This is a genomic window from Maribrevibacterium harenarium, from assembly GCF_006385675.1.
GTDB classification, from domain to species: domain Bacteria; phylum Pseudomonadota; class Gammaproteobacteria; order Pseudomonadales; family Marinomonadaceae; genus Marinomonas; species Marinomonas harenarium.
In genome coordinates this window covers 1-57,671 of the sequence record NZ_VFRR01000016.1, presented here as the reverse complement: position 1 = coordinate 57,671, position 57,671 = coordinate 1, and the positions used below count along the sequence as shown (strand labels likewise).

At 46.6% G+C, this 57,671-nt stretch carries 53 protein-coding genes; 27 read left to right on the top strand and 26 right to left on the bottom strand.

The features are described from left to right. Positions 1 to 291: 291 nt before the first annotated feature. Positions 292 to 1,122 carry a YihY family inner membrane protein gene (locus tag FJM67_RS09660; protein ID WP_181161467.1) on the top strand — a complete coding sequence of 277 codons (831 nt, stop codon included), beginning with the start codon at positions 292 to 294 and terminating at the stop codon, positions 1,120 to 1,122. Positions 1,123 to 1,148: 26 nt separating this feature from the next. Next, complete coding sequence (locus FJM67_RS09655; RefSeq protein ID WP_140588811.1) at positions 1,149 to 1,700, top strand: hypoxanthine-guanine phosphoribosyltransferase; 552 nt, start codon at positions 1,149 to 1,151, stop codon at positions 1,698 to 1,700. Between the two features lie 45 nt (positions 1,701 to 1,745). Here the strand turns inward: FJM67_RS09655 and sthA are convergent, their stop codons facing one another. The 9 genes from sthA to FJM67_RS09610 all read right to left on the bottom strand — a co-directional run bounded on the left by sthA (position 1,746) and on the right by FJM67_RS09610 (position 10,352). Then, on the bottom strand, positions 1,746 to 3,140 hold the full coding sequence (gene sthA, locus FJM67_RS09650) for a Si-specific NAD(P)(+) transhydrogenase (RefSeq protein ID WP_140588809.1): 1,395 nt from the start codon (positions 3,138 to 3,140) through the stop codon (positions 1,746 to 1,748). Between the two features lie 18 nt (positions 3,141 to 3,158). Continuing rightward, on the bottom strand, positions 3,159 to 3,392 hold the full coding sequence (gene nqrM / locus FJM67_RS09645; protein ID WP_140588807.1) for a (Na+)-NQR maturation NqrM: 234 nt from the start codon (positions 3,390 to 3,392) through the stop codon (positions 3,159 to 3,161). Between the two features lie 11 nt (positions 3,393 to 3,403). Continuing rightward, a complete protein-coding gene (locus tag FJM67_RS09640) occupies positions 3,404 to 4,420 on the bottom strand; it encodes an FAD:protein FMN transferase (RefSeq protein ID WP_140588805.1) in 1,017 nt (338 codons plus the stop codon). 66 nt (positions 4,421 to 4,486) lie between these two features. Further along, the gene (nqrF, locus tag FJM67_RS09635; protein WP_140588804.1) at positions 4,487 to 5,710 is read right to left on the bottom strand and encodes an NADH:ubiquinone reductase (Na(+)-transporting) subunit F; all 1,224 of its coding nucleotides are present in this window, start codon (positions 5,708 to 5,710) and stop codon (positions 4,487 to 4,489) included. Between the two features lie 41 nt (positions 5,711 to 5,751). Beyond that, positions 5,752 to 6,360, bottom strand: coding sequence for an NADH:ubiquinone reductase (Na(+)-transporting) subunit E (gene nqrE / locus FJM67_RS09630; protein WP_140588802.1), 609 nt, complete (start codon positions 6,358 to 6,360; stop codon positions 5,752 to 5,754). Next, complete coding sequence (locus FJM67_RS09625) at positions 6,360 to 7,022, bottom strand: NADH:ubiquinone reductase (Na(+)-transporting) subunit D (protein WP_140588800.1); 663 nt, start codon at positions 7,020 to 7,022, stop codon at positions 6,360 to 6,362. Before FJM67_RS09625 ends, nqrE begins: the two co-directional genes overlap by 1 nt. 2 nt (positions 7,023 to 7,024) lie before the next feature. Then, positions 7,025 to 7,822 carry a Na(+)-translocating NADH-quinone reductase subunit C gene (locus FJM67_RS09620; protein ID WP_140588798.1) on the bottom strand — a complete coding sequence of 266 codons (798 nt, stop codon included), beginning with the start codon at positions 7,820 to 7,822 and terminating at the stop codon, positions 7,025 to 7,027. Further along, on the bottom strand, positions 7,815 to 9,011 hold the full coding sequence (locus tag FJM67_RS09615) for an NADH:ubiquinone reductase (Na(+)-transporting) subunit B (RefSeq protein WP_140588797.1): 1,197 nt from the start codon (positions 9,009 to 9,011) through the stop codon (positions 7,815 to 7,817). The genes FJM67_RS09620 and FJM67_RS09615 overlap by 8 nt, the downstream gene beginning before the upstream one ends. 3 nt (positions 9,012 to 9,014) lie before the next feature. After that, positions 9,015 to 10,352 (bottom strand): Na(+)-translocating NADH-quinone reductase subunit A, encoded by a 1,338-nt coding sequence (locus FJM67_RS09610; protein ID WP_140588795.1) that lies wholly within the window; start codon positions 10,350 to 10,352, stop codon positions 9,015 to 9,017. 399 nt (positions 10,353 to 10,751) lie between these two features. Between FJM67_RS09610 and folX the strand changes: the two genes are divergently transcribed. From folX to FJM67_RS09595, 3 genes are read left to right on the top strand one after another with little or no spacing between them, the layout of a single operon-like run. Then, positions 10,752 to 11,114, top strand: a complete 363-nt coding sequence (gene folX / locus FJM67_RS09605) for a dihydroneopterin triphosphate 2'-epimerase (RefSeq protein WP_140588793.1) — start codon at positions 10,752 to 10,754, stop codon at positions 11,112 to 11,114. Between the two features lie 25 nt (positions 11,115 to 11,139). After that, the gene (gene mfd, locus FJM67_RS09600) at positions 11,140 to 14,550 is read left to right on the top strand and encodes a transcription-repair coupling factor (protein WP_140588791.1); all 3,411 of its coding nucleotides are present in this window, start codon (positions 11,140 to 11,142) and stop codon (positions 14,548 to 14,550) included. Further along, positions 14,547 to 15,437: a hypothetical protein gene (locus tag FJM67_RS09595; RefSeq protein WP_140588789.1), complete on the top strand. Its 891-nt coding sequence runs from the start codon at positions 14,547 to 14,549 to the stop codon at positions 15,435 to 15,437. The genes mfd and FJM67_RS09595 overlap by 4 nt, the downstream gene beginning before the upstream one ends. A gap of 15 nt (positions 15,438 to 15,452) precedes the next feature. Here the strand turns inward: FJM67_RS09595 and sohB are convergent, their stop codons facing one another. Beyond that, complete coding sequence (sohB, locus tag FJM67_RS09590; RefSeq protein WP_140588787.1) at positions 15,453 to 16,463, bottom strand: protease SohB; 1,011 nt, start codon at positions 16,461 to 16,463, stop codon at positions 15,453 to 15,455. 173 nt (positions 16,464 to 16,636) lie between these two features. Here sohB and nhaB point away from each other — a divergent pair, with 173 nt between their 5' ends. After that, positions 16,637 to 18,142, top strand: a complete 1,506-nt coding sequence (nhaB, locus tag FJM67_RS09585; RefSeq protein ID WP_140588785.1) for a sodium/proton antiporter NhaB — start codon at positions 16,637 to 16,639, stop codon at positions 18,140 to 18,142. A 42-nt stretch (positions 18,143 to 18,184) separates the two neighbouring features. Here nhaB and dnaQ read toward each other — a convergent pair whose 3' ends face one another. Genes dnaQ through FJM67_RS09570 form a run of 3 tightly spaced genes read right to left on the bottom strand, consistent with a single transcriptional unit; the run spans position 18,185 to position 20,120 of the window. Next, a complete protein-coding gene (gene dnaQ, locus FJM67_RS09580; protein WP_140588783.1) occupies positions 18,185 to 18,913 on the bottom strand; it encodes a DNA polymerase III subunit epsilon in 729 nt (242 codons plus the stop codon). Then, on the bottom strand, positions 18,910 to 19,356 hold the full coding sequence (gene rnhA, locus FJM67_RS09575; protein WP_140588781.1) for a ribonuclease HI: 447 nt from the start codon (positions 19,354 to 19,356) through the stop codon (positions 18,910 to 18,912). The genes dnaQ and rnhA overlap by 4 nt, the downstream gene beginning before the upstream one ends. Further along, positions 19,353 to 20,120: a class I SAM-dependent methyltransferase gene (locus FJM67_RS09570; protein WP_140588779.1), complete on the bottom strand. Its 768-nt coding sequence runs from the start codon at positions 20,118 to 20,120 to the stop codon at positions 19,353 to 19,355. Before FJM67_RS09570 ends, rnhA begins: the two co-directional genes overlap by 4 nt. Positions 20,121 to 20,234: 114 nt before the next feature. Here FJM67_RS09570 and gloB point away from each other — a divergent pair, with 114 nt between their 5' ends. Both gloB and FJM67_RS09560 read left to right on the top strand, forming a co-directional pair. Next, a complete protein-coding gene (gene gloB, locus FJM67_RS09565; RefSeq protein WP_140588777.1) occupies positions 20,235 to 21,011 on the top strand; it encodes a hydroxyacylglutathione hydrolase in 777 nt (258 codons plus the stop codon). A 59-nt stretch (positions 21,012 to 21,070) separates the two neighbouring features. Beyond that, complete coding sequence (locus FJM67_RS09560) at positions 21,071 to 22,708, top strand: lytic transglycosylase (RefSeq protein WP_140588776.1); 1,638 nt, start codon at positions 21,071 to 21,073, stop codon at positions 22,706 to 22,708. A 2-nt stretch (positions 22,709 to 22,710) separates the two neighbouring features. On the opposite strand, the gene gcvA is transcribed toward FJM67_RS09560, so the two are convergent. After that, positions 22,711 to 23,610, bottom strand: coding sequence for a transcriptional regulator GcvA (gene gcvA, locus FJM67_RS09555; protein WP_328591928.1), 900 nt, complete (start codon positions 23,608 to 23,610; stop codon positions 22,711 to 22,713). Positions 23,611 to 23,686: 76 nt separating this feature from the next. Continuing rightward, the gene (locus FJM67_RS09550) at positions 23,687 to 25,015 is read right to left on the bottom strand and encodes a DEAD/DEAH box helicase (RefSeq protein ID WP_407943599.1); all 1,329 of its coding nucleotides are present in this window, start codon (positions 25,013 to 25,015) and stop codon (positions 23,687 to 23,689) included. Between the two features lie 204 nt (positions 25,016 to 25,219). Here FJM67_RS09550 and FJM67_RS09545 point away from each other — a divergent pair, with 204 nt between their 5' ends. Continuing rightward, positions 25,220 to 26,176: a methylenetetrahydrofolate reductase gene (locus FJM67_RS09545; RefSeq protein WP_140588772.1), complete on the top strand. Its 957-nt coding sequence runs from the start codon at positions 25,220 to 25,222 to the stop codon at positions 26,174 to 26,176. Here the strand turns inward: FJM67_RS09545 and FJM67_RS09540 are convergent. Beyond that, complete coding sequence (locus tag FJM67_RS09540; RefSeq protein ID WP_140588770.1) at positions 26,168 to 27,172, bottom strand: glycosyltransferase family 9 protein; 1,005 nt, start codon at positions 27,170 to 27,172, stop codon at positions 26,168 to 26,170. The genes FJM67_RS09545 and FJM67_RS09540 overlap by 9 nt on opposite strands. A 95-nt stretch (positions 27,173 to 27,267) precedes the next feature. On the opposite strand from FJM67_RS09540, the gene FJM67_RS09535 reads away from it, so the two are divergent. After that, positions 27,268 to 27,978 (top strand): 3-deoxy-D-manno-octulosonic acid kinase, encoded by a 711-nt coding sequence (locus FJM67_RS09535; RefSeq protein ID WP_140588768.1) that lies wholly within the window; start codon positions 27,268 to 27,270, stop codon positions 27,976 to 27,978. Then, positions 27,914 to 28,891: an LpxL/LpxP family acyltransferase gene (locus FJM67_RS09530; RefSeq protein WP_235890031.1), complete on the top strand. Its 978-nt coding sequence runs from the start codon at positions 27,914 to 27,916 to the stop codon at positions 28,889 to 28,891. Before FJM67_RS09535 ends, FJM67_RS09530 begins: the two co-directional genes overlap by 65 nt. A gap of 70 nt (positions 28,892 to 28,961) precedes the next feature. On the opposite strand, the gene FJM67_RS09525 is transcribed toward FJM67_RS09530, so the two are convergent. The 3 genes from FJM67_RS09525 to ylqF all read right to left on the bottom strand — a co-directional run bounded on the left by FJM67_RS09525 (position 28,962) and on the right by ylqF (position 31,041). Continuing rightward, a complete protein-coding gene (locus FJM67_RS09525) occupies positions 28,962 to 29,549 on the bottom strand; it encodes a hypothetical protein (protein WP_140588765.1) in 588 nt (195 codons plus the stop codon). 69 nt (positions 29,550 to 29,618) lie between these two features. Further along, a complete protein-coding gene (locus FJM67_RS09520) occupies positions 29,619 to 29,999 on the bottom strand; it encodes a YacL family protein (protein WP_140588763.1) in 381 nt (126 codons plus the stop codon). 13 nt (positions 30,000 to 30,012) lie between these two features. Continuing rightward, the gene (gene ylqF, locus FJM67_RS09515; RefSeq protein WP_235890030.1) at positions 30,013 to 31,041 is read right to left on the bottom strand and encodes a ribosome biogenesis GTPase YlqF; all 1,029 of its coding nucleotides are present in this window, start codon (positions 31,039 to 31,041) and stop codon (positions 30,013 to 30,015) included. 369 nt (positions 31,042 to 31,410) lie between these two features. On the opposite strand from ylqF, the gene FJM67_RS09510 reads away from it, so the two are divergent. From FJM67_RS09510 to guaD, 5 genes are all read left to right on the top strand, one after another. Next, a complete protein-coding gene (locus tag FJM67_RS09510) occupies positions 31,411 to 35,838 on the top strand; it encodes a hybrid sensor histidine kinase/response regulator (RefSeq protein ID WP_140588760.1) in 4,428 nt (1,475 codons plus the stop codon). Then, positions 35,835 to 36,860, top strand: a complete 1,026-nt coding sequence (locus tag FJM67_RS09505; RefSeq protein ID WP_140588758.1) for an HD-GYP domain-containing protein — start codon at positions 35,835 to 35,837, stop codon at positions 36,858 to 36,860. The genes FJM67_RS09510 and FJM67_RS09505 overlap by 4 nt, the downstream gene beginning before the upstream one ends. A 65-nt stretch (positions 36,861 to 36,925) precedes the next feature. Beyond that, positions 36,926 to 38,305: an ATP-dependent RNA helicase DbpA gene (dbpA, locus tag FJM67_RS09500; RefSeq protein ID WP_140588756.1), complete on the top strand. Its 1,380-nt coding sequence runs from the start codon at positions 36,926 to 36,928 to the stop codon at positions 38,303 to 38,305. A gap of 9 nt (positions 38,306 to 38,314) precedes the next feature. Further along, the gene (locus FJM67_RS09495) at positions 38,315 to 38,653 is read left to right on the top strand and encodes a VanZ family protein (protein ID WP_140588755.1); all 339 of its coding nucleotides are present in this window, start codon (positions 38,315 to 38,317) and stop codon (positions 38,651 to 38,653) included. Positions 38,654 to 38,780: 127 nt separating this feature from the next. Beyond that, positions 38,781 to 40,091 carry a guanine deaminase gene (gene guaD / locus FJM67_RS09490; protein ID WP_140588753.1) on the top strand — a complete coding sequence of 437 codons (1,311 nt, stop codon included), beginning with the start codon at positions 38,781 to 38,783 and terminating at the stop codon, positions 40,089 to 40,091. 108 nt (positions 40,092 to 40,199) lie between these two features. Here the strand turns inward: guaD and FJM67_RS09485 are convergent, their stop codons facing one another. Then, positions 40,200 to 40,703: a hypothetical protein gene (locus tag FJM67_RS09485; RefSeq protein ID WP_140588856.1), complete on the bottom strand. Its 504-nt coding sequence runs from the start codon at positions 40,701 to 40,703 to the stop codon at positions 40,200 to 40,202. Between the two features lie 132 nt (positions 40,704 to 40,835). Between FJM67_RS09485 and FJM67_RS09480 the strand changes: the two genes are divergently transcribed. The 8 genes from FJM67_RS09480 to efpL all read left to right on the top strand — a co-directional run bounded on the left by FJM67_RS09480 (position 40,836) and on the right by efpL (position 49,196). After that, the gene (locus FJM67_RS09480) at positions 40,836 to 41,405 is read left to right on the top strand and encodes a hypothetical protein (protein ID WP_140588751.1); all 570 of its coding nucleotides are present in this window, start codon (positions 40,836 to 40,838) and stop codon (positions 41,403 to 41,405) included. A gap of 53 nt (positions 41,406 to 41,458) precedes the next feature. After that, a complete protein-coding gene (locus tag FJM67_RS09475; protein ID WP_140588749.1) occupies positions 41,459 to 43,312 on the top strand; it encodes a DUF3413 domain-containing protein in 1,854 nt (617 codons plus the stop codon). Between the two features lie 188 nt (positions 43,313 to 43,500). Further along, positions 43,501 to 44,247 carry a MipA/OmpV family protein gene (locus FJM67_RS09470; protein WP_140588747.1) on the top strand — a complete coding sequence of 249 codons (747 nt, stop codon included), beginning with the start codon at positions 43,501 to 43,503 and terminating at the stop codon, positions 44,245 to 44,247. A gap of 14 nt (positions 44,248 to 44,261) precedes the next feature. Beyond that, the gene (locus FJM67_RS09465) at positions 44,262 to 46,025 is read left to right on the top strand and encodes a serine hydrolase domain-containing protein (protein ID WP_140588745.1); all 1,764 of its coding nucleotides are present in this window, start codon (positions 44,262 to 44,264) and stop codon (positions 46,023 to 46,025) included. A 23-nt stretch (positions 46,026 to 46,048) separates the two neighbouring features. After that, positions 46,049 to 46,702, top strand: coding sequence for a hypothetical protein (locus FJM67_RS09460; protein ID WP_140588743.1), 654 nt, complete (start codon positions 46,049 to 46,051; stop codon positions 46,700 to 46,702). Positions 46,703 to 46,705: 3 nt separating this feature from the next. Continuing rightward, entirely contained in the window at positions 46,706 to 47,785 is a 1,080-nt protein-coding gene (locus FJM67_RS09455) for a sensor histidine kinase (protein WP_140588741.1), read from the top strand. After that, entirely contained in the window at positions 47,782 to 48,540 is a 759-nt protein-coding gene (locus FJM67_RS09450) for a LytR/AlgR family response regulator transcription factor (protein WP_140588740.1), read from the top strand. Before FJM67_RS09455 ends, FJM67_RS09450 begins: the two co-directional genes overlap by 4 nt. 89 nt (positions 48,541 to 48,629) lie before the next feature. After that, the gene (gene efpL, locus FJM67_RS09445) at positions 48,630 to 49,196 is read left to right on the top strand and encodes an elongation factor P-like protein EfpL (RefSeq protein ID WP_140588738.1); all 567 of its coding nucleotides are present in this window, start codon (positions 48,630 to 48,632) and stop codon (positions 49,194 to 49,196) included. A gap of 65 nt (positions 49,197 to 49,261) precedes the next feature. Here the strand turns inward: efpL and FJM67_RS09440 are convergent, their stop codons facing one another. Together FJM67_RS09440 and FJM67_RS09435 are read right to left on the bottom strand one after the other, a co-directional pair. Beyond that, positions 49,262 to 50,125 carry an isocitrate lyase/PEP mutase family protein gene (locus FJM67_RS09440; RefSeq protein ID WP_140588736.1) on the bottom strand — a complete coding sequence of 288 codons (864 nt, stop codon included), beginning with the start codon at positions 50,123 to 50,125 and terminating at the stop codon, positions 49,262 to 49,264. Between the two features lie 182 nt (positions 50,126 to 50,307). Next, positions 50,308 to 50,871, bottom strand: coding sequence for a TetR/AcrR family transcriptional regulator (locus FJM67_RS09435; protein WP_140588735.1), 564 nt, complete (start codon positions 50,869 to 50,871; stop codon positions 50,308 to 50,310). Between the two features lie 137 nt (positions 50,872 to 51,008). On the opposite strand from FJM67_RS09435, the gene rarD reads away from it, so the two are divergent. Next, entirely contained in the window at positions 51,009 to 51,917 is a 909-nt protein-coding gene (rarD, locus tag FJM67_RS09430) for an EamA family transporter RarD (RefSeq protein WP_140588733.1), read from the top strand. Positions 51,918 to 51,979: 62 nt separating this feature from the next. After that, the gene (locus FJM67_RS09425; protein WP_140588731.1) at positions 51,980 to 52,381 is read left to right on the top strand and encodes a DUF2721 domain-containing protein; all 402 of its coding nucleotides are present in this window, start codon (positions 51,980 to 51,982) and stop codon (positions 52,379 to 52,381) included. Between the two features lie 48 nt (positions 52,382 to 52,429). On the opposite strand, the gene FJM67_RS09420 is transcribed toward FJM67_RS09425, so the two are convergent. The 4 genes from FJM67_RS09420 to FJM67_RS09405 form a co-directional block, all read right to left on the bottom strand. Further along, positions 52,430 to 53,725 (bottom strand): TRAP transporter large permease, encoded by a 1,296-nt coding sequence (locus tag FJM67_RS09420; protein ID WP_140588729.1) that lies wholly within the window; start codon positions 53,723 to 53,725, stop codon positions 52,430 to 52,432. Beyond that, entirely contained in the window at positions 53,726 to 54,232 is a 507-nt protein-coding gene (locus FJM67_RS09415) for a TRAP transporter small permease (RefSeq protein ID WP_140588728.1), read from the bottom strand. 70 nt (positions 54,233 to 54,302) lie between these two features. Continuing rightward, complete coding sequence (gene dctP / locus FJM67_RS09410) at positions 54,303 to 55,307, bottom strand: TRAP transporter substrate-binding protein DctP (RefSeq protein ID WP_235890029.1); 1,005 nt, start codon at positions 55,305 to 55,307, stop codon at positions 54,303 to 54,305. 290 nt (positions 55,308 to 55,597) lie between these two features. Next, positions 55,598 to 56,056: a DUF411 domain-containing protein gene (locus FJM67_RS09405; protein WP_140588726.1), complete on the bottom strand. Its 459-nt coding sequence runs from the start codon at positions 56,054 to 56,056 to the stop codon at positions 55,598 to 55,600. A 650-nt stretch (positions 56,057 to 56,706) separates the two neighbouring features. Here FJM67_RS09405 and FJM67_RS09400 point away from each other — a divergent pair. Continuing rightward, positions 56,707 to 57,420, top strand: a complete 714-nt coding sequence (locus tag FJM67_RS09400; RefSeq protein WP_140588724.1) for a hypothetical protein — start codon at positions 56,707 to 56,709, stop codon at positions 57,418 to 57,420. Positions 57,421 to 57,671 lie beyond the last annotated feature (251 nt).

The following is a 57,671-nucleotide window of genomic DNA, read 5'->3' as shown; positions in this document are numbered from 1 at the left end:
GATTGCAATAAAAAAGCCCAGCAAAGCTGGGCTAAAAATGACTTTTCGTCACCAAGGAACCGAGAATGAGGCTAAGCGTGACTTAGTCATTCAACAGTACAAATATCACAAAAGGAACGAGATATATAATACGCAAAAACGCACCAAACCACAACAAATTACGACCAAAAATAAGCCAAACGCACCGCGTTCGTGCAAACTCCACAATAGCTACACAATCAAACATATTCGATTTCCCTGTCATAAAATTGTATGATCGTTAATCTCTTGAAGACTCTATCTAGGCACTATATGGAAGCCAAATTTTCAGTAGCAATTATCACCTTAACAAAGGAAGTTCAGGGATATATCCGTGATCATGCTGTTTCATTACGAGCTGCCCAGCTCACCCTCGCAACATTGTTGGCCGCTGTGCCCATTTTAACGATCGTTCTCGGCATCTTAAGACTGACTCCCGCGATGGCGAGTATGGAAACCAATCTGGTGCAATTTGTAGAACAGCATTTGGCTCCGGGTAGTAGCGAAACACTTGTGCCCTACTTACTCAGCTTTTCCGAGCAAGCGAAAAATTTACCGGCCGTTGGTGTGATTACTCTATTGGTTACCGCACTACTGTTACTGAATAGTTTTGAGGCCGGTGTACAGCAGATTTGGCAAGTAAAGCAAGTTCGTAAGTTGAGAGAACGCCTACTGATCTACTGGTCAATTCTGACCATGGGTCCGATTCTGCTTGCCGCGGCCGGTAGCTTGTATGGCACCCTGCTGAGCTACCAGATACAAGGGCTTTCAATTTCTACTCTATTTAATCAAGTGGTGGAGTTCGGTGGCTTCGTTATCTATTTTATCGCTTTGTTTGTCCTTAATTATTTGACGCCGAATACCGACACACAACTCAAACCAACGGCTCTTAGCGCTCTTATTGGCGTCGTCGCGCTATCTCTTGTCAATTGGGCGTTCAGTAACTTTGCCCAATTCTTTGCCAATTACCAAGTGGTGTATGGTGCCTTTGCTGCCTTACCAATTTTTCTCGTGTGGCTTCAGATCACTTGGCTCGTCATTTTGATCTCTGTATGTATAAACGCAGCACTCCATCGCAATCGCCTTTTTATTAAGTTAGAATGATCGGTCAATTTCTGGGGAAATAGATTATGTCTACGAAACGTCTTGACGAACTAAATGCCATTTTAGCCAATGCTGAATGCTTGGTTACCCAACAACAACTTAATGTTGCACTAGATAGTATGGCTGAAGCCATTACTAAAGACTTACAAGATAAACTCCCCATCGTTGTCTGCGTTATGAACGGTGGTTTATTGCCTACTGGTGCGCTGATGCAACGCCTGTCTTTTCCGCTTGAAATCGACTATGTGCATGCGACTCGCTATGGTATGGAGTTTGAAGGCGATAAGTTGGAGTGGATTAAGTTTCCACAGGTCGATTTTGAAGGGCGCACTGTGTTGGTGGTAGATGATATTTTCGATCAAGGCCACACCTTAGAAGCCATCATCCATTGGTTTGAGAACAACGGTGCGAAAGAAGTCTACACAGCGGCTGTCGTTAATAAGTTGCATGATCGCAAGGTCGAGATGCGTCCTGACTACCTAGGGCTAGATGTAGAAGATAAATTCCTATTCGGTTATGGCATGGATTACCAAGGCTTTTTCCGTAATTTACAGGGCATTTACGCCATCAATCAGTAACCATACGACTAAAAAGGGCTTCCATGGAAGCCCTTTTTCGTTCAATCAGAACACTCGGTTAAAACCATTTAACGCCGCAACCCGATAGGCTTCCGCCATGGTTGGGTAGTTGAATGTGGTGTTAAGGAAATATTTCAGGGTATTTTGCTCACCCGGCTGCTTCATAATAGCTTGGCCGATATGGACGATCTCTGAAGCCTGGTCACCAAAGCAGTGAATCCCAAGGATCTCCAAGGTTTCCCGGTGAAATAGTAGCTTGAGCATACCAACTGCTTCACCAGTAATCTGCGCCCGGGCAGTATTTTTAAAGAAAGCACGCCCTACTTCATAAGGGACTTTTTCTGCCGTGAGTTCTGCCTCATTTTTGCCGATTGAACTAATTTCAGGGATTGTATAAATACCTGTTGGCACTTCAGAGATAAAATGACCACCCTCCAATCCCAGCATATTAGCCGCTACAGAGCGCCCTTGGTCATACGCTGCACTCGCCAAACTTGGCCAGCCTATTACATCACCTGCCGCATAAATGTTTTCTACTGATGTTTGGTAGGAATCATTCACCTGCAACTGACCACGAGAGTTCGCTTCAAGGCCAATATTCTCCAAGCCCAATCCATCGGTGTTACCCGAGCGACCATTACAGAACAATAACGCATCGGCGCGAAGCTTCTTACCAGATTTAAGATTCATCACTACGCCACGCTCGGTAGTCTCTACCGACTCATAGGTTTCGTTGTGACGAATAAGAACACCGCTATCTCGTAGGTGGTAACTCAACGCATCGGTGATCTCATCATCCAAGAAACTAAGTAGCTTCTTGCCTGGGTTAATCAGTTCAACACGCACTCCTAAACCACAGAAAATCGAGGCATATTCGCAGCCGATAACCCCAGCACCATAAATAATCAGGGATCGCGGCGTATGACTTAAGCTCAAGATAGTGTCGGAGCAATAAATTCGCGGATGAGAAAAGTCTATGTCTACTGGGCGATAAGGCCGAGATCCGGTAGCAATAACGACTTTTTCTGCCACTAGGGTCTCGGGGCCCTTTTCGTAGGTATTTACTTCAATAGTGTTGGCGTCTTTGAATTTGCCACGGCCAAAGTACACATGAATTCGATTACGAGCATAGTATTCAGTACGCCCCATTACCTGCTTATCGATAACTTTATTGGCGCGATCCAGCACTTTAGGAAAAGAAAACCAACGTGGCTCACCGATATCACGGAACATAGGGTTGGTATTAAAGGCGATAATTTCTTTCACCGCATGACGTAACGCTTTTGACGGAATGGTTCCTAAATGGGTACAGCTACCACCCACACGAGGACTAGCTTCCACTACCGCTACGCGCTTACCAGCTTTCGCTGCGTTCATAGCCGCACCTTCGCCGGCAGGGCCAGTACCTAGTACCACGACATCATAATGTCTTGTTGTCATAGTGGTTATCTTCCTCTTCTATTTAGATGCGTCGTAAAACTGGTCATTCTCTACAGCAGCAGCCTGTGCTTTTTTGGTTTCTTTTTCGCACTTGCCTTTATCCCCGCCGCAAATATCACAAGCGACTTCCATGCCAAGGGCACTCATACCGCCACAAGAACCCGAGATTGGCTTGCGTCCCATAAGAACGCCTACCGCCATTGCCACTACAAGTAGAACCATCAACACAAACGCTAGAATAATAGTCGTCATTTCTTACTCCACTACTCAGTTAGGTATGGGCGAAACGCCTCTGAGTATATTTCTTTAAAACCAAGATCTTCTTTAACTAACATATATGCCGCAATGCCATTCTCATTGGCCAACTCCAATCCTTTTTCCGGGCCAAGCACGGTAAGCGCTGTCGCCAATCCGTCAGCAAGCATGGCGTTGTTGGCAATAATAGTTACCGATACTAGGCGGTGGGTTATTGGCCGCCCGGTGGTTGGATTGATGGTATGACTGTAACGCACACCATTCTTTTCAAAATAATTTCGGTAATCGCCTGAAGTCGCGATACCCGCATCCCCTGGCGAAATCACTCGCTGGGCGATGTTGTGCCCACCAGCAGGGCTTTCAATACCTACCAACCAAGCTTCGCCATTCGGCTTATGTCCTTTTGAACGCAATTCACCACCGACTTCAACTAAGTAGCTATCAATACCTGCACGTTCAAGTGATTCCGCTACCTTATCGACACCGTAGCCTTTGGCAATGGAAGACAGATCTACGTAAATACTTGCTTTTTTGGTTAGTTTGCCTTGTTCAAGAACTAGGCGATGGTACCCGACCTGCGCTTTTGCGGCGGCGATTTCTTCATCAGTAGGAACTTGATCTGATTTTTTACCAGGCCCAAAACCCCACAAGTTGACTAACGGTCCAACGGTCACATCATATTCGCCGCCACTCATTTCACTAATCAGAAGAGCTTGATCAATTACTTCGCCAAGCTCGGGGGACAGCTCCATGGAACCACCGCTAGGCAACTGATTAAAGCGTGAAAGCTCAGAGTTCGGATCATAGGTAGACATGAGCCGATTAATATGTACCAACACCTCATCAACATCCTGCTTCAGGAGAGAGGTGGAGTTGTGTTGTTTAGTCGAAACAAACTTTACTGTGTAAGTCGTCCCCATAGTAGGACCAGAGAAACTCAACACAGTCGGTGAAAATGCCATCGAGCGGTATCCAACCACCGCTAACACCACAACACCTAAAACGATAAATAATTTTTTTAGCATATACCGCTTATTCTAAATTTCACCAAAAACAAAGACCCACATCAGTGGGTCTTTGCGAGACAGATACTAACCGCCAAAGTCGTCAAGCAGAATATTATCACGCTCAACACCTAGATCCTCTAGCATCTTAATTACTGCAGCGTTCATCATTGGAGGCCCACACATGTAGTACTCACAATCTTCTGGCGCTGGGTGATCTTTCAAATAGTTTTCATACAACACGTTGTGGATAAAGCCCGTCATACCCGTCCAGTTATCTTCTGGCTGAGGATCAGACAACGCCAAGTGCCAAACGAAGTTTTCGTTTTCTTCTTGAAGTTTATCATACTCTTCCACATAGAAAGCTTCACGCAAACTACGCGCACCATACCAGAAAGACATCTTACGGGTGGAGTTCAAACGCTTAAGCTGATCAAAGATATGGGAGCGCATTGGCGCCATACCCGCACCACCACCGATAAAGACCATCTCGTTGTCGGTGTCTTTGGCGAAAAATTCACCAAATGGGCCGTAAACTTTAATCTTGTCACCTGGCTTCAAGCTAAACACATAAGAAGACATTTGACCCGGTGGCACATCATCTTTACCCGGTGGGGGTGAAGCGATTCGAATATTAAATTTCACCAAGCCTTTTTCTTCAGGGTAGTTAGCCATTGAGTAGGCACGGATAATGGTTTCATCAACCTTGGAAACGAACTTCCAAAGGTTAAATTTATCCCAATCACCACGGTACTCTTCTTGAATCTCAAAGTCTTTGTAGTTAACCGTATGTGGGGGTGCCTCTAGTTGAACATAACCACCCGCACGGAAGTTAACGTTCTCACCTTCTGGCAAACGCAACGTTAGCTCTTTAATGAAGGTAGCCACGTTCGGGTTAGACTCAACAGTACATTCCCAAGACTTAACGCCGAATACCTCTTCAGGCACTTCAACGTCCATATCCTGCTTGACTGCCACCTGACAAGATAGACGGTAGCCTTCTTTTTCTTCACGGCGAGTAAAGTGAGACTGCTCAGTGGAAAGCATAGAGCCACCACCAGACATAACCTTACACTTACACTGGGCACAAGTACCGCCGCCACCACAAGCAGAGGACAGAAAAATACCAGCGTTTGCCAAAGTCTGAAGCAATTTACCGCCCGCAGGCGCAGTTACTTCTTTTTCACCATTAATACGGATCGTAACGTCACCACTGCTCACCAAGCGAGCACGAGCTGCCAAAATAACAGCAACCAGCGCCAACACGATGGCGGTAAACATCACAACACCTAGAATGATTTCTAAGTTCATGTTAGTTAAACCTTATTCTTGGTTGTCCCAACTGTGCAGCCTTACAGCTGCACACCAGAAAATGACATGAAGCCCAAGCTCATCAGACCAACAGTGATAAAGGTAATACCTAAACCACGTAGACCTGCTGGAACGTCAGAATACTTCAACTTCTCACGGATACCGGCTAGAGCAGCAATCGCTAGCGCCCAACCAATACCAGCACCTACGCCGTAAACCACAGACTCACTAAAATTGTAGTCACGCTCTACCATGAACAAAGAAGCACCCATGATGGCACAGTTCACAGTAATCAACGGCAAAAATACGCCCAATGCGTTATATAACGCTGGCATGTATTTATCTAATGTCATTTCCAGAATCTGAACGATCGCTGCGATAACACCGATGTAGCTCAACAAACCAAGGAAACTTAAGTCAACGCCAGGCAAACCAGCCCAATCCAACGCACCTTCCGCCAATAGGTTTTGGTAAAGGAGGTTGTTCACCGGCACGGTAACTGCCAACACGATGATAACAGCGATACCCAGACCAATGGCAGTTTCAACTTTTTTGGACAAAGCCAAGAAAGTACACATACCAAGGAAGAAGGCTAGCGCCATGTTTTCTACGAAAACCGCTTTTACAAACAAGCTAATTAGGTGTTCCATTACATTGCCTCCTGGGTACGAGAGTTAGCGGCAATTTTGAACTCCGGCTCTTCGACTTGCTCTTTCTTATAAGTGCGTAACGCCCAAATAACCAAGCCAATTACGAAAAACGCGCTAGGAGGTAGCAACATCAAACCGTTTGGCTGGTACCAGCCACCGTTTTGAATGGTAGTGAAAATCTCAACACCAAATAGTTTACCAGCACCTAAAAGCTCGCGGAAAAAGCCAACCACGATCAACATCGCACTGTAACCTAGACCATTACCGATACCGTCAAGGAAGCTCATTACCGGGCCATTCTTCATGGCATAGGCTTCGGCACGCCCCATAACGATACAGTTGGTAATGATTAGACCAACGAATACCGAAAGCTGTTTACTAATTTCAAAAGCAAACGCTTTGAGGATTTGATCAACCACAATTACCAAGGAAGCGATAATGATCATCTGCACAATGATCCGAATACTGCTCGGAATATGGTTACGGATAATAGCAATAAAGAAGTTAGAGAATGCAGTAACCATGGTTAAAGCGATCGCCATAACCAAGCTCACACTCAAACTACTGGTAACCGCCAATGCCGAACAGATACCAAGTATCTGCAGAGCAATTGGGTTGTTAGCCAAAATCGGCCCAAATAATACTTTTTTCACTTCAGACATTATTAGACTCCTTCGCTACGCAATTTAGCCAAGAATGGACCGAAAGCTTCACTACCTAACCAGTATTGCACGAGGTTAGTTACACCGCGGCTGGTCAGCGTTGCACCAGAGAGACCATCGACCTTGTACGCTGCTTGCGGATCGTTATTGTCCACGGAGCCCTTGACCAAATGTATCTCGGCCTCACCAGCATCATTGTAGACTTGTTTACCTTTCCACAATGCTTTCCAGTTAGGGTTATCGACCTCACCACCTAGCCCAGGGGTTTCAGCTTGGTCATAAAAACCGAAACCGATGATGGTAGAGAAGTCATTCTCCAAGGCCATAAAGCCGTACATAGTCGACCATAAACCGTATCCGTGTACTGGCAAAACAATACGATCAATATCGTTGCCGTCACGCACTAGGTAAACAGTCGCAAATTTGGCGCGACGCTTGATACTAGCAGGATCATTCTCGCCATTCAGAGCAATCGACAAAGCAGGATCTTGTGCAGCTGCTTTTTGGTCGTAAGTTGCCACGTCGATGCCTGCTGCTTGAATCTCTGCATCAGTCGCAAAACGACCTGCTTCTAGATTCACCAAGCGCTGCTCTACCTTTGCAAAGGCTTCGTCAACCGACGTGTTGGCATCCAACATGTTGGCAGCAGCAAGAATATTGGTTTTACGATCCAAATCCTTGTTGGCTTTTTGGATAGGCTTTAAGCCCACCGCGGCGGCTGCAACAAAGACGGAACACACCAAACACAGAGACAGAGCAACTGTGATGGTTTTTTTAATGCTATCGTTATTGCTAGACATTACGTGCAAGCCTCCGTTTGATGTTCGCTTGTACAACAAAATGGTCGATGAATGGGGCGAACAGGTTAGCGAATAGAATCGCCAACATCATACCCTCTGGGTACGCAGGGTTTACCACACGAATCAGTACTACCATCAAGCCAATCAAAGCACCGTAGAACCATTTACCACGGTTAGTCATAGAAGCTGACACAGGGTCGGTTGCCATGTACATCATACCAAAAGCAAAACCACCCATAACCAAATGCCAGTACCATGGGGTAGCAAACATTGGGTTAGAATCAGAGCCAATCAGGTTGAATAGCAGCGACGTTGCTACCATGCCCACCATAACACCAGCAACGATGCGCCATGCAGCAATCTTCATCACCAGCAATGCACCGCCACCAATCAAGATAGCCAAGGTAGAAGTTTCACCCATAGAGCCTTGCACAAAGCCAAAGAAGGCATCAGTCCAAGATACGGTTAACGCTTCCACACCACCAGCAGCAACCATACTTAATGCAGTTGCGCCGGAGAAACCATCTACCGCCGTCCACACAGCATCACCAGACATAGATGCAGGGTAAGCGAAGAATAGGAAGGCACGACCCGCAAGAGCTGGGTTAAGGAAGTTTTTACCTGTACCACCAAAAACTTCTTTCGCCAACACCACACCGAAAGTAATACCTAGGGCGACTTGCCAAAGGGGAACAGTAGCTGGAAGAGAAAGTGAGAACAGAATGGAGGTAACGAAGAACCCCTCGTTGACTTCATGCTTGCGCACGGAAGCGAACAAAACTTCCCAGAAACCACCCACCACAAATGTAGTCAAGTATACTGGCAAGAAGTACATCGCACCGTAGATCATATTGTCCCAAATACTATCTACATTGTAGCTAGTTAGGGCGCCGATGATCCCATGACGCCAGCCTTCTGCAGCAGTAACACCCATTGCATCCATAGCACTGTTTGCTTGGAAACCGATGTTATACATACCAAAGAACATGGCCGGGAACGTACACATCCACACTAGGATCATGATACGTTTCATATCAACTGCATCACGTACGTGAGAGCTTGCTTTGGTCACTTGGCTAGGACGATAGAAGATAGTGTCTACCGCCTCGTACAAAGCATACCAGTTTTCATACTTTCCACCTGAATGAAACTCAGGCTCGATTTTGTCTAATACTTTTCTTAGACCCATGACTTAACCCTCTTTCTCAATTGTGGTGAGACAATCACGTAGAATCGGGCCGTATTCAAACTTACCAGAACAAGCATAGGTACATAGAGCTAGATCTTCTTCGTCCAACTCTAGGGCGCCCAATTTTTGCGCTTGTTCGGTATCACCCACTACTAGCGAGCGCAGTAGCTGAGTCGGCAGAATATCCAACGGCATCAAACGCTCAAAATGACCAAGCGGCAACATGGTGCGATCACTACCGTTAGTGGTAGTTGTCATGGCAAAACTGGTTTTACCAGTTAACTTGGAAAGAAATACGTTCAATACCGAGTGTTTCTCTGCACCAGCACGAAGATAGTGCATCATTTGACGCTCACGTCCTTCTGCCAACACAGTAACTTGCTGGTGATAGCGACCAAGATAAGCGTACGGACCTGCTGCTTTACGACCAGATAACACAGAACCCGAAATGATACGATTCTCGCCGTCAGCCAGTTCACCTTTGGTTAGTTCTACTAAATCAGCTCCTAGACAAGTTCGCACCAAACGAGGTGATTTAACCTGTGGACCTGCTAAAGAGATCACTCGGGTAGAATCTAGCTGACCTGTCACAAAGAGCTTGCCGATAGCGATGACGTCTTGGTAACCAATTGACCAAACGGTCTTTTTGTCGCTAACAGGGTCAAGGAAATGGATATGTGTGCCAGCCAAGCCTGCAGGGTGCTTACCCGCAAACTCTGCGACTTCAACCGCAGAAGTGGTAGGTACTTTTGCCCCGGCCGCTTTACAAAGAAACACTTTGCCCTGGGTTAAGCGTGTTAACACTGTTAAACCATCAGCAAAAGCTTCAGCTTGGTCTGCAAGAATTAACTCAGGATTGGCCGCTAATGGGTTAGTATCGATCGCCGTAACAAAAATTGAGCTTGGGGTGGAATCAACTGCAGGAACTTTAGAGAATGGACGGGTACGCAACGCAGTCCACAAGCCTGACTCTACTAAATTCTCTACAACTAACTCACGTTCAAGGGAGCCTAATTGAGAGCCTGAATATTTCGCAAATTCGATGCTCTCACTGCCCGACACTTCAATCACTACCGATTGTAGTACGCGGCGTTCACCACGATTAATAGCCACTACAGTTCCGGCAGCTGGGGCGGTGTACTTTACTCCTTCGGTTTTCTTATCCGTAAAGATTACCTGCCCTTTTTTGACCTGATCACCTTCTTTGACCAGCATGGTAGGTTTCATACCATGGTAGTCAGGTCCGATGACAGCTACCCGCTTAGCCGGAGCCGCGTTAGCAATCTCTTGCTTAGGCGCACCGCTAATAGGTAGGTCGAGGCCTTTCGTTATTTTAAACATATGTTCTGCCCAACAATATAATTGAACACAAAAGCGTTCTACGTTTGCCACCAGACCCCCTCCGGGAAAACGTCCAGTTAAGCGAATCGCCTAAAAACGACATAAACGTAATAGCACTTCACCAAAAAAACCGGTGTATTATAGAGATCAATCCGAACCTTGACTACTGTTGTTATCCCTCTCTGACCATTCAAATAGTGAAATAAAGCTTCAATAATGAGCATAAATCCCCTTTATTTGGGGGGATAATAGGATCCCCGATGTCATTTTCTTACAAAATTCATCAACAAAATCGATCTTAATTCACCGCTATCACGTAGACGCAACCAGTTAAGTTGCACTTGAATGCCCAAGCCTTCAAAATACGCCATCAATGGCGCCCACAACAGGAATCACACCATGAACGATAAAGCGCAAATTCGTATCAAAAACCTACGCCTTCGGACTTACATCGGATTTAATGAAGAAGAACGTAAAAATAAACAAGATGTGGTGATTAACGTGTTGCTTGAGTACCCCGCCACGAAAGCTTGCCAGACGGATGATGTGGCTGATGCGGTCAATTACCGCACCATTTGTAAGCAGGTGATCCATCACGTTGAAAACAACCGCTTTTTGCTACTAGAAAAGCTCACCCAAGACATTATCGATATTTGTTTCAGCAACCCGCACATTTCCTTTGCTCAAGTGGAAGTAGATAAACCCCACGCCTTGCGCTTTGCTGATTCGGTATCTTTTAGTCTAAGCCGTAACAACGATTAACATTATCAAGACCATCAAGGACACCATGAAGCTCGAACCGGGATTTCGTAATTACGCTCAGTATTTAAATGGCGCACAACTGGCCCATCAATTGGTACAATGCACACTGCAAACACACCGGCCAGTATTGTTTCTTGCTGAGAATGTGGGCGATTTAAATGAACTAGAAGACAACCTCAGCTTTTTTTTACCTGAACAGGCGATACTACTGCGCTTCTCCGAGTGGGAAACGCTTCCCTATGACAGCTTCTCCCCCCACCAAGATATTATTTCCGACCGACTACAAACACTGGCACGTATTAAGGACATCAGCACTGGAGCTCAGCCACCCACTATTATCATCGCCACCGTTGGGTCTGCACTCACCCGTCTATGTCCCGCTTCGCATATCGATGCACAACGTTTTCAAATCCAAACCGGACAGAAAATTGCTCAAGAGACCCTATGCTCTCAGTTGACCAATGGCGGCTATTTGCATGTCGATACGGTGCGCGAACACGGAGAATTTGCGACCCGAGGTGGATTGCTGGACGTCTTCCCAATGGGAAGCAAGGCTCCCATCCGCCTAGACTGGTTCGATGATGAAATCGATAGCATTCGCTGGTTTGACCCGGAAACTCAACGCACTGTTGAAAAAGTTGACGCCGTTAGCATTTTACCCGCCCGCGAATTGCCAACAACCGAACAAGGGATCAGTCGTTTCAGACAGCGCTTTCGTGAACGTTTTGAGCGTACATCGTTAACGAACCCGATCTATCAAGATGTCAGTGAAGGCAGCATGCCGGCAGGAATTGAATACTACTTACCATTGTTCTTCGAGCGAACCGAATCATTGCTGGAATATTTACCTGACAATGCCATTATCGCTAGGCAGGCACACCTTAAAGAGCAATATGCTGCTATCAAGGCAGACTTTGAGCAGCGCTATGAATCCCTCGCCTACGACGTGCAAAAACCGTTACTTAAACCAGAAGAAATCTGCTTAAGGGAAGAAGAGTTATTCCGCCACATCAACCGCTATCCTAGTTTGGTATTTGCCACTGATCCCGATACCGACAGCAGTTATCGCCCGGTAGCAGATGTGTCCGCTGATGCCAAGAGCCAAGATCCGCTAACGAAACTCCGTACTTTTATCAACAATATCCACCAGCCTGTGTTGTTAGTCGCCGAGTCAGCCGGCCGTCGTGAAGCACTATTAGAACTACTACGTAGCGCCGACATTCGCCCTCACTACACACCAGATTGGCAAACGTTTGTCTCTTCCCCAACCGCTCTCGCCATTACCGAAGGTCAAACTACCCAAGGTTTTCAATATCGTAGCGACTGGACACTTATTACCGAAGCACAAATACTGGGCGCTCGCGTTTCTCAGCAAAGACGTCGTAAGAGTTCAGACATATCGGAAGAGTCAATCATCCGTAATCTGACAGAGTTACGTATTGGTGCCCCGGTCGTACACATAGACCATGGTGTCGGGCGTTATTTGGGCTTAACGACTTTATCGGTGGATGGTCAGGAAACCGAATTACTAACGCTAGAGTATGCCAACCAAGCCAAACTCTACGTACCGGTTTCATCTTTGCAGCTTATCTCTCGCTACACGGGAGCCGACGAAGATCACGCCCCACTACACAAACTAGGCAGTGAGAAGTGGAGTCAAGCCAAACAAAAGGCGGCAGAGAAGGCTCGGGATACCGCTGCTGAGCTATTAGAAATCTATGCCAAGCGAGAAGCTAAGCGCGGCCACGCCTTCGCCAAGCCTGACAGTCAGTACACTCAGTTTGCCAGCGGCTTTCCGTTTGAAGAAACACCAGACCAACAACTCGCCATTGACGCTGTCATTAGCGACATGACCAGCGCCAAAGCCATGGACCGTTTAGTGTGTGGTGACGTCGGTTTTGGTAAAACCGAAGTAGCCATGCGTGCCGCTTTCCTTGCGGTACAAGACGGTAAACAGGTGGCGGTGTTAGTCCCTACCACCTTGCTGGCACAACAACACTACGAAAACTTTTGCGACCGTTTTGCCGACTGGCCTGTACAAATTGAACTGCTATCTCGCTTCCGCTCCGGTAAGCAAACGACTGAGGCCCTAAAACGCATTACGGAAGGCAAAGCAGATATTGTCGTTGGCACCCATAAGTTGGTGCAAAGTGATGTGGCATTTCATGATCTTGGGCTCGTTATTATCGACGAGGAGCACCGCTTCGGCGTCAAGCAAAAAGATCAGTTTAAAGCTCTGCGTGCTGAGGTGGATGTACTAACCTTGACCGCTACGCCCATCCCGCGAACGCTCAACATGTCTCTTTCAGGCATCCGGGATTTATCAATTATTGCCACACCACCTGCCAAGCGACTATCAGTCAAAACTTTTGTGAAGCAAAAAGACCCGGCCCAAATTCGCGAAGCTATATTGCGTGAGTTATACCGTGGCGGCCAAGTCTACTATCTACATAACGAAGTACAAACCATAGGTAAAGCTGCAGAAGACTTAAATACATTGGTTCCGGAAGCAAAAATCACCATCGGTCACGGACAGATGCGTGAGCGTGAGCTGGAGCAAGTGATGTCTGACTTCTACCACAAGCGGGCCAATATTTTAGTGTGTTCAACGATCATCGAGACTGGTATCGACATCCCCAATGCCAATACGATCATTATCGAGCGCGCAGACAAGTTCGGTTTAGCGCAACTTCATCAGTTACGAGGACGCGTTGGGCGCTCGCACCACCAAGCCTATGCCTACTTGCTAACTCCAGAAGATAGACGCATCACTACAGATGCTGAGAAACGGCTAGAGGCCATTTCGATGGCAGATACGTTAGGAGCAGGCTTTACGCTAGCAACCCATGATTTAGAAATTCGCGGAACCGGTGAACTCCTTGGTGAAGGACAAAGCGGCCATATCGAACATGTTGGCTTCTCATTGTTTATGGACATGCTGGATCGTGCCGTAAAATCGCTAAAAAGTGGCAAGACTCCTAACGTGGATATTACTACTCCAGCACAGACCGACGTAAACCTGCGCGTTCCTGCCCTGATTCCAGATGATTATCTGGGTGATGTACACTCGCGTTTAATTCTCTATAAACGCATTGCCAGCGCAACCACAGAGGCTGAGCTTAAAGAACTACAAGTTGAAATGATCGACCGCTTTGGGTTATTGCCAGATGCGTGTAAAAATCTCTTCCGCCAGACGGTGCTAAAACTCAAAGCGGAACAACTTGGCATTACCAAAATCGAAGCCAACAACGCAGAAGTAAAAATCCACTTTGGCCCAAATACACCGGTCGATCCAATGAAGTTGATAAATCTGATTCAACGCAAGCCCGATCAATACAAATTGTCAGGATCGGATACATTACGCTGCCTCAAAGCCATGACCACAGCAGAAGATCGCTTCACCTACACCGAACAGACGTTGGAACTATTACATTGAAAAGTTTAGCTATTTGTTCCCTAAGCCTAACACTGGCTATGCCAGTGTTCTCTCTTTCGTTAGAGGAATTTAATCCCGATACCGCTCGGGCCTATCAAGCGCACATTGTGGCTTTCAAGTGGCCCGATCGCTATTCCAGCGAGCATATTGAATACCAGAACATCGAAAATCTGTTTGACGTTAAAAGATTCGATGATTCACCGACACTAGATGATGCCTCTACAGCAACACAGCCTCCGACCTCTCAAAGTCAGCTTCAATCTGGGGAATTACTAGAAGAATCCATATTGCCGCCCGAGTCCATACAAGAGTTCCGTGACTATATTAGTCAAATAAAGCGTCGAGCTAATCTTTTAGTGGATGAAACAGAGACAATAATTTTTAAGGCAACTGGCTCTAAGTTAGAGCTCGAATTTCACAGCGCGCCATTGTATGACGGATTCGCTGAACTGACTGGCAAGGCCACCATTGCATTAGGACGCTACCTGCAAACGGACCTGAGTTACAAACACTATTTATTTGATAGCTTCACCGTGCCACCTCGGGTTGAGAATGAAGCCACATTCGCGCAAGTGCAGATCGGGGCTACAGATAGTGTGGCAGCCCCAGAACCGGACGAAAATCAACCAGAAGCACAGCCTGTGCTGGTAAAGCAGTTTGAACCGGCACTGGTGCTCGACATCCAAATTTCCAATCGCACAGCGAGCGGCAAATTAAACTATCTCGATCACCCAGTAATAGGCACTTTAATCTATTTTGAACCCCTTGAACTGGACTACGCCGTTGCTCTGATTAAGCAGCAACAAGCCCTTGCCAGCAAAGCCGAAATCGATATACAAGCTTTAAAGGAGCAACCATCTAAGGCGTTAGCTGCTCCACAATTCTAGTCGAACCAATACCGACTAAAACCCCCGGTGCTGCATGATTTTACCAATCCAGTACCGGGCTCGCTCTTCTAGGACAGCCATGGCAGATAATCCTAATCGCTCACTCACCGGCCGCGCCTTACGGTAATTTACCTGAATTACTTTAGCCTCTACACAGCGGTCTAGCACATAGTCATCACTGGTCTGAATCACATCCACCAGTCCTAGGTCTTTCGCCTCGCTACCGTACCAGACTTCCCCAGTAGCAATTTCATCAATATCAAGTGCAGGTCGGTGCAGCGCTACATGACGCTTAAATAACTCATGGGTACGCTCCAAATCCTGCTTGAATTTCTCCCGTCCTTCCTCGGTATTTTCTCCAAGTACCGTCAAGGTACGCTTGAACTGCCCCGCCGTATGTAGTTCCACATCGATATCATTTTTATCAAGCAGACGATGAATATTTGGAATTTGTGCCACCACACCGATGGAACCCACAATAGCAAATGGCGCAGCAACCACTTTATCCGCCACGCAAGCCATCATGTAGCCACCACTGGCGGCTACTTTATCGATACAAACCGTTAAACCAATACCTTTGTCTTTAATTCTTTGCAACTGGGAGGCGGCCAAGCCATAGCCATGGACTACACCACCGCCACTCTCCAGCTTCACTACCACCTCATCCGCAGTGGAAGCCACCGATAGAATCGCAGAAATTTCTTCTCGCAGGGAATCGGTTGCCGATGCTTGAATGTCGCCATCAAACTCCACGACAAACACATTTCGAGACGGGCTAGACTTTTGCTTTTTGCTCCGCTTTTCAGACTTCTGCAACGCCTTAAAAGTTTTCTTATCCAATAATTCCTGTTGCATGTGGCGCTTGGTCTGCTGCACTTCCTCGCTTATTTCCGCCACTTGCAAACTCCCCTTACCCTTGTGGTTTTTCGATTTTATACTCGCCAAGGAAGATAAAATCAGCACTATCACTAGCGCGATACTCAGCAATCGAATAAGGAAACCAGCGTAATCCGATAAAAACTCCAATGTCTACACTCCTAATACTGTTGGCTATTTACGACGAATGTCGTACTAATTTACAAATTAACAGGCTTGTTGATTTTTCCCTATAGTCAGCGTTCTCGGGATGCACTATCATGATTTCGCAAAAATTTAGTAAGAAAATTACAAGATTTTAATAAGATTTCCGGGAGCCGTGAATGAACAACAGCCTTTCACAAGCATTTAGCAGCAATTTTCTAGGGTCATCGCCACTTTGGTACAAGCAAGCGATCATCCTTTTTTTAGTCCTTAACCCCATTCTACTCTATACCGTTGGCCCCTTCATTACTGGCTGGCTATTGATTATAGAGTTTATTTTTACCCTCGCCATGGCACTCAAATGTTACCCATTGCAACCCGGTGGTTTGTTAGCCATAGAATCGGTGCTGCTTGGGCTAACCACCAGTGAAGGGGTGTACATGGAGGTAGAGCACAACATAGAAGTTATCCTGTTACTTATGTTTATGGTGGCAGGCATTTACTTTATGAAAGATATGTTGCTCTTTATCTTTAACAAACTACTCGTACGCATTCGCTCAAAAGTAGCGATTTCGTTAATTTTCAGTTTAGCCGCCGCTTTTTTATCCGCATTTCTCGATGCTTTAACCGTTACTGCTGTGTTGATCAGTGTAAGTGTGGGGTTCTATTCGGTCTATCACAAGGTCGCGTCGGACCAGTCCAATAATAATTCTCATGACCATGGCAAAGACGATGCCATACTCCCTGTCAATCAACAGGACCTAGCTCAGTTTCGCGCATTTCTACGCAGCCTGTTAATGCATGGTGCCGTAGGTACAGCGCTTGGTGGAGTTGCGACTCTTGTTGGCGAACCACAAAACTTACTGATAGCCAAGGTTGCTGGCTGGGATTTCGTTGAATTTTTCCTTCAAGTTGCCCCAGTCTCTATGCCAGTTTTAGTTTGTGGCCTACTAACTGTGGTTATCTTAGAAAAGACTAAAATGTTTGACTATGGCGCAACACTGCCTGAAAACGTACGCAATATTCTGCAAAACTTTGCCAATGCAGAATCCGCTAAAAGTACCAACAAGCACAAGTCACAATTGATCGTGCAAGGCATCGTTGCGGTTTTACTGGTATTTTCACTGGCATTTCACGTGGCAGAAGTTGGCCTAGTTGGTTTGATGGTGATCGTGTTGTTGACCGCTTTCAATGGCATCACCGAAGAACATCGGATTGGTCATGCATTTGAAGAAGCACTACCTTTTACCGCGCTTCTGGTTGTGTTCTTTACTGTTGTATCGGTTATTCACGCACAACATCTGTTCCAGCCAATTATCGATACGGTTTTGGCAATGCCAACTCACTCACAACCATTAATGTTCTTTATTGCAAACGGTTTACTGTCAGCCATCAGCGATAACGTGTTCGTGGCAACCGTTTACATCACTGAAATCAAATCCGCATACGATGCTGGCACCATATCTCGCGAGCACTTTGATATTCTGGCAGTAGCTGTGAACACTGGTACTAATCTACCAAGTGTCGCTACTCCTAATGGTCAGGCGGCGTTCTTATTCTTACTGACTTCAGCTATCGCACCACTGTTACGCCTTTCCTACGGCAAGATGGTACTTATGGCACTTCCCTATACTATCGTTCTAAGTGTGGTTGGTGGACTTTGTGTTACCTACCTAGTGCAATAGGTAATTTGAATTCCCCCAGAGCAACGCTCTGGGGGAATTGCTCTATTGCTCAGCCACTACCATTTTCCTGCGCCAAATAGATTGTTCACTTTTCTTATCTATCATATCCAAACGAGCCTCATGGGCAGCTAACTCATCCGCACTCGCGCGGATCACCTTCAACCTCGGGCGATTTACATCAAAGCGACGCAATCCGGTGGTTTGCTGCTCCTGCTGACTACCTTCCTCTTGAGCGGCGGACAAGCCAAGGGACGTTTGCCCCCCCGTCATCATCAGATACACATCGGCCAAAATCTCGGCATCCAGCAAAGCGCCGTGCAGATCTCGATGGGAGTTATCTATGCCGTAACGTTTACATAGGGCATCCAAGTTGTTTTTCTGACCTGGATGCTTTTGCCGGGCATAGACGAGGCTATCAAACACCGTGCAGATATCGGCAACTTTGGGAAAGCCGCCTAACTTGGCAAACTCATGATCAATAAAGCCAACGTCGAACGGAGCGTTGTGAATAATAAGCTCTGCTCCGTGGATAAAATCTAAGAACTCCTGGGCCACGTCACGGAATAGCGGTTTATCTGCTAAAAACTCATTACTAATTCCATGAACCCGGAAAGCTTCTTCTTCCACTTCGCGCTCTGGATTGATGTAGACATGAAAATGACGCTTAGTAAGTTTGCGTTTTTGCATTTCTACGCAACCGATTTCGATAATCCGGTGCCCTTGTTTAGGGTCGATACCGGTGGTTTCGGTATCCAATACGATTTGTCTCATGCTTCACCTTTGAGCTTTTCAATCCCGAGATTTGCTAACTGGTCAGCTATTTCATTGCCTTCTATGCCCGCATGACCTTTCACCCAGCGCCACTCTACTTCATGCTGGCGACATAATTCGTCCAGTTGCTGCCACAAGTCCTGATTTTTTACCGGTTGCCCTGACGCCGTTTTCCATTGTTTCCGTTTCCAACCCTTCAACCATTCTGTAATACCTTTTTGCACATAGGATGAATCGGTAAAAAGGGTAACCGAGCAAGGTTCGCGCAAGGCTTTTAACCCTTCTATCGCGGCTTGTAGCTCCATCCGATTGTTGGTGGTATTTTCCTCGCCACCACAGAGTTTTTTCTCATGTTTACCGAAGGTTAGCCATGCGCCCCAACCGCCAATACCAGGATTGCCTTTGCAAGCACCGTCGGTATACAGGGTGACTTCTTTTTTCATTCGCTTATTTTCTCGTGATTAGGAGTAAAGCCCACTTCTTTAATCGTAGGCTTAGTTAAGGGTGGAACGCGCACTTTCGCCGCAGACCAGCGAGGCTTTATCGGTATATAACGACGTGTTTGTTTAGTCGCTGTTAATACGTAAACACAACCGAATGGTAGGTTTATGCTTTGCATACCGCGCCCGAGTCCGCTACAACGGTTGCGCCAACGGTCAGATTGGAGCGGCACATCAAAACCCACAAATTCTCTCTTATCTAAGGTCAACCCAGCTACTTTCAGCCAGTCCTCGATTCGTGCAGGACTGATAAATCGCGCAGCCCAAGGAGCACGATTGCGTTTCACGAACGGGCGTCGTAGCCCCCATGTGCTCCACGGATTAAAACCCACAATGATAAGTTTACCACTTGGCAACAGGGTGCGGGCGACTTCGTGCAAATCACGATGGGGATTTTCAGATAAATCCAACGTATGGTGAAGCACAATGGCATCTAATCCATCGCCATCAAAAGGTAGCTCGTCCATGGTGGCAACCACAGTATTCGCTGGAGCACCAAGCTCTAGCACCGGCGCAATATTAAGCGTTTCCCGCATCCGGTGGTTGTGTAATTGCAATTGCTTCAGCGGCGACTGAATTAGCAGGTAGTAACCAATTACATGATCCAGTGCCTGCTCGATGGCCTCGTGCTCTTCACTAAGCAAACGCTCACCAAGGGAGGTTTGATACCATTCTTGGAAAAATTGTCTTGCTTGCCCATTCAACATAGAATGCTCTCATTCTTTTCTTTGTATTTTGGCGGCTAAATTCTACATCCTAGTGCCAACTTGTGATCTACAAGACGGCAATCTTAATTGGAATTTAACCATATTGGTGACTCTATGACATTTTTTCCGCTCCCTGCGTTCAATGATAATTACATTTGGACTTACCGTGACCCTCACGCCCAAGGTGTCTGGGTAGTGGACCCAGGTGATGGGCAAGTGGTGATGAATTATTGTCAACGGGTAGGCGAACCACTCTTAGGAATCTTGATAACCCATAAACACAATGACCACATTGGTGGGGTAGCCATGTTAAGACAGCAATTTGATTGTCCCGTTTATGGGCCAAGCAACTTAGCTGCGGACATTGTAACCCATCCCCTTGGCGAGGGAGACCAAGTCGTTGTGGGACAACATAAATTTACGGTTTGGGAAATTCCAGGACACACGTTAGAACATATTTGTTACGTTAGTCAGGCGAATGAACACAAGCTGCTACTTAGCGGAGACACCCTATTCCGTGGTGGATGCGGTCGTGTGTTTGAGGGCACTTACGAGCAAATGTGCCAGGCGATGAGTCGTTTTTTAAGCTTAGCGGACGACACTGAAGTATTCGGCACCCACGAGTACACGCTAGCAAACTACCGCTTCGCCCTAGCTATCGATCCCCATAACCCGATGCTGATCGCAGCTCAGCAAGACGCGCAAAGTTCGCGGGATACAGGGCAACCTACCCTACCTACTACCATTGGCCTGGAGCGAGCCACCAATCCATTCTTGCGCTTTGATCGAGACGATATCGTCGAACGGGCAGCCTCGCTCATATCTAGCCCCGTGCCGGCGCTCCCTGACCAGCGTTTCGGAGTGATCCGCCGTGCGAAAGACGAGTTTTAGTTGCACTCGTCGGGCACATGTTTAGAATGCTAACGAATTTTATAGACTGAACGAGCACCATGAAGAAGACAATTAGCCTCATGGCGACGGTTTCCTTACTTTTAACAGGTTGCCAAACGCTATCACCTAACACGCAACCAAATGGTGCGAATCAGACCGAAGCAGAAGAAGTCGTAGACAATGAACTGACTGATAGCCCCGTCGATCATGTGCCTTTGGTGATTAAAGCACAAAAGGCACCGCAAACTGCAGAAGTAATTCCAGACATCCCCGAAGAACCACTGCCACCTGCAGATATTTGGGAGCGAATCCGCGCTGGCTACCAATTAAAACTAGACCATGACCAGCCCCGACTCTACTCGCAAATAAAGTGGTATAGCTCTCACCCAGCATACTTAGATAGAGTATCAAACCGCGGTCAGCGCTACTTACATTACATCGTTAGCGAACTTGAAAAGAACAACATGCCACTCGAAATCGCGTTTCTACCGATCGTAGAGAGTGGGTTTGACCCGTTCGGCTATAGTCATGGACGTGCATCGGGCCCTTGGCAGTTCATTCCGTCCACCGGGCAAATTTACGGTCTGGATCAGACTTGGTGGTTTGATGGACGCCGTGACATTGTACTGTCTACCCAAGCGGCAATTAGCTACTTAAAACGCTTACATGGTATGTTCGATGGCAATTGGTTACATGCGCTGGCATCCTATAACTCTGGCGAGGGTACTGTGATGCGTGCTATTCGCAGAAATAAGCAAGCTGGCAAACCCACCGATTTCTGGTCACTAGACTTGCCGGCGGAAACCCGCGCCTATGTCCCCAAGCTATTGGCGTTAGCCACCATTTTCCAAGAACCGCAAAAATACAACTATCAGCCTGTTTTCGTTGCCAATGAACCTTACTTTGAAGAAGTGAATATTGGCGGTCAGATGGATTTGGCTCAAGCAGCACAAATGGCTGATATCAGCGTTGATGAGATTTACTTACTCAACCCGGCATTCAACCAATGGGCGACCTCACCGGATGGCCCTCACCGCCTACTCATCCCAATCGACAAAGCAGAAGCGTTTCGAACTAAACTGGCGCAAATCTCACCGGAAGAACGCCTTACTTGGGTTCGCTACACGGTAGAGGCAGGGGATAATTTGCTGCTTATCGCCAAGAAGCATAATACGACTGTGGCAGTGCTGCAGGATGTGAACAAGATTTCATCTTCGTTTATTCGCGTAGGACAAGAGTTGATGATTCCCGTGGCAGGCAACAAGATGGAAAGCTATACCCTCAGCAGCCATCAGCGACTACTCGCCAAGCAATCAAACGCCCCTAGCAGTAATCGACTCAAGGTAAATTATACAGTGGAATCGGGGGACAGCCTCTGGAGCATCGCCAAGCGTTACAACACGGATACCAAAACCCTAGCACGCTGGAATAGCATGGGACTCGGCGATCCCCTGATGCCAGGGAAGAAACTAGTGGTCTGGCTGAAACCGGAAAAAGGTGCTGCAGCCCCCACCAGCCGTACCGTATTAAAACGCGTGGTTTATACTATCCGTTCCGGAGACTCCTTAGCGGGCGTAGCGCAGCGCTTCAAAGTCTCCGTCGCAGATATCAGAGATTGGAATCCCGATCTTGCTAAGAAAAAATACATACAACCGGGCGACAAAGTGACCATGATGGTCAATGTAACTGGTGGCTAAACCTAGGATGCAGCCGATTCGTCCGGTTGCATTTGCGCCATAATCCACTCACGAAATGCCGCCATAGCAGCAGTGACTGGTCGACGTTTTTCGTACACCAAATAAAAGGATCGGTTCGTAGCAAGTTGAGTATCAAACAATTTGATAAGGGAACCGGCTTCTAACTCCGCTTGAACTAACTCCGCGTCAGCCAAGGCAATCCCCAATCCCTGTACTGCAGCACCGGCAGTAAGCGAACCGCTGGAAAACATTAACCCGCGACGAAACACAGTAGGATCAAGGTCATTTTGCGCTAGCCAATCATGCCACTCGTCACGGCGTTTAGAGACGTGCAATAAGGGGTAGAAGCGCATATCCTCGGGCTTCTCGATGGGCACATCTCGGCGAATCAACTTTGGACTACAAACCGGTGCTAGGCGAATTGGACGTAAAAAGTGCTTTTCTACTCCCTGCCACTGACCCGTACCGTAGTAGACCGCCATATCAATATCAGATGCAGCAAAGTCGATCATCCCCGTTGCCGAAGCAATTTCGATTTCGATATCAGGGTACTGCTGCTGAAAGCTTTCCATACGAGGCATCAGCCAACGGGTTAGAAACGCTGGAGCTACAGCAAGTTTCAGCGTACTGATTTGTTGACTAGCTTGAATATCCGTTGTTGCTCGCTCCAATAAAGCAAACGCATCTTGCACCGGCACCACATAGGATTCCCCTGCAGGCGTCAGCACTACTTTACGCTTCGCACGTCGAAATAACTCAACGCCGAGATGCTCCTCTAACGCTTTAATCTGATGACTCACCGCAGAGGGAGTAACATGCAGCTCTTGAGCTGCGCGATTAAAGCTTCCGTGACGAGCAGCCGCTTCAAAGCAACGCAGGGTATTAAGTGGGGGTAAACGTATGATGGCCAGTCTCCAAAATGATCACTACTATCAGATATAGCGGCTAGCCAAAGCATTTACAATGCCAGATTGCTCACTAGGGCTTTTTTTTCGGTAAACGAAAGGCCTCGAAGCCGTCCTGCTGGTTGCTGTGTAGCACTTTACGGCTTGGTTTACGCTTAGAGGCTTTTTCAATTTTAACGGCGCCGTCTGAATTTTTGTCAGCGTTGTAAGTTTTGCCCCGTTTAGGTGCTTTAGGTTGCACTATTCCGGTGAAGCTTGCTGCTAAACCTAGCACTTGCTCTGTTTCGAATGAGCGACCTAAATAGGCTTCTACCGCTTTGAAATTGATCCAGTCTTTTGGCCCAACAAAGGTATAGGCATCCCCTTGGAAGCCTGCTCGGCCAGTACGCCCAGTACGATGCACAAATTCCTCTGCGGGCTTTGGCACGTCAAAATTGAAAACATGGGAAATAGCACTGATATCCAATCCGCGCGACGCCAAGTCTGTACTAACTAGAACCTTGAAATGCGCCTTGGCAAACCCAGTCATCACTTGATTACGACCACCTTGGGTCAGCTTACCATGTAAGGCTCGCGCCTCGATCCCCCAGCTGGTAATTAACTCAGCAAGTCGCTCGGTATCGTGGCGGGTTGCGGTAAACACAATTGCTTGGCGAATCGATAACTGCTCTAAGAAGTGTTTTAGCAAGGCTTGTTTATGATCAAGATGATCAGCGAGCAACACGTGTTGCTTAATATCCTGATGGGCTTCGAGATCATCACCGATTGCCACTCGCGATGGGGAGTTTAACAGCTCCATCGCCAATTCATTGACACTGGCGTCTTTTAGTGTAGCGGAAAAAAACAGGGTTTGGCGTTTGCGATGGTTAGCCGCGCGATGAATATTACGTAATGCATCGGCAAAACCGAGGTCGAGCATGCGATCAGCTTCATCCAGAATAAGCAACTCCAAGCCATGCAAAAAAACATTTCGCTGACTAAGATGATCGGCCATGCGTCCTGGCGTCGCCACTACGAAATGCGGATCTTTTTGCAGGTCTTTATGTTGATCATTAAAATTTTCACCACCACAAATGAGCACCGCGGAATACTTGCTGCCAGCCAACAGCGTTTTCAATGTGGCATAAACTTGTTTCGCCAACTCCCGAGTGGGGGTCAATATCAGAACTCGTGGATCCCGTTTGCTCAGCGCCTTTTTGCTCGATACCGCATGAATGGCTGGGGCAAGATAGGCAATGGTTTTACCCGAACCGGTTTTTGACGAAGCTAGTAAGTCTCGCCCCACCATTGCTTCTGGAATGGCACGGGCTTGAATCTGCGTCGCTTGCTCAAATCCTAAGTGGCTAATGGCACCAAGCAATTGTTTATTTAAACCGAATTCTGAAAACTGCAACCTATACACCCTTTTAACTGAAATATTTAGCCAAGATTATACTGTAGTCTAGTAGCAGTACGGCAGCTCTTTTTCTGTATCCTTTATCATCTGTCAGCGGCATTAGCTTACTTCAGCACAAACTTAGTTTTTTTCATCTTCAATGAGATCTATTGAATCTGATTCACTGTTAAACTAAGCCCTATCATCACTATTTGAGAATTAGGTCCCCCCATGACGACTGAACTCGCCCGTAAACTCAACGACCAAGAGCGCGGTGTTTACTTTATCGGTACAACCCCCCCTAAACTATCCACTGCTGAAGATCAGCTTGAGGCAATTGCAGATAAGCTGCTCGCCCGTCTAGATGATATCGACGTTGATGGCTGGATTGTCTATGACATTCAAGACGAAAGTAGCCGCATCGATAAACCGCGTCCGTTCCCTTACATGGAAACCCACGATCCAAGGGCTTGGTCACAACGCCTAGCGCGTAAGACTGGTCAACCTGTTATTACTTACAAAAGTGTATCTTCGCGCTCTGCCGACGAGTTCTCTGCTTGGTTAGAAGAAGCATGGAGCAGTTACAACGTACGTGATTTGGTCTTAGTCGGCGCTCCGTCTTCGGACGGCAACATAGTGCTCCCTTTAGCCACGGCCTATGAAACCATCAACACACACCCACGTAAGTTTCACCTTGGGGGAGTTACCATTGCCGAGCGCCACGCGAACAAAGGAGATGAACACCTGCGTTTGCAACAGAAAACCGCTTCAGGGTGCGAGTTCTTTGTCTCTCAGGCCGTGTACAACCCTCAAGCGACGGTGGACTTGATTAGCCAATATGCCCGCTCCTGTAAAGCAGCTGGACAAAAACCAAAGCGTATCGTGCTCACCTTTACCCCTTGCGGTAGCGCAAAAACGCTGGAATTTATGGACTGGTTGGGCATATCTGTGCCAGTAGCCACTCAGCACCGTATTCTTGATGCGGAAAACCCGTTAGCAGAATCCATCAAGGTCTGCCGAGCGGCGTTGGAGCAAATTATTGAAACAGCCCTGCCCCTTGATGTTCCACTTGGACTCAACATTGAAAGCTTAACCAATCGCAAAGAAGAAATTGATGCCTCGATTCAGCTGTATAAACTTCTTAAAGCAACCTTAGAGCTTAAGCTGGCTGAAAAATCACTAGGGTAATCGCAACATTTCCTGGACCTTGGCGAGCACCGCTGTCTCGTCAAGGGAGAGCATAGCGTCTTTCGCGTGCACAGTTGTTGCCCATGGAATTTGTGCTAGCGGCTTCCCCTGCTCCCGCTCGACTAGCTCACGATACGCACTAACGACATGGTGAAGGTCATTATAAGGGCCTGTTCGCTCGGGGTTGGATAAAGCAAATAGCGCCATTACCGGGGTTTTTACCATGGTGGCAATATGGGCCGGCCCCGTGTCTGGACTGATCACAAAAGCGGCACCATTTATCACCGCCACTAGATCTGCGATGGATGTCTTTCCAGCAAGATTAACAAGCTCGAAGCCCTCGGCAATTGCGTCACATAAAGCTCGGTCAGCAGGAGACCCCGTTAATACCACCGACCGACCCGCGTTACGTAGCAGGGAAACAATCTTCCGATACCCCACCACACTCCAGTTTTTACTCGGCTTTGAACCCGCTGGGTTGAGAACCACATACCCTTTCGGCAGATCAAATGGCAGTATTGGTATGTTAATCGCCCAGTCTGGCTCAGTTTGCTTGACCCCTATGGCAGTCGCTAGAGACCAAAATGCGTCTAGTACATGAAACCCCTCGGGCTCAGGCGCCAATTCGTTTACAAACCAGTGCTGCTTTTCTCTGGACAGCGATCGAGCAAAACCAATCCTCCGTTTTGCTTTCAGCATACGAGTCAATAGAGACGCCCGAGAAGACCACTGCATATGCAGCAGTACGTCAAACGACACGGAAGATAACGCCTGTCGTAATGCTAACATGCCCTTTATGCCGGACTTTTTGTCATAGACACGCACGTCGATATTATTCATGAGAGACACGAGCTGTGCCTCTAAGGGCCCGGTAATCCAAGTAATTTGGGCTTCGGGGTAGCGTTTTTGGATAGCAGTTACCACTGCAATGGCATGACACACATCCCCAAGGGCGGAAAGTCGCACCACGGCAATTCGCTGAATGTTTTGCTTCATCTGATCCTCTGGGGCTGCGTTAGCATGGCGCTTATTATAAAATACTGATCTGATTATCAAAAATCGATTTTTACTTTTTCAAATAATGGTTGCCCATGCCCAAACTCATCCCTTTAGAAAATGGCCGCACCTTGATACAGGTTGGGAAATCGCCTCTCTCAGCGGATTATTTCGACCCACATTGGTGGCAGCAATTGGGTAAGGTGAACGCCATTGGCCAAGGTCGGGGCGAAGTATGGTTTGTACACCACCAAAGCCAAGATTGGGTCTTACGTCGCTATCGCCGGGGAGGTCTGATTGGCAAATTTAATCGTTACCTTTATTTGCCTCAGCCACTCACTGCTACTCGCCCTTACCGAGAACTGGATTTACTAGAGCGTATGTGTGAGCTCGGTTTACCCGTGCCGACACCGATCGGCGGCTTAATAATAAGAACAGCATTTGGCTACCAAGCTTGGTTACTCACGCGCCGCATTGACCAAGCAAAAGATCTATTTGACCTGCTACGCCAGTCCCCACTAACAGAAACCACTTGGCACAGCATCGGGCAGACAATACGCAACTTCCATAATGAAGGTATTTTTCACAGTGATCTAAATTGTCACAATATTATGATCGATACCAGTCAGCGTATTTGGCTGATTGATTTTGATAAGTGTGATCAACGAGCAGTTGCATCTAGCTGGCAACAGGCAAATCTGGCTCGATTGCGTCGTTCATTTGAAAAAGAATCCAGTAAACATGCTATTTTCCATTGGCATCAACAAGCCTGGCAATGGCTACTCGGCGGATATCAACATGGCTAATCCCAGTACTCGCAACAAATCTATACGCCCTCTACTCCATCCGCGCTTTTGGCTGGTGTGGCTGGGTATGGGCATAGCCTATCTGCTAAGCCATATATCCTGGCCTACCCAGCAGCGCCTAGGCGCGGGACTAGGTATAGTGCTTTATTATCTTGCCCATCGTCGTCGCCATATTTGTATGACCAATTTAGACATCTGCTTCCCAGATATGGGATTAGAAGAAAAACGGGAACTGGCTAGAAACCATTTTATCAGCATGGGCAAAGGCTTTTTTGAAACGCTAACTTGCTGGTTCCAAGACCGACAAAAGCTACTGCCGCAAACCAAACTCACCGGTGACCACTTGGTCCGAGAAGCCCTGTCCCATGGACGTGGCTGTGTACTAATAGGCGGACACTTTTCTTCAATAGATATCTGCGGCAGCCTATTAGCACACTTTCTACCAGTGCACCCTCTTTACAAACTACAGAGCAACCCTGTGATTAATTGGTTTATGGAACGCAAAAGGGATGAGCTTTATAAAAAAACCATTGAGCGCAGCAATATGCGCGAAGTGATCAAATCGCTGAAAACGAATAACATTGTTTGGTATGCAGTGGATCAGGATTATGGCCGCAAGTATTCGGTATTTGCGCCCTTCTTTGGCCGTCAGTGCGCCACTTTGGCTCATGTTGGGAGAGTCATAAAGTTGTCAAAAGCCCCGGTAATCGCTATTGACTACTATCGGACGGAATCAGGTTATCAACTGGATATGCGGATGGTTCAAGAATTTCCGGCCGAAGACGAAATAGCCGCTGCGACTTTGATGAATCGACTAATGGAAGAAAATATCGTTCGTCATCCAGAACAGTATTTCTGGAGCCACAGGCGCTTCAAAACACAGCAAGATCCATCGGCGCCTTCTCCCTATTAAACCAACAAAAAGCCCTGCTCGCTGGCAGGGCTCTAATCTATTTTTAGGAGTGTAGATAAATTCTATGGGTCTACTCTACTTCATCATCCAAATCTTCGACGATTTCATAGGCGTCTTCCCCCATATCCTCATTGGCAAGTAGCAGCGCCTCTTCGTAAGACCCGCCAAACTCAATTCGAGTGATATCGTAAAGATCATATTCAAACGTCTCATCAAACCACCGTGCGTCAGAACCGATTTCTTCTAACTCAAATGTGGTGGCATCAGCCCGAAGTACACGTCCGATCTCGCAGCTATCTGGCTCAACTTCTTCCCGGTGGATAGTAATCAAACCAAACTCTTCACTGATATCCATTAACAGGACAGCGATGTCATCGAGATCGACTTCCGGGTCTTCAACTTCTTCATCACGTAGTTCAAGCACACGCTTCTGAAAATCATTGAAGGGAGCGGGATGCACAAAATCACTAATGTCTTCGAGAAAGACTATCTGATAGCCATTTAGATGCACACCTTCATCTACAACTTGCAAAAGCACCATCTCTTCGTTGGCATCGATAACAAAACCGTCGGTCCAGTTATCCGGTCCATCTAACTCTTCACGAAAAATGCGTACTACATTTTTTCTTGTCCGAGCTTTCTCCAGTTCGATGAGCATAGGGGCTCCTAAATGGCTTAAAAAGTGTAAAACAAGGCTAGTGTAAACCTACTGATCCAGCGGGACAACTTATTGCACCACTTCATGCCAATTTTCAATCAAATCAATAAGATCATCTAGACCACACTCGGCTTCAATACCGTCATCGGAAGCGTTGTAAAAACCGTTTTCAGTATCGAACATGGCTTTTATTTCTTCCGTAACAGCGCTCATATCTAACTCTCGCTTTACCGCTACACCATCTTTGCTGATCACGACATTGAAGTTGCCATGAGCAAAGTAGGTGGTCTCGCCTTCCTGCTCTGCCAAAATAGCGGCCTGCATAACACGCTGCAAGGTGTCTCTTTCACTTAGGAACTCGCTAATCCACTCAGCGATAGCCGCAAACTCTACATCAGTATGTACTCGGTAGGCGTTTTCTTCAGGCTCAAATGCAATTTCATAATCCATACAAATTCACCTCTTACTCAGAATCCTGATCAACGCCAGATTGTTGGCGCTGTTCTCGATAAGCTATATTCTGCTCTTGCTGTCGTTGTGGGATCGCTGCTTCACGACGCGCTTGACGTTCCGCTTCTTTCGCCGCTTTGACTTGTTCAACTTGTTGCCATTCCGCCGCTACTTGCTCAGGAGTCTCCATCACAAACTGGCCTAGGGCACCGCTGCGAACATCAACCAAAAACACTTCAGCAGCTTTATGTGTGTCTATTTTTCCCCCAGCTCTTAATGCACCACGTTTAGAACCAATTACTTTTAGGGTCTCCATTGGATCAAGGGGCGTTTCTTTGAGTTTATAACGGCTTTGCAAAAGTTGCGCATAATCTTTGATAAAAAAGGCTAGACCCGCCAGCGCTATCTCTTCATAGTCAACTGCGGTATCTCGAACAGCACCAGTCACAGCCAGGCGATAACTGGCATCGGGGTTTTCAATTTTGGGCCATAAAATCCCTGGTGTATCAAGCAACTGAAAGCCATCGTCTACTTTAAGCTTCTGCTGCGCTTTAGTAACCGCCGGCTCATTGCCTACTTTTGCCACCCGCTTGCCCAACAAGGCATTTATTAAACTTGATTTACCCACATTAGGGATGCCGGCAATCATGGCTCGAATCGGTTTCTCCGCTGTTCCTCGGTGTGGTACCTGCTCTCTTACCCAACGGGTTAATTTGACCAGATCGCTCTTATCCTGGGTACTGAATGGAAAGGCAGCAATGGCGTCTTGCTGCTGCCAGTAATCAATCCATTGTTGTAGACGCTGAGGCTCAGCCAGATCTTTCTTATTCAGTAGGCGCACCACTGGCACATCCCCGCGCAGCGTACTCAGCATGGGGTTCTGACTGGCATCAGGGATACGCGCATCTAAAACTTCGATGACAATATCCACTTGCCCCATGGCCTTTTCAATTTCTCGTCTGGCTTTGTTCATATGGCCAGGGAACCACTGCACACTCACAATTTGCACCTCTTCGACTGGATCTTCAATTACGGCGCGCAAGTCTATCACAACACGTTTGCAGCGTAGATGAGGAAAAGAGTCGTTTTCAAACAAGACTATTGACCGAATGAAATTCTCGCTATCACTTTGGCTGACGTGTATCAAGGCAATTATCCTGCTAGCCCTTATACTGCCAAGCATCCAGATAACTTAAGTGTCTCCCTGAATACGCTTGAGGCTCACTCTGGGTGTTCTCTCGATCGGGCAAATAGCCCATTTAGGCCGATGTCAAACATCGGCCTTTTTTATGCCTTGATCACTAAAAATTACAGCATTACCTATCTGGAATTACTATCGGCCGTGATAGCATTGTCTAACTAATGTGCACCTAGTCAGAAACAACATGGAAAATGAATAAGTTGCCGTTTGATGATAGATAACCTTTTTTCCCCGTTTTCCCCTATCGCCTCACATGATGGCAACACAGTGGTATTTTTTAGCGTGTTGGCATTTCTTCTTGGCTACTGCGTCAACTATGCCGCTTTTCGTGAACTGGATTTAGCCCGTAACAATAATGGGGCAGTAAAACAGACACGCCATATACTGCGATCAGCGATCTCACTTCCGCTGGGGATTATGGCAGTGCTGATCCTATCCTTTTTCGCGCAAGTACCTGGCCAATCTTCTACAATAGATTTGGGCGTGATTGGCATATGGTATTTGGTTGCTGTGACCGTCACATTTACCGCTTTTAAGTTGTTCAACGGCGGCTGTGAAACGATTTTTGACCGTAGCCTTACAGGAGTTGCGGTTGGCTTACTCGTTGCGTCAGGTCATGTAATCCTGCATGAAAATACCATCCCCCATAACGGCGCCCATGAAGCAAGCTTAGCCCACTTTTTCTATAGCGCCCTTACGGTACTTTTGTTGGTACTAGGCTTTAACGCTTGCAATTTGATGAGTCGTCTCGCCCGTAGTCCCGGATTGCTATTCTATTCACATTTCACCAAGCCAATGATGGTGACCTTGTGTATCCTAGTTACTCAAATACTGCCTATAGAAGTAAGTTCTACCAACCCTGTTCCAGCGGATAATGAACAGTCTAAAGGACTTATAATCGTTGCATTAATGCTAACCGCGACACTATGGAGCTTTTATTTATTAGCCAGTGGGTTCTATGCCACCTTTATTAAACGTAAATGGAATGACCCTCAATTTCATGCTGATGAAGTCGACACACGACCTCTATTTTGGCAATCGTTAGTAACGACTCAAGCTGCTGTGTTTTTGATCATATCCATTGTGGTTGCGGCACAATGGGGCTATCTCTTATCAAAGCAAATTAGTATCAATGAAGTACAAATTAACAATGCTCGCACTGTAATAGGTACAGAGCTAACTGATATTTACAACGATATAGACAAGGTTTTTTTGGGATTTGATTTTCAAGAAATACTGGAAAACAGCGAAAAAATATCAACCAAAACCCGGTTCAGGGACTATGTCGGCGGATTTGTACAAGCATCGGGCCGTTATCACTACATATCTGTATTAGATCAGAGTAGTCTGGAAGTCGCCCGCATGGAATATAACAATGGATTCCCTGCACTTGCCTATCGCAGTCAGCTTAACGACCGGGATTTCAGTCTGGAAGTCATTCAAGGCATGACCTTGGAGACTGGCCAGTATTTCATTTCTCCAGTGTCTTTGTCTCGTCGCTTCGGCCATCTCGTACAGCCCCTACAGCCAGTATTGAAAATATCCGCTCCTATCGTCGACAGTACAACTGGGGTGACGGTTGGTGTAGTCGTGTTTGCCTATCGTTTTGAGCAACTTGCCCATTTGTTAAATGTCACCAATTCTGGCATCGGCAATCTAAGTGTATTGAGTGAATTTAATCGTGTATTGATAGACCTTGAGCGAAGTAATGACTGGGGTTACCTGCGCGATGTTGGCAACTTTGAATTTATTGATACCGCCCACTTTATGGATGTCACTCAGGATGTAACCACCTTCCACTCGCAAAATGAAATAACTACTTTTGCCAGAGAGTTAAAATCTACTGAGGACAATGTTGTCTCGCAGCAGATTCCAGAATGGAAAATACTGGTTCAATCAAACTATCCGTGGGCACCATTTTATCAATGGAATATTTACTTATTCGTTACTCTCTTTTTTATCGGCTTCTCAGTCGCTCAGGTGATGAGTCGTGGTATAGGGACACTCCTGCAACATGAACGCCAAATTGATGATCTATTAATCGAAATTGGTTATCAAAAGCAGGCATTAGATGAGCACGCGATAGTTAGTGTTGCCGATGTTCGTGGCAACATCATCTATGCCAATGACAAATTTTGTGAAATCTCCGGTTACCAGCGCGACGAACTTATTGGCCAAAACCATCGTTTATTGCGTTCTGAAGAACACCCACACGAGTTTTTCAAAACCATGTGGAAAACTATCGCCAATGGTCAAGTCTGGACTGGGGAGATAAAGAATCTACGCAAAGATCACAGCGCTTACTGGGTACGCGCAACGATTTTGCCAATCCTAAATCGCCAAGGAAAACCAGAACGTTATATCGCGGTACGTACTGATATCACCGCATCTAAAGTGATTGCTAATGTGCTTGAAGATTCGCTACGGGATGCCCACCAAGCAGCGGAAGCCAAAAATCGCTTTCTAGCCAATATCAGCCATGAAATCCGCACTCCCATGAATGCCATCATCGGATTAACCGATGCTTGTCTCGCCGTAGATAACAAGGCCAACCAACGAGAACTGATCCAAAAAGTAAATATTTCGGCTAATAATTTACTGCGTATCATCAACGATATTTTGGACTTCTCCAAGATGGAGTCGGGTAAATTAGACATTGAGCAGACAAGTTTTAGCTTGCAAGATGTGATCGAGCAATACGCTTATGTACATTACAACCAAGCAGTTAAAAAGCAGGTTGAGCTGCTTATTGGTGTTGACTCCAAGGTTCAAGATAATTTGATTGGTGATCCCCTAAGGATTGGTCAGGTGATCAGTAATCTAGTGAGTAACGCCATCAAGTTTACCCAGCACGGCGAGGTTATGTTTTATGTTAAACACTTGCAAACCGTAGGCGATGCCGTAGAGCTTGAGTTTTCTGTACGAGACTCAGGAATTGGTATGAGTCCAGAGCAGGTCAAAAGATTATTCACGCCGTTTACCCAAGCAGACATTTCAACTACTCGTAAATTCGGCGGCACCGGCTTAGGTCTTTCTATTTGTAAAAGTCTCGTGTCTCTGATGGGGGGAGATATTAAAGTCGAGAGCACACTTGGTGAAGGAACGGTATTTAGTTTCACCTTGTTTGTGAAATGCGATACGAATGCGCCAACCTTGTTGTCCCCCAAAGTCCAGTCGGTACTGAATGAACGCAACACGCTCGTGATCGAATGTCATGCCGTTCGACAACAAAATTATGTACGCTACTTAACTGCCTTTGGTACGCGTTTCGACGTAGCGATCAATGTAGACGAAGCAAAGTCGAAACTTACCGCTAAGGGGGTGACCTATGACTACATCCTCGTTGACTGTCACACCGCTCAAGCTGATCCAAGCAGATTCTTTGAACTTGTCGCACAAGCACCGACCTGCACCCAGTTACGCCATATATTCTTTGTTGATCAAGACCACGTTAACCGATCTCTACCAGAAGCTTGGCAAGAACGAGTTACCTTACTTGATCGCCCGGTGACCCAGTCGGTATTACTAGAAAGTTATTTAGCCCAAGAGCAACTAGAAAATAAACAAAGCGATAACGAAGCTGAGCAAGAAGCACAGAAATCCTCTGTGGCGGGCTTGCGGCTGCTGATTGCAGAGGATAACGAAATTAACCAGCTGGTGTTATCCGAAATACTTAAGCTGTGGGAGTTGGAATATCACTTCGCCAATAATGGTGAGGAAGCCGTCGCTATGGTGCAGGAACTTCGTCCTGACGTCGTTCTCATGGATGTACAAATGCCAGTGATGGATGGCTATGAAGCCACCAAAGCGATTCGTTCCTTAGGTGGTTATTTTGCGGATTTGCCGATCATCGCCGTCACTGCCAATAACAGCAATCAAGACATTAAACGTGCTCGACAGACGGGGATGAATGGTCACGTCGCGAAGCCAATTTCCCGCGTTCAGCTCCATGAAGTGCTAAGTCGATATGGCAATAATCAGGACAACCTATCCCTTGATGCTGTTATCGAGGAAACGTCAGCCGATGATGGGCTAAACACATTAGCTCAGCAGCTCCCAGAACTGCACATGAAGGAAGCGATTCAACGACTTGGCGTTGACGAGGACTTCTATAAACAGGTGCTGATGTCGTTTGCGGACGGCATTGACGTTCATCGTAATAACTTGCAAAAAGCCATCAATAATGATGACAACAGCGCCGTGGTAGCCGTGACCCATACGATTAAAGGCTTATCCGGCACACTCGGAGCACAACACATAAGTAGTCTCGCTGCGAAAGCAGAGCGTGCTGCAAAAGAAGGCCATATCGACTTGGAATTGTTGGCTGAGATGACTTCAGCCATCACCGTATTAGGCGATAAAATAAACCTATTATTGGCGCCCAACGTATCTAATACACACGCGACCGGCGACGCACTATCCAAGCACACTCTGAAATTAGCGGATTGCAAAGCGCTGTTTGATCTGGTTGAGTCATATGATACCAAGGCAAATTCGTTGGCGTTTGAGTATATGGAACAACAGCAAAATACGGACATCAGCGAAGACTTAAAGGAAATTTATGATCTGCTCTCAAACTACGACTACGAAAGAGCCAGCGAAGAGCTAACGATCTTAATGGAGCGCATCTCCGAATGACCCAAGAACAGAATAAACCAACGGTACTCGTGGTTGACGATATTGTCGAAAACATCGACGTAGTCCGTAATATTCTTGACCGTGACTACGATGTAAAAGCAGCGACCAATGGTCAGATCGCTCTGCGAGTATTGGAAAAATTTGAGATTGATCTGATTTTACTCGATGTCATGATGCCCAATATCGATGGTTATGAGGTTTGTCAGCGTATCAAGGCACAGCCAAAGTATGCCAACATTCCAATCATTTTTCTTACTGCCATGGATACCCAAGAAGACGAGCAGCGCGGATTTGACTTAGGTGCGGTTGACTATGTCTCCAAACCATTCAGCGCAGCCATTCTAAAAGCCCGAGTTGCTACTCAGTTGCGCCTGTCACAACAAAATCGCACCTTGGCCCTAATGGTGGCAGAACGAACCAAAGAACTCGAAGAAAGCCGTATCGAGGCCATCCAGCGTTTAGCATTAGCGGCGGAGTACCGGGACAATGAAACCGGTAACCATGTCATTCGTGTTGGCGAATATTCTCGTCTTATTGGACAAAAGCTTGGACTGTCCGACGAGGACTGTGACGTGCTTGGAACGGCTGCACCACTGCATGATGTGGGCAAAATCGGTATTTCGGATAATATCCTGCTCAAACCAGGTCGCTTGGATCAACAAGAATTTGAAACCATGCGCGGTCATGCCAACATCGGTGGGCATATCCTAGCGAACAGCCGCTCTCCGATTTTAAAAGCCGCTTATGTTATAGCTATCTCTCACCATGAACGCTGGGATGGCACCGGCTATCCAAATGGGTTGAAAGGCGAAGCGATTCCTCTGTTCGGTCGTATTGTGGCCCTATGTGACGTGTTCGACGCCTTAGCTTCCAAACGCCCCTACAAAGAACCATGGAAGCGAGAAGATATTCATCAATATATCAATGAGCAAAGCGGCTCCCACTTCGACCCAGCGATTGTGGCGTGTTTCAACCAAAATATTCATCACTTTTACCGTATTCTCGATGAACATGCGGACTAGCCATAGGGCAGCCTGCTGACTTCTGATATGATGCAGGCTTTCTTAGCTACCCATTCGAGTATCCTGTGAGTCTATCCGCTGATCCCATTTACCAAAGCCTAATTAATCCATTACAACGCATTTTGGATGATTTTGGTTTTACTGCTTTCACCCCAGTCCAGCAGCAATCCCTACCGCTATTGTTAAAAAACCGAGATGTTATTGCCCAGGCACAAACTGGCAGCGGTAAAACGTTAGCCTTTGCCTTAGGCCTACTGACTCGCATTGATACCCAACAGCGCCATACTCAGGCTTTGGTGTTGTGCCCAACTAGGGAGCTGGCAGATCAAGTTGCCAAAGAAATCCGCAAGCTGGCGCGCTATATTGACAACCTCAAAGTACTGACCCTATGTGGTGGTATGCCATTTGGTCCGCAACTGGCGTCCTTAGAGCACGGCGCACACGTGGTAGTGGGGACACCGGGACGTATTATGGAGCATTTGCGTAAAGGCACATTGCAAACAGATCGCTTATCCGTTTTGGTACTGGATGAAGCGGATCGTATGCTCGACATGGGCTTTGTCGACAGCATTCGGGATGTAGTCGCACTGACTCCCAAAACTCGGCAAACACTGCTCTTTTCCGCCACCTATGAAGACAACGTGGCGGAATTGCGCGAGGAGTTTCAACGGGATGCGGAGTTCATCGAAATCGCCAAAGTCGCCGAATTACAGCCCGATATTCAGCAGTACTTTTTGTCGACTAATCCTGAAAACAAGTTCCAGCAGCTACTGGATACCTTGTCCCACTTTGAGCCTCAACAAGCGATTGTGTTTTGTCATACCAAAGCCGACACCCAAGACACCGCCGATCTGCTGCAAGCTCATAACCTGTCAGCCTTAGCGCTCCATGGCGACCTAGATCAAAAACAGCGAGATCAAGTGTTTGTGCGCTTTGCTAACAAGAGCTGTTGTATCCTTGTAGCAACCGATGTGGCCGCCCGTGGTATCGATGTTAAAGATCTCGATATGGTCATTAGTTACGATACTAGCCGTGACGTGGATGTACACACTCACCGAGTGGGACGCACCGGACGTGCTGGGGCAAAAGGGATCGCGGTTAACTTTGTGAGCGAAAAGGAAGCCTACAAAGTTGAGGCCATCAGCACCCGTTTCAATACTGAGCCTGAATGGCTAACCCTCAAGCCGAATCCATCCGCCCAGATATTTGCCCCGATGGTGACTATCGCGTTTGATGCAGGACGGAAAAACAAACTCCGAGCCGGCGATATCCTCGGCACGTTAACAGCGGGGATTGGGTTAGAGAAAGCCCAAGTCGGTAAGATCGACATTTTCGATTTTCATGCTTACGTGGCCATTGAGCGCGATGTAGCGAAAAGCACTTTAAAAGCCTTGCAACAACGCAAGATCAAAGGCCGTGTTATCAAAAGTCGCATTCTTCGCTAGGGCGGCAACATGAGGAAAGATCTCCTACAGTTTGCAGGATTTATTGTTGGTTTTCTTATCATTTCCTGGTCAACCCTTACCCCGCTTGATCAGCTACCTCCGGTTCCGGGTAGTGACAAGCTTCACCATGTAATTGGCTTTGGCGGCTGGGCGCTGATGTCAGCTTTCGGCCCCAGTCGACGTTTTCTCGTTATGGCGATGGCTATTGTCTGTTGGGGTGGCGCCATTGAATTGATCCAACCCAGTATCAATCGCTACGGGGAATGGGCTGATTTTATCGCCAACAGCACCGGCGTGTTACTCGCTATGGCAGTCCATTGGTGGATCATTAAACCGCGCTTGAAATAGCTCTTTACTGGCAGATCGACATCAGTGGATCAAGGAAGTATCCGCTGTTTTTCATACTAAACGTTGACGAAAATAAACCTTTCGGTCAAGATTCTGCCCGTTTTGCATAATGAAAAGAGACTGATCCATGACCACATACCGCGCTTGGCGCGCGCCACTACTCCACTGTATTGCCGATCCAGACCACGTTGGCATCGAACAGTCCTATCAATATATTGAAGACGGTTTACTGATCACCTGCGGCGATAGAATCCAGTTTTGTGGTAAGGCTGAGGACGGCCTAAAAAACTTACCCAATAACCTGTCTGTGACACAGGTTGAAAACGGTCTGTTAATTCCTGGGCTAATTGATACCCACGTTCATTATCCGCAAACGGATATGATTGCGTCCTATGGCGAACAACTACTCGATTGGCTCGAACGCTACACCTTTCCAGAAGAAACCCAGTTTGCCGATGCGAATCACGCCGGAGACGTGGCAGAGCGATTTTTAAATGAGCTGCTGCGTAACGGTACGACGACCGCCTTGGTATTCGGCACGGTTCACAAAACTTCCGTAGAAGTGTTCTTCGACGCGGCAGCAAAGCGTCGCCTACGTATGATCTGCGGTAAAGTGCTGATGGATCGCAACGCGCCCGACACCTTGTTGGATACCCCAGAATCGGCTTATTCCGACAGCAAAGCTCTGATCGAACGCTGGCATGGCCAAGATCGTCTGCACTACGCCGTGACTCCTCGTTTCGCTCCCACGAGTACCGATGAGCAGTTAGCCGTGGCGGGGCGCTTATTAGCCGAGTATGAAGGCTTGTATCTTCATACCCATTTAGCCGAAAACCACAAGGAATGCGAATGGGTACAGAGCTTATTCCCTGAAAGCCAAGACTATTTGGATGTCTATGACAGACATCACTTACTTAGCGAGCGTTCCGTATTCGCCCATGGTATCCACCTGTCTGATGATGCACACCAGCGTCTCCATCATTCTGGCTCTGCCATTGCATTTTGCCCCAGTTCCAATCTCTTTTTGGGCAGCGGGTTGTTTCCCTTATCCAGCGCTTGTCAGCACGGTGTGAATGTGGGGTTGGGCACCGATGTAGGGGCTGGTACCAGTTTTTCATTGCTGAGCACTATGGGGGATGCTTATAAAACCCAACAACTACAAGGCCAATCTTTACACCCGATGAAGGCGTTCTATTTGGCCACCTTAGGTGGAGCTAAGGCGCTTAGATTAGAAGATAAAATTGGTAATCTGGCCATCGGTAGTGAGGCCGACTTCGTAATTCTCGACTACCAAGCCACCCCCCTACTCAAACAACGCTTGCCCCGCTGCCAGTCTATTGAAGAAATTCTGTTTACCTTGATGATCCTAGGGGATGACCGCGTAATCAAAGCCACCATTGTTGCCGGTGAGCCCATTTATCAACGAGACAAGATATAAAAGAAAAGCTGGCACCAATATTGAATGTTTTAAATGGCAAAGTGCGACTGTGGACTTTGCCAACATTGCCTTTTTCACGCTCCCTTTGGGAGCGTTTTTTTATGTTAGCTATGGATAAAGACGCACAATGCCAGTTTTCCCTTCAAAGTCGGCCACTAACCAGATTTTCTCGAATGGATGCTGTGCCGGAACCGTGATTTTATGCTCTAGCGCTTTAATATCCGCCCGCTGCCAAGCAGGGTGAGCATTGCGAATCACTAACCAAGTTCGGTGACTATCGTAATGTTTCTGGGCTTTATTTCTCAGGATGTCGTTTAACGCTTTCAGCAAACGGTGATCAGGCTCTTTGTCTAACTCCTGCAAGGCCTGCCGGGTTTTGTCACTCAAGTCACGCCCTAAAATGGCCATCGCCTCCGCTTCCGAGCCATATAAATGGGCAATTTCCAAATCCAGCTTTTCCCCATCTAACATACAGGAAGTATCAGGACGCATAGGCTCATTATGCCAAATATGACGGATTCTTAGCCCCGTGTTGCGTTCATACCATCGCATAAACAGCTTGGCTGCATCGTGTTCCAAGCGGATTTTTTCTTCTTCACTGTGCTGTCCCATGCGCTTACTCACTCATTACTACATACGGGGGCAATTCAAATTGGCAAAGGTAGCGCAATTTGCTAGTCTCGTGCGCCAACATTCTCTTCATCACATCACGTATTTGTGATCGCCAAGGAAACCATAACCGCTATGTCTGATACAACGCAAATCGCCACTTTAGAAAAACTTCGCAATGCTTGGCTACCAGCTGTCGAGTTCCTATTTGGCACACCAGCTGCTGGGATCACTTTTGCTGGTTATGAAGTGGATGGCGATTTAGCGAAGCCAGAAACCCTATTAGACGAAACCACGAATACCGTAAAGACTCGTATTCCAGCACGAAGTTTCACCAATGATGTCATGCTCCTCGCTGACATTATTCAAGAAATGGTGCGTGCCCTTTACCCACTGAAAGAGGGTGCTATGCCAAACAACCTGAGTGAAGGTGCGGCGGTATATGGCGCAATCACGGCAATTAAGCAAGTATTTGGTGAAGAAACCTTGGACTCCTACCTCAATGCCCTAAAGGACAATGGCTTCGCCTACTATGATGCCTTTTCATACGTGGCCGTGTTACTCACCGAAGACCCACAGGGAATCAAAAAGGTACGAACACTGAAGCCCTACCTTTATGAAGTTGAACGAGAAGATTTTGCTGCAGCAGGCATCGAACTAGAGCGCAAAATCTGCGATATCTTGACTTATAAGTTTAGAAACTAATCATTTCAAATAGAGCAATCGTTTTTCACACTTTCCCATTAGGTCTACTTTAAATGGAAATTATCAACTATCAGCCCAGCTTTCTGCTCAAATGGAGCAGTCGCCTTACGCTTTTCTCATTATTACTCTTTTATGCTATAGGCTTTCGCTACTTTATACATGCCGCTTTACCGTCAGATTTACTAGGCACCATATACCTTGTTACGGCTTTTATGGGGCATTTCGCCTTTTTAGCTTTTAGCCTTTGGCTACTGATATTGGCACCGTTATCATTTATATCCCCAAATAAAAAACTCGCGCAAACTATAATATCTATAATTTTATTGCTATCAATAATTTTACTATTTATTGATACATTCGTATTTCAACAATATCGTTTTCATTTAAACCTTTTTATTTGGAACCTTATCTTAAATGATAAAAATGGTGAGATCTTTTATTTCTCAACCATCATGAAATTTATAGCTACTTTAGCAATAGCACTCTTAATAGGAGTCTATTGGCTAGCTAGCAAGAAAATCAGCAAAAGCATTAATGTTGCATTTCCAGCCAAAAAAATATGGGGGACGCTACTATCCTTATATCTAGTGGCTAATTTTATTCATATTTATGCTGACGCCCAATATAACCAAAAGATCACTCGTTTTAATCAGAACTTACCTGTCTACTACCCAGCTACGGCAATTTCTTTTATGGAAAAACAAGGTTGGGTGAATTATGAGGCGAGAGAGGCCAATCGAGCACTGACTATCGATAGCAGTCAAAACTTGGTTAACTACCCTCTGGTTGATCTTCAATTCTCCGAAGTAGATAGTAAATACAACATTATCATCATAGCCATTGATTCCTGGCGCGCTGATGAAATGAACGAGTCCTCAAGTCCAAATATTTGGCAGATGGCTCAGAATGGTCTTTATTTCACCAATCACTATAGCGGCAGCAACTCGACCAGAACCGGTATATTTTCGCTCTTCTATGGCCTCCCTGGGGTCTATTGGGATGCTATGTATGCCAATAAAATTAGTCCAGTCCTTCTAAGCACCCTATTAAATCGAGGCTACGAAACAGGTATATTCGCCAGCGCTAGTTTAGATAACCCAGAATTTAATCGAACAGTATTTGCTGATATCAAAGATTTACGCATCGGATCAAGTGGTTCATCTCCAATTGCCCGTGATAGGAACTTAACTGAAGAATGGTTAGTTTGGCTTGAGGATCATAGTAAAAACCAACCGAGCACACCTTTCTTCGGATTCCTGTTTTACGATGCTCCCCACGGTTATTCAATTGACAGAGGATTACCCGCGCCATTTCAGCCAGAAGCTGACATGAACTATCTGCTTCTTAACCCAGACTATGATGCTACAAAAATCAGAAATCGCTATAAAAACTCAGTCTACCAAGACGATTACCTTATCGGACAAGTAATCGAGGACCTAAAAGAAAAGGAGTTACTCGATAAGACGATTATAATAATTACTGGTGACCATGGTCAGGAATTTAATGATAACGATCATAACTACTGGGGACATGGAAGTAATTTCTCTAACGCCCAAGTTAAAGTACCATTTGTAGTTCACTGGCCGGGTAAACAGCCAATGCAAGTAAATCACAGTACCACTCATTTCGACGTTGTACCTACCTTGATGAAGGAAGCATTAGGGGCCACTAGCGATGTCACGACCTATTCCAGCGGCAATAACCTATTTTCTCCAACCGATAAACAGTGGCGACTTGCTGGCAGTTATCGGGACTTCGCTATTATTGATCAGAATCAGATTATTGTCTCAGGCCTCGATGGGATTATGCGAGTCTATGACCATACAATGAATGAGATAGAAAACCCTACTATGAATATGGAGCTGCTGTCAGATGCGATGAAGGAGATGACTCGCTTTTACAAGTAGCTGCACCCTATTGCTTGGGAGTGCTAACCACAGGTGGTACTCTCAAGCCTTTGCCTCATCCGACTTTTTTACTGAGTATCCCGTTATTTTACTGTTTATCATGTACTAATTTCGGCCACTCACTATCATGAGAAAGTGTCCCCATCGCAGCGCTGGCTGCTCTCTGAAACAAAACTGGGGACACTATTATGACTCGTACAACGACTTCTCTACTTCTTTCTACTGCTGTGTTAGCGGCTACCATTGGCAATGCCGGAGCCACGGAGTTTAGCGCCAACGTGGGTGTGGGTGCAGCTCATATTCAAAACCACGTTAAAGGTGAAGATGATAAAAACCAGATCTTTCCCTATGCCGAATTGCAATATGGCATGGTGACGTTAAACCCTGATGGTCTCGGCTTAACGACCTCATTGACGCCAACCAGTGCGCTGAGCTTTGTGCTAAAACTGCGCGAATCCAGCTTTGATGAAAGTGACAATAAGGTACTGTCCAAGTTGACCAAACGGGACGATACCGGCGAGCTCATGGTTAATTGGGTACAAATGACTCCATGGGCCGATGTGAGTGCTTTCGTCAGCACCGATCTGATGGATAAACATGGTGGCTACGAGTTAGGGTTTGGTGTCTCACGTCAAATCCCGATGCTGGGGGGCGTTTTCATCCCACAAGCGGGCATCCAATATCAGTCTGAAAAGTTAGTAGACTACTACTACGGTGTTAGCCAAGGGGAGTCTTCCTCCACAATCGGCGCGTACGATGGTAAAGGCAGTATGACCGCTAACGCTTCGTTAACTCACATCTACAAACTATCCGGAGGTTGGCATACGGCAACCGCAATGGCTTATAACTACCTTGGCGAAGGCATCAGTGACAGCAGTATCGTCGAGCGCGACGGCTACTGGATGGGTTCTGTTTCTGTGTTCTACCAATTCTAGGAAAGGAAACTTAGATGAAAGCGCTTCTAATACTAGGAGCGCTGGCCTTTCTGGCTGGCTGCTCCATGGCTCCGGAAAAACCGGATCGCCCCCTTAAAGATGACTATACCTATTTGAATGCCTACTTGGATTGGACATTAGAGGATGAGCGTCGTCAGCATGATATCGCAGCTATCTCTGTGATGGTGGTGGACAGTCAAAATGTGATTACAAAACACTCTAGCGGTATGGCGGATCGGGACCGAGATATCCCGGCAACTCAAGATACTTTGTATCGTATTGGCTCGGTCACCAAGCTCTTTACTGCCATCAGTATTTTGCAGTTGGTCGACCAAGGCAAAATGGATCTTGATGCCCCGCTACAGCAATACCTACCTCAGCTACAATTGCAAACTCCTTATGGAGCCAGCTCCGTTACGGTACGCCAGGTGCTAACCCATCATGCCGGATTACCTTCCGATATGTGGGATGGCTTTGCCGAGAACCGTGCCCTTGATCAGTTGATTCCGCTCGTTAATGAGCAGTATCTTTCCTATGCCCCCGGAGAAGTGTTTAGTTATTCCAATGTGGGGTACGCGTTGCTCGGTCTGGCGATTGAGCAGACATCCGGACAAGCCTACCCAGACTATTTGCAGGAACACATTTTCCGGCCACTTGGACCTAAGCACAGCACCGTTGGTGTCGCAGATCAGCTGCTTGCAAAAGCCTATCTGAAACTAGATGAGCAAGATTACCCGCAAATTCGCGATCAAGCTGCAGGCGATATCTCTATGAGCGCCGCAGATCTGGCGAAATTTACGCAAGTCATGCTGCGAAATGGGGAATACCAAAACCCGCAAGGTGAGATCAAACGTCTCATTTCTGCCGCTACCTTTAAGCAAATGGTGACGCCACAGAATGGCCAATCCCCTTTGTATCAGGATATGCCAATGGGTTTGGCTTGGTTCCTATTCTACCCTCGTCCCGAACTTGCTGGTCTGCCGGTGAGATGGCATGGAGGCGCAACCCATTACTTCCATTCCTCCTTGATTACCCTACCCAAGCAGGATATCGCTATAGTGGTATTAGCCAATTCTGCCGAAGCCTATGAAAGTGTGTCACGTATCGCCGAACAAACCACTCGATTGGCTTTCGAAGCGAAAACTGGGCAGCTGTGGCCAGCTAAAACCCAGTTAGACAAACAGCCAATGACTCTTTCTGAAGAGGAATTGGGCCGACTTCAAGGACGCTATATCTCCCCCGCTTTAGGTGAAATTCATGTCTCAGTGAATAATAAAAAGATTGTTGCCACCAATGAAGATGGCAAGGTCACTCTAATTCCTTATGCCGATGGCACGATGGGTGTGGAATATAAAGCGCTGGGGGCACTGACCTTTGACAATGATTTCTTTGATCAGCTAAGACTAATACCAATGGAGTACCAAGGGCAATTGGTGATCAAGGAGCAAAACGGTGGAGTGGTCGCTCAGCAGTTTCCTGTCACGCCATTGTCGTCACACTGGCAGCAAAAACTGGGGCGTTATCAACATCAGAACCCAGATGATTTATACGATTTTAGCGAAGTCACCTTAGAGGATAGCGACGGCCTAATTCGTATGACGCTATTTAACGAAGCGAATGACTATCGCCAAATTCTCTATTTCAACCCTATTAGCTCGGAGAGGGCGATCAATATCGGCCTAACACGTAGTAGCGGAGATAGCTTGATCGCTTCTTCTACCGATGGTGATACCCGCTTGCGTTATCTTGGTATGGAATTTCACCGGCAAGCCCAATAACTTCATAAACAAGGAAATGAATAATGAAACCTAGTATTCGTTGTGGAGGCATCAGTGCCATTATCGCTGCCCTCACTTTTCTATTCGGTATGGCCTACTATTTAGTGCTGATGACGGATATCCAGTACGGCAACCTTAGTTCAAATATTGATGAGCAACTGAGCTACCTAAGCGCCCATCACACCATGATCTATGTGTGGTACTTCATCATCTATATAGTATTTGGTTTTGCGCTATTAGGACTGCAAATCGGTTTGTCGAGCTTGTTGCCAAAATCGGCCTTATCCCAAGCCACCGCCATCGTGGCTTATATCTGGGTGGGATTGGTTATTGGCGCCGGTATGGTTGCCAACGTGGGCAGCGCCATGAGTATTCAGTTAAATCAGGTGAATCCTCAGGCGGCCAGTCATGCTTGGGTCAGTGTGCAAATCGTGTTGAATGGACTGGGCGGCGGCAACGAAATCGTCGGTGGCGTTTGGTTGGTGTTGCTATTTTTTGCCTGTGGTAACAGCAACTGTCTGCCCAATGCAGCGCGTCTAGGTGCTTTGGCCATTGGCTGTTGCGGTATTGCAACGGCCATACCTGTCCTGACCGAATTGGGTGCGGTATTCGGTTTAGGTTGTATACTGTGGTTTCTATCCACTGGCCTATACATGCTATTGAATAAGGAAAAATAGCCTATGGACAACGCCTTCTTCAGCTTCTGGCGGCGACATGAACTGCTGCGGGACAGCATCCAGACCATCTTAATCTGCTACATCATTGCCATTATTATTTGGTTTACGGATGCGGGAGATTTTTGGCTGACGCTGCAAATTTCGTTGGTGTTCGGTGTGTCTTGTTTGTCTGGCATTCGAGTCAGTATTCATTACTTGCGGGACAAGACCTCGATCTTAATCGCCACCATCATTGGCTATTCAGCGGGCGTTGTCATTGGCACAATACACTTGCTATACCAAGTGTATGATTCCTTTGAGCAGGTGCGTAACGCCCCTGCTTCTGATCTGGTGCTGAAAATCTTATTCAGTCTGCTGGTCACCTATATTTTTTATAACTCTCACCGAGTAACCCGCAAAGAGCGGGAGTTACAAATTCAACGGGAGCAGACTCTCAAACAAGAAAAAGAGCTAGCGGAATCGAATTACCAAGTACTGCAATCCCAGATTGAGCCCCACTTTCTCTTTAATACATTAGCCAATATTCGCGTCTTAATAGATGTGGAACCCAAGCAGGCCAAAAAAGTACTCGATGACCTGACTGGTCTACTAAGGGTATCCATGACGAAAGCCGAACGGCAGGTGATTGCCTTAGCCGAAGAGTTGCAATTGGTGAAGTCCTACCTCGCCATCCAGCAGGTTCGCATGGGGGACCGATTAAACTTTGAGATCGAAGCACCGGCAGATATGAGTGCCGTGAGCTGCCCTCCCTTCACTTTACAACCCTTAGTCGAAAATGCCGTCATTCATGGTATCGAACCGAAATTAGACGGCGGGAATATCACCATAACGGTATCCATTAGCACCGATCGCTGTCTGGTGACTATACGTGATACGGGGTTCGGGCTGGCGCCAGATTATCAAAACCAACCGCCAAAAGGACATGGTATTGCGGTAAACAATATCCACCAGCGACTGGCGCTGCTTTACCACGAGCAAGCTAAGTTGGAACTCAACAATCATCTTGACAGTGCAGGAAAAGTCGCGGGCTGCGTGGCGACCATTTCTTGGCCTATTTCTACCGGTGCCGGAGGTAAACAATGAACGTAATGGTAGTGGACGACGAACCTCTTTTAAGATTCCATCTGCAGCGGTTGTTACAGGAGCTGTGGGAAGATTTGGAACAGGTGGTGTCCCTTGGTTCCGGTATCGAAGCGGTGAATATGATTCACGAAGTACCGATTCACACGGTTTTCTTGGATATTAAAATGCCTGGTATCAGTGGTATCGAAACAGCGGAGCTACTCCGAGAGAATGGCTATCAAGGGCATATCGTATTTGTCACCGCCTATGATGAACATGCGGTAGCCGCCTTTGAACATGAAGCCGTCGATTATATTTTGAAACCGGTGGAAGAAGAACGACTGCACCAATGTATTGAGCGCATTATCAAACGGGATCAAAAAGAAATACGTTATGAGCTTAATGCCGATCAGTTGCAACAGCTACTGCCGAGCGATCAAGCCAGTTCGGCACCGCTACGCTGGATTAACGCCACCAAAGGAAACCGTATTCATATTGTCCAGCTCGATGATATTTACTGCTTTATTGCCGAAGATAAATACACCACCGTGGTCACTGCCCAAGGAGAATACCTAATTCGCAAAACCATCAAACAGCTAACCCAAGAACTCAACGGCGCGCAATTTTGGCGTATACACCGGGCTGTTATTGTACAGGTGGCGAAGATTGCCGTGGCTGAGCGGGACGAGCAAGGACACTACTCGGTTACCATGCAAGATATTGATCGAACGCTGCCTGTGAGTCGCAATAACACGCATTTGTTTAAGCAAATGTAGCATTCGCATCTGGCGTAAAAGCCACTTCTCGATTAGCATCGCGGTTTTGAAAATTCTGTTTTATTGTGATCATCAATAGGATGTAAATCATGCCAAAGGCAAGTGAAATCAAACGCAACGCGGCCATCAGTTTTGAGGGTGCTACTTACATTGTTCGTGATATCGAGCGCTCTGTTCCTCAAGGCCGTGCCGGTGGCAGCCTTTACCGTATGCGCATGTACGATGTGGTCAGCGACCGCAAGTTGGACCATACTTTTAAGGATTCCGATATGGTGGACTTGGCGGATCTTGTGCGCCGCCCCGTTATCTTTTCTTACGTAGATGGTGACGACTACGTCTTTATGGACGAAGAAGACTACACACCATATAACTTGAATCGTGCAGCGATTGCCGACGAGGTATTGTTCTTTAACGAAGAAACCAAGGGCATGCAGGTATTGATTGTTAACGAAGCGCCTGTCGCCCTTGAAATGCCTACCGTGGTTGAGCTCGAAGTGATTGAAACCGATCCGTCTATCAAAGGCGCATCTGCCACTTCCCGCAACAAACCTGCGGTGCTGTCTACCGGTGCAACAATCCAAGTACCAGAGCATATCTCTACTGGCGATCGTATTCGCGTTAACGTAGAAGAACGTAAATTCTCTGGCCGTGCTTAAGCCATAGAGCAGAAATAAGAAAGCGCGCTGCGATTAAAGAGCGCGCTTTTTTTATGCCTTAATCGCTATTCTTTTACATCCATAAAGCGGCGGGCAAACTCGCGACTTTCATCCAGGGTCGAGTATTTCTCCGATAATTCAGAGGCAGACAATTTCCCTTCGGCAATACCCCGTTGTTCACGCAAGCAATCGTAGGTGGCTTTAATAGCGGCGAAGTAAGCGGCGTGACCGTTTACTACAATACGAACGCCATTTCTCGCAAGACGATCCCGATCCGCTAATGCAGGGTTACCATAAGCGACCAACATCAATGGCACCGTCACATGCTGACTAATGGCTTCTAGGTGGTCAAAATCTTCGATACCCACCATACAGACCCCATCGGCCCCTGCTGCCTCGTAGGCTTTTACTCGCTCAATGGTTTCTTCAATCGTAAGTTGCCCTGCGTTCGTACGGGCAATAATACTCATGGTGGGGTCAATCCGTGCTTCCAGTGCGGCTTCAATCTTACCCACCGCCTCTTCGAGAGGGATTAAGTCGGTAGACTTATGGCCGTATTTTGCAGGTAATAATGTGTCTTCGATAGTAAGAGCCGCTACGCCCGCACGCTCTAGCTCCACAATAGTACGCATGACATTTAGCGCATTACCATAGCCATGGTCAGCATCAGCAATGATAGGCAAGCGAGCAACACGACCAATACGGGTCGCTTGCTCAACAAATTCGCTCAAGGTGATTAAAGCAAAGTCCGGTGCCGCCAACACCTGCAAGGATGCCACGGAGCCCCCTAAAATTCCCACTTCGAACCCTAAATCCGCAGCGATCCTTGCTGACATGGGGTCAAAGGTGGATGCGGTGTAATAACATTGGTTGCTTGCTAATAGGTCGCGAAAATCTTTACGAAGATCATGCTGGGAAGGGGTTGCCATGTATTGCTCCAAAAGTTGTGCCGAGCCTGTACCGATGATTGTCGGTAACAATGGCCCGCTGATTCTGAAGACAAATTTTAACGAATTTCAAACCGCTTGGTCAGACGCCGAGATTGGTAAGACCAAGGAAAAACCATTACCCACAATTATGTTAGAAATTTACCACACCAATACCGACACAGTTAGCGTTCAAAGCGGCATAACACTTGCTGAATTTGCGCCTTAAGCGTCTCCTTTGATCTATTGTTTGTACCAGAGAGACGGTCTAACAGATATGACTCCCTTACCAAGGAGACAATGATTTGATGGCTCAAGGTCTCCACTTTATAGCCTTCTGCGACACTGGAGAATACCTGCGTCAGTAGTCCATCCAACTGTTGGAAGTAGCGTTGCACTTCTCCAGACAGCTTATGGGACTCACCTATGTGGATGCGGTAGGCGCACATACGCAAGCTATTTTCGCTCCACCACTGACCGACATAAAGCATGGCCTCAGTGTAGTTATGGTGTCCGCTTAACTGCGTTTGAAGTGTCGCCAGCTCCGCTTCCGTCTTCTCTATCAGGCTGGTTAATACATCCTGCCACAACAGTAATTTTGATGGAAAATTACTATATACCGTAGGTTTAGAGACGCCGGCAGCAAGCACTACTTGATCGATACTGGTACCTTGATACCCACTCTCACAGAACAATGTCGCGGCAACATCTGCTATTTCTGCCCGCTTACTTGGTCTACCTCTTGCCACTTTCTTTACCCTATCGTTTATATATTCTTAGTATGCCATGAAAGTACTAGAGATGGGCGAACATTTCGGTATATAGTCGAACGCCTTGCGACTTAGCTGACCAGATGAACAGATTTCCCCATAACCGAGAGGCATATATGGACACCAACGACCAACGAACCGGTTATGCACTAGGGCTGAGTGCCTATATTATCTGGGCGATAGCTCCGATGTATTTCAAACTACTCAGTGAGGTTCCCGCACCAGAAATTTTAGCCCATCGCATTTTATGGTCTTGCTTAATTGTACTGCTTCTCATCGCCGCTATGGGTAAAGGAGCGCAACTATTACGCGCCGTCACCAACCCACGCACCTTACTGATTTTAATTAGCTCGGCGTTATTAATCGCAGCAAACTGGGGGACTTTTATTTGGGCGATTAATAACAATCAGCTTTTGAGTGCTAGCCTCGGGTACTACATCAACCCGTTAGTGAGCATCGTCCTAGGCATGTTTTTCTTCCAAGACAAGCTAGATCGTCCCAAACGCTGGGCCGCCCTACTATGTTTGGCAGCTGTGGCGTTTGAAGTTTACCAGTTTGGGAGCTTACCTTGGGTGGCACTGATTTTGGCATTTAGCTTCGGTTTCTACGGCTTGCTGCGAAAAAAAGTAGGGGTAGACAGTTTTACTGGGATGGCGGTGGAAACCACGGCACTAATGCCATTTGCACTAGGCTTTTTGGTCTGGTTTGGCAGCCCTATTGGCCAGTTTCAAACCAGCGACATCACGGATTGGTTACTACTAATGGCTGCCGGCCCAGTCACCATGGTACCTTTAATGTGTTTTGCAGCGGCGGCTAACCGAGTCAGCCTCGTGACCTTAGGTTTTTTCCAATATATCGGGCCAAGCGCCATGTTCCTGCTCGCGGTATACGTCTATGGTGAACCACTACAAGAAGCTAAATTAGTGACTTTCGCGCTAATTTGGTGTGCTTTAATCATTTTAATTGCAAGCTCAATAGGCCAGCTTCGAAAACACCGTCGCCAACCTAAGAGTAGAGTTCTATAGCTGGTTGAAATTATTACTAGTATCCCAGAAGATAGGGCTTTAGTGACTTCTTGGCAGACTGTATGACCATTTCCCTGACCACACCAGCGATGTTGTTCCCAGCCGTATCCCTATTGCTGTTAGCCTACACTAACCGCTTTGTGACCTTAGCTTCCTTGATCCGGCATTTTAACCCCGATCACAGCAACGAGGCAGTACAAAAACAAATCGATAATTTACGCAAACGTATTTACCTTATTCGACGCATGCAGGAAGTGGGCGTCATTAGCTTCTTTTTATGCGTGGTTTCAATGCTGGCCCTGTATTGGGAATACGAGCAGGTTGGAAGCTATATATTTGCCGCAAGTCTGGGGTGCTTATTGTATTCCCTATTTTTATCGGTTCGGGAAATCAATATTTCCTGTGATGCACTCGATGTGCATATCCAAACCTTTTATAGCAAAACACCAACCAACAAGAAGTAAGCTAGAATGAAAAGAGCAGCCCTCGCTGCTCTTTTCATGTGACATCACTTAGACAAAACCAAGTAGTCGCGGTAGGAACAAAGATAACTCTGGTACAAAGGTAGTAATCATCATGACTGGGATGCCAACAAAGCCCATTAGCGCAAGGGCAGGCACCACCGTACGGTGAATCGATACTTGTCCAATACGACAGGCCATATACAAGATAGGCGCCACCGGAGGACTGTTTGCACCAATAACCACCGAACATGCCACGATTGACGCAAAGTGTACGGGGTGTACCCCGTTTGCCACCATCAAGGGTAGGAATAAAGGCGCTACTACCACAGTGACAGACACGTCATCCATGATCATACCGGCAAGGATTAAGAACACGTTTACCGCGATCAGAATAAGCAACGGATTCTCGATCAATGTGCTGACCAGCTGAGTCAGATCCTGAGGGATACGCTCCATTGCCAAGATCCGGCCAATCATAAAGCTAAACAGCAGAATCAGAATCACCGTACCGGTTGTTTCAGCTGCTGCGATCACACTGCGGCTAAACGTACGCAACGTCAGGTCTCTATAGATAAAGAAGCCGATGATCATTGCCGCAAAAGCCGCCACCGCCGCCGCTTCTGTTGGTGTAAATACACCACCGTAGATACCACCCAAGATGATGACAGGTAAAGAAAGAGCCGGAATCGCACGTAAGGTTGCGCGACCTTTCTTTACCTGCTGTGCGCCATTATTCGCTGCGGTACTGATCTCATCAAAAAAACGCCCAACGCTAAAGCGGTTGGCGATAATAAGACCGATAATTAGCAGCAGTGCTGGTCCAACTGACGCGGCAAAACAAGCCGCCACAGACTGACGCGTCACCACGGCGAATAGAATCATAGTAATGGAAGGCGGGATCAAAATACCCAGCAAGGAAGAGATGCCGAGCAAGGCAGAGGAATAACCGCGGGGATAACCACGTTGCTCCAATGGCCCGATCATAATAGTACCGATGGAGGCTACCGCTGCCGTTGCGGTACCAGCGATAGCCCCAAAGATACCGGATGCCACCACCATGGAAGCGCCCATACCACCACGCCGTTTACCGATCATAACCTCGATAAAGTCCACCAAGCGTTTCGCGATACCACCGCTTTGCATCAAGTAGCCAGTTAACACAAAAAGCGGCAAAGCGATAAGAATAACCGAATCCAAACTGCGGTAACCTTGCAACATCAGAGTATTAAGGTTTGCGTCGTAGGCATATACGAGATAGGCCAACACACCAGCGAACGACCAAGCAACCGGTACACCGATAATCATCAGCAGCATTAGCAGGCCGATAGCAATAAAACCATCCATTTAGATTTCCTCCTGCTTAATTTTGCCGGAAAAGGCTTGAATAAAGTCACGTAAGGCGTAACAAGTACAACCAATCGCCGCTAGCATAATAGATGCCTGCGGTAACCATAGAGGAATCCCCATACCTGGAGTGGACTGAGGACGTCGTATTCCCCACGCCAACATTCGGTAGGCTAATACGACGAAGAAAATGCAAATTACAAACGTAATCAAGGCAATTAATCCTTTATGGATTCGTTGAATACGGGCATCGGTGATCTGCAACTCAATGAAGTCCACCACCAAATGTTCATTACGACGACTCGCGATCAATCCACCGAGCATATATAGCCACATGCCGAACAGCATGATGAGTTCGAGTAGTCCTACAATTGACCACCCAAAAACATAGCGCGCCAGTACCAAAAATAGCATCAAGCCCACTACCAAAATACTTGATAAGAACGCAGCGGCTTCGAGCACCCAGCCGACACGACGATCAAGAGCAGAGAAAAAATTGCTGATCATATTTCACCCAGCCTAGTAAAAAAACCAGCCCGCATAGCGGGCTGGTTGAGGTAGAACAGATTGGAAAAGCTTAAAGTTCAGAAGCGTTTTTACGAATCACATCCATGATTTCTGAGCCAATTTCTTTGTCCATGAGTGGCCATACTTTGTCACGGGCAGCGCGGGCGAACTCACGAATTTGCTCGTCGCTTGGCTCGAAGTATTTCATGCCAGCTTCTTGTGCTTTGGCAATGTAGAAATCGTCTTGCTCTTTTGCTGCTTTGAACTGATCGTTCATGATTTCCGTCGCAGCTTCTTGAACAATCTTTTGCTCTTCTTCAGTCATGCTTTCCCAAGCGTCTAAGTTCATGGATAGAACGCCAGTCATGAAGAAGTGTTTGGTTTGTACGTAGTAATCTAGTGAGTCACGGAAGTATTCGTAATCCCAGTAAATTACGTTACCGGCTTCGCCATCAACAACGCCGGTTTGCAGCGCTGTGTAAACTTCGCCCCAGTCGATAGCTGCGGTTTGATAGCCTAGTGCCTGCATGGTCTGTGGTGCAGGGAATACGGTCATAGTACGTACTTTCAGACCATCCGCATCCTTGATGTTTAGGGCATATTTGCCACGGGAACCGACACCATTAAAACCTTCTGGCCAAGGGCCGAAAAATTTCAAACCGATATCTTGGTAAACACCACCTAGCATGTTGTTTACCCAACCACCTGGGCTGTAAGCTTCTAGTGCTTCATCCCAAGACAGTGTCATGTACGGAGTGTAAATTACACCAATACGCTTATCGTAAGACGTCATTGGCCAGTTAAGCATCACATCAACATCACCCGCAACGTGCAAGTCGAATACTTCTTGCTGTCCACCCAGTTCGTTTTGGAAGAAGACGCGAGTTTCGATCTCACCGCCGGATTTCTCTTCAATTAATTTGCCCCATTTCTCTAGCGCATTACCTGCTGGAGAACCCTGAGTACCGGAATCGGTAGCAAGGCGAAGAGTTAGTGCGTTTGCGCCTGCACTCATAAGACAAGCTGCAGTCACCGCTGAAGCAATCAGCGTTTTCATTGTTTTTTGGATGCTCATATTTTGTTCCTTTGTGTTCCTTCTCAAGTCATTTTGCTTGATGTGGTTATAGGACAGATGTTGTCTGGACGTACAAACTATTGCCATAGTGTGTATACAAACCAGACGCCAATGATGTTACCTAGTTAAGAAATGACTGATATGCCTATACCGACCAAAATATGAATCAATAGTCATAAAAACGACATGTGCATTTAAGCCATGGAATTGAATAAATTATTGTAATTAAAAGAAAAATGGCGCAAAGATTACTCTTTGCGCCATTATTGAGATAGATCAATTTTTGCGGCTTATATCTGACCATTCGGTGTATTTACTTCAGCATACACTTCAACACTACCATCACGATTTAATTGCAGAACTTTGTAAGCCATGAATTGATTATTGTATTCCATCCCTGGTGAGCCCACTGGCATCGCCGGCACTATTAAACCTTTCGCCTTAGTTGGTGGCTGGTCTAAAAAAGCTTGAATAAACTTCGCCGGAATGTGTCCTTCGAATATATAGCCATCCTTAGTTACCGCCGTATGACAGGAACGCATATTCGCCGGAATCGCAAACTGATCTTTTACCGCGGTTAGATTCATTGGATGGTGTACAACCCCCACCATTCCCTGGTCTTCAATATGCTTAACCCAACCGGTGCAACAACCGCAAGTGGGTGACTTGTAGACATCGAGTGTCACTTCTGCAGCGTGTGTTAGCTGGCTTACAAGCATCGCAGTCGCTAAAAATGAGATTTTTTTCATAGGCTTTACTCCTGATGGCTAACATGATCAGATCAGGGTAAACCTAGGTCTTACTCCTAAGTCAAGTTATTACCTAGTTTAAAAAGACATAATCTAAAACTTAGCTTGCACCTTCATAACACTTGAAACCTGATCTACCGTCACAGCGTCTTAGCTATGGTGGTGATTATGTTTGGTTTCTCTGATTCTATACCGGTGGTTTTGCTCTGTAGTGTGACTGATATGCGTAAGTCCATCGATGGTTTGGCGTATATTGTTGCGCATGATCTTGAAATGGGACTTTTGTCAACGTTGTGCAACGGTTACATATCGAAATATTTGATTAGTTTCATTGTAAATGCTGATGTAAGTTGTCCAAGTTGGACAATCAATTCCGAATTAGTTAGCCGCTCCATAGGGATAGCGGCAGAAACCTTACTGGCGTGTAGGAAATTTCTGACAATAAGACATATTTAAGAAATGTATACATTGCTTGGGCGATTAAATAACCACACATCCAGTATAAGAATGTACAAAAATACATCAAAAAATTGATTGAACAATTTTGTGTTCACTTTGTATGGGGTGTGTAAATTTCGGGGAAAGAGTTGGTGGATTGAGTGTGGAGCTATCATAATAGCAGTATGGGAATGAATATGAGGGTTTAGAGTATGTCAGTGATTGCTAAATTAAAAGAAAGTTATAAGGTGGCAGCGTCAACCACAACAGCAAGGCTTATTTATTGGGCTGTTATTTTTTCGGCGCTGTTGGCAGCATTTCAAATGGAGTTGCGTTACTCAACATACATTATGGTAGCCCTTTTCTATGGGGCGCAAGGTCTGTATAGAGTGAACCATCCTACTAGTGGCGCTTCAAAGCTGATTGGCAAGTTCGGGTTGATATCGTTTGCTATTATAGCGGTTGCGGTTATCTCTACAAATGTTTTGATGGATACCAAGACTGCTCTACTTCTTACTTCTATTTTCTTTTGGTTGATGGTTCAGAAGCGAGTTATTCAATTGCTCTTGATGTTACCGATTAAGAAGGAAAAAACACCGAAATGGATCAAGGTTCCATTTCAAATTGTTATGCTGATAGTGTCTTATATGACTGGAGCATTCTTTATGATGCCTATTGCATTGTGGTTGCTTTCGACTGAAATGGATTTTTCAAATAAAAAGCATCTTTCAAATCAAAAACCACTCTCTTTGAAAGAAAGAATTAAGGTTAACATCAGGAGTTTTGTGGCTGGTTACTTGGAGGGACAAAATAATTATGGAGATTACCGGAATGAAGACTATTCTAGTCTTGATGAAGAATATTCTAATGAAAGCGTTTCTCCTTCTATGCGACACGCATTTTACTCACGAAATATAAATCATTAGGTGTTCATATATTTGCGCTATATGCAATAGCTTATAGCGCAAATATGAAATTGATCTAATTTACTTCTTCGTCTTCGACAACTCTATCGCTTCTATATCTGCGGCAAGAACAAGCTCATTTTGCTTTTGTTGTTCTTGATCGGTTGGTTTGTTAATCCGTCGTCCCTGAATAATGGCGATTTTAGACTAAAGCGCCATTTCATTTTCTAGCCTTCTCGGCAATAAGGATTGTATCAATCTCATCCCGCTAT

Coding starts and splice junctions, on each gene's coding strand:
- folX (WP_140588793.1), top strand. CDS start 10,752: ATGAACGATAAAGCGCAAATTCGTATCAAAAACCTACGCCTTCGGACT.
- FJM67_RS09420 (WP_140588729.1), bottom strand. CDS start 53,725: ATGGATGGTTTTATTGCTATCGGCCTGCTAATGCTGCTGATGATTATC.
- guaD (WP_140588753.1), top strand. CDS start 38,781: ATGACCACATACCGCGCTTGGCGCGCGCCACTACTCCACTGTATTGCC.
- FJM67_RS09440 (WP_140588736.1), bottom strand. CDS start 50,125: ATGGCAACCCCTTCCCAGCATGATCTTCGTAAAGATTTTCGCGACCTA.
- FJM67_RS09405 (WP_140588726.1), bottom strand. CDS start 56,056: ATGAAAAAAATCTCATTTTTAGCGACTGCGATGCTTGTAAGCCAGCTA.
- FJM67_RS09545 (WP_140588772.1), top strand. CDS start 25,220: ATGACGACTGAACTCGCCCGTAAACTCAACGACCAAGAGCGCGGTGTT.
- mfd (WP_140588791.1), top strand. CDS start 11,140: ATGAAGCTCGAACCGGGATTTCGTAATTACGCTCAGTATTTAAATGGC.
- FJM67_RS09660 (WP_181161467.1), top strand. CDS start 292: ATGGAAGCCAAATTTTCAGTAGCAATTATCACCTTAACAAAGGAAGTT.
- FJM67_RS09505 (WP_140588758.1), top strand. CDS start 35,835: ATGACCCAAGAACAGAATAAACCAACGGTACTCGTGGTTGACGATATT.
- FJM67_RS09455 (WP_140588741.1), top strand. CDS start 46,706: ATGGACAACGCCTTCTTCAGCTTCTGGCGGCGACATGAACTGCTGCGG.
- FJM67_RS09425 (WP_140588731.1), top strand. CDS start 51,980: ATGACCATTTCCCTGACCACACCAGCGATGTTGTTCCCAGCCGTATCC.
- FJM67_RS09465 (WP_140588745.1), top strand. CDS start 44,262: ATGAAAGCGCTTCTAATACTAGGAGCGCTGGCCTTTCTGGCTGGCTGC.
- FJM67_RS09535 (WP_140588768.1), top strand. CDS start 27,268: ATGCCCAAACTCATCCCTTTAGAAAATGGCCGCACCTTGATACAGGTT.
- FJM67_RS09530 (WP_235890031.1), top strand. CDS start 27,914: ATGCTATTTTCCATTGGCATCAACAAGCCTGGCAATGGCTACTCGGCG.
- FJM67_RS09540 (WP_140588770.1), bottom strand. CDS start 27,172: ATGAAGCAAAACATTCAGCGAATTGCCGTGGTGCGACTTTCCGCCCTT.
- FJM67_RS09400 (WP_140588724.1), top strand. CDS start 56,707: ATGTCAGTGATTGCTAAATTAAAAGAAAGTTATAAGGTGGCAGCGTCA.
- FJM67_RS09510 (WP_140588760.1), top strand. CDS start 31,411: ATGATAGATAACCTTTTTTCCCCGTTTTCCCCTATCGCCTCACATGAT.
- rarD (WP_140588733.1), top strand. CDS start 51,009: ATGGACACCAACGACCAACGAACCGGTTATGCACTAGGGCTGAGTGCC.
- FJM67_RS09450 (WP_140588740.1), top strand. CDS start 47,782: ATGAACGTAATGGTAGTGGACGACGAACCTCTTTTAAGATTCCATCTG.
- nqrM (WP_140588807.1), bottom strand. CDS start 3,392: ATGACGACTATTATTCTAGCGTTTGTGTTGATGGTTCTACTTGTAGTG.
- dctP (WP_235890029.1), bottom strand. CDS start 55,307: ATGAGCATCCAAAAAACAATGAAAACGCTGATTGCTTCAGCGGTGACT.
- efpL (WP_140588738.1), top strand. CDS start 48,630: ATGCCAAAGGCAAGTGAAATCAAACGCAACGCGGCCATCAGTTTTGAG.
- FJM67_RS09470 (WP_140588747.1), top strand. CDS start 43,501: ATGACTCGTACAACGACTTCTCTACTTCTTTCTACTGCTGTGTTAGCG.
- rnhA (WP_140588781.1), bottom strand. CDS start 19,356: ATGAAAAAAGAAGTCACCCTGTATACCGACGGTGCTTGCAAAGGCAAT.
- FJM67_RS09460 (WP_140588743.1), top strand. CDS start 46,049: ATGAAACCTAGTATTCGTTGTGGAGGCATCAGTGCCATTATCGCTGCC.
- FJM67_RS09560 (WP_140588776.1), top strand. CDS start 21,071: ATGAAGAAGACAATTAGCCTCATGGCGACGGTTTCCTTACTTTTAACA.
- FJM67_RS09610 (WP_140588795.1), bottom strand. CDS start 10,352: ATGTTTAAAATAACGAAAGGCCTCGACCTACCTATTAGCGGTGCGCCT.
- FJM67_RS09655 (WP_140588811.1), top strand. CDS start 1,149: ATGTCTACGAAACGTCTTGACGAACTAAATGCCATTTTAGCCAATGCT.
- FJM67_RS09475 (WP_140588749.1), top strand. CDS start 41,459: ATGGAAATTATCAACTATCAGCCCAGCTTTCTGCTCAAATGGAGCAGT.
- FJM67_RS09480 (WP_140588751.1), top strand. CDS start 40,836: ATGTCTGATACAACGCAAATCGCCACTTTAGAAAAACTTCGCAATGCT.
- FJM67_RS09520 (WP_140588763.1), bottom strand. CDS start 29,999: ATGGATTATGAAATTGCATTTGAGCCTGAAGAAAACGCCTACCGAGTA.
- dnaQ (WP_140588783.1), bottom strand. CDS start 18,913: ATGAGACAAATCGTATTGGATACCGAAACCACCGGTATCGACCCTAAA.
- nqrF (WP_140588804.1), bottom strand. CDS start 5,710: ATGAACTTAGAAATCATTCTAGGTGTTGTGATGTTTACCGCCATCGTG.
- nhaB (WP_140588785.1), top strand. CDS start 16,637: ATGAACAACAGCCTTTCACAAGCATTTAGCAGCAATTTTCTAGGGTCA.
- FJM67_RS09525 (WP_140588765.1), bottom strand. CDS start 29,549: ATGCTCATCGAACTGGAGAAAGCTCGGACAAGAAAAAATGTAGTACGC.
- FJM67_RS09625 (WP_140588800.1), bottom strand. CDS start 7,022: ATGTCTGAAGTGAAAAAAGTATTATTTGGGCCGATTTTGGCTAACAAC.
- nqrE (WP_140588802.1), bottom strand. CDS start 6,360: ATGGAACACCTAATTAGCTTGTTTGTAAAAGCGGTTTTCGTAGAAAAC.
- FJM67_RS09615 (WP_140588797.1), bottom strand. CDS start 9,011: ATGGGTCTAAGAAAAGTATTAGACAAAATCGAGCCTGAGTTTCATTCA.
- FJM67_RS09570 (WP_140588779.1), bottom strand. CDS start 20,120: ATGTTGAATGGGCAAGCAAGACAATTTTTCCAAGAATGGTATCAAACC.
- gloB (WP_140588777.1), top strand. CDS start 20,235: ATGACATTTTTTCCGCTCCCTGCGTTCAATGATAATTACATTTGGACT.
- FJM67_RS09415 (WP_140588728.1), bottom strand. CDS start 54,232: ATGATCAGCAATTTTTTCTCTGCTCTTGATCGTCGTGTCGGCTGGGTG.
- FJM67_RS09640 (WP_140588805.1), bottom strand. CDS start 4,420: ATGCTAAAAAAATTATTTATCGTTTTAGGTGTTGTGGTGTTAGCGGTG.
- sthA (WP_140588809.1), bottom strand. CDS start 3,140: ATGACAACAAGACATTATGATGTCGTGGTACTAGGTACTGGCCCTGCC.
- FJM67_RS09495 (WP_140588755.1), top strand. CDS start 38,315: ATGAGGAAAGATCTCCTACAGTTTGCAGGATTTATTGTTGGTTTTCTT.
- FJM67_RS09620 (WP_140588798.1), bottom strand. CDS start 7,822: ATGTCTAGCAATAACGATAGCATTAAAAAAACCATCACAGTTGCTCTG.
- FJM67_RS09485 (WP_140588856.1), bottom strand. CDS start 40,703: ATGGGACAGCACAGTGAAGAAGAAAAAATCCGCTTGGAACACGATGCA.